Raw genomic sequence first — 57,433 nt, 5'->3', positions numbered from 1 at the left:
GATCGCACCTTGGCAGGGGTCTACATCGATGATGAACTGATCAATGCGGATATCGCCCGAGAAGGACTCGGAGTTGCCGTGCTGTTCGAACCCAACCACCGCTTCCATGCCGCAGTCCTTGCGGCCCAGGAGGAAGCGCTTGAGGGGGAAACCGGACTGTTCAGTGCAGCGGTGGATTGCACCGTCCCCAGCCAGGTTGAATCGGCTATCGAGCAGCTCGGGGCGGTTCCGGCGGCGACTGCCGAAACTGCTGCCGAAGCGGCGGGGCTTCTCACCGGGGCGACGACGGCCCTTGCTGCCGGAACAGCTGCCGATGTGCTGCTGAATCGGGCCGACGACTCTGGTCATGCAGTCCGATCCGTCGTGGGTTCCCTGGTGGCCGGGAAGCTGGCTCCGCGGCTTTCCCAAGCCAAGACGTCCGCTAAGAAACACCAAACTGTCTTGAAGAAGCGCCAAAAGGCTCTAGCCACTCAGGAACACGAAGCGACCGTGCGGGCCCAGGCAAAAGCGCGGAAGAAGGCAGAGGCCAAGGCCGCGGCGGCAGCTGCACAGAAGGCTGCCGCAGCGAGCCAGGCAGCGGTCGCCGAAGCGGCACGCCGGGAGAAGGCCCGGATCGCCGAACAGCAGCGCCTGGCCCGGCAAGCTGCCCAAGTCAAGGCGGCCCAAGAGAAAGCAGACCGGGAGGCGGCGAACCGGCAAACCCGGAGAGCGCCGGCCCCTCGCCCCACAACCAAGACGGTGCCGAAGAAGACCAGCAACCCCTATCCGGGGTATACCGGACCTCGTTGCTATGCCCCCGGTGGCAGGACCTGGAAGCCCTGTCCCTGATTCAGCCGGCACTCCGGCAGCTATTCGTCTGTGATGCTGGCTAAGCTGAACAGACGGATAAACACTTTCATCATGCCTTTCATCTCGACAGTGTTGGGGTACGACGTCTTCAACCCATTGGAGGTCATCCCGGAATTCACCGCCGATGTGGGGATCAAGAAGGGCGAAAAGATTGATTACGCCATTGTCCATGATGGTGAAGTCCAGATCCTTGTTGAATGCAAGCGGTCGTCCGGTGGGCTGACGGCAGAAAACGCGTCGCAGCTGTTCCGGTATTTCGCTGCTACATCAGCACGGATCGCGATCTTGACGAATGGTGAGGTTTACCATTTCTAGACGGATTTGGACGCACCGAACCGCATGGACTCGAAACCCTTCCTCATCCTTGATTTGAATGACATCGACGAAACGCTCGTTCCGGAACTGAGCAAACTGTCCCGAGACGTTTTCGATGTGGACTCGATCATTAGCTCGGCCGAGGAATTGAAGTACATCGGACAGCTTAAACGCGTCATAGCCCGTCAGTTTCAGGAGCCAGATGAAAGTTGGATCAAACTTCTGACCGGGCAGGTTTACGACGGTGCATTCACTGCGAGAGTTCGGGAACAGTTCACCGGGCTCGTGAACAAGGCTTCCCGACAGTTCCTGAGCGACCAAGTCAACGACCGACTCAAGGCGGCGCTCAGAGACACCTCCAATGGCGGTGGCGCTTCGGAACAAGAACTGGCGGCGTCGGTCACCAGCGAAGAAGTTGTTGCAGAGGACCTGGCCCATGACGGCATCGAGACGACCTTTGAAGAACTCGAGGGATTCCAAATCGTCAGGGCCATCGTTTGCAGCAACGTCAAGCCACATCGTGTCGTGTACCGAGACGCGAAATCCTATTTCGCGGTTCTCCTGGATGACAACAACCGCCGGACCATAGCGAGGCTCCACTTCAACAGGTCGCAGAAGTATCTCGGCGTCTTCGACGACAATAAGGTCGAAACGCGCCATCCGATCACGTCGCTGGACGAGATCTACGACTATGCGGACAAGCTGCGCGAAACAGCTGATCGTCACGACACGGCAGCAGCGTGACCCCAACGAAGATGGGCAAACGAGGACGAGTGCCGGGGGCGTTCTCATCGCTCTAGGGCAGTTCCCTAGAGTCAATGGGCCGGTAGTGAGTTGTCATGGCTGGCGTCTCAGCAGACGTGCCAGGAGCTAGGTTCCTCGGGGCACGGCAACCGGGCCGTGACTACTCTGCCGTGAGGGTGAGTACTTGTTCGCCGAGCAGCAGGGCACCTAGACCTAGCATGATCACACCGCTGGCCAGGGTGACGATGCGGGCGGCTGCGGGCCGGCTGGCCAGAAGCCGCCTCGCCCCGAGCGCGACCCCGGTGTAGACGACGGCGGATACCAACACGTGGGAGATCCCCAGGATGCCGGTCTGGACCGGCGCCGGAAGACCGGCATTCAAGTCGATGAACTGGGGGATCAGGGCCAGGTAGAGCAACAGTGCCTTGGGGTTGGTCCCGCTGGTGCCGAGGCCCCGTAGGAAGCTGCTGCCGTTCCCGGGCGGGGACTGGGCGCCCTCAGCAGCGCTGGCGTATCCGGCATCGCGCCATGACCGGGTCGTGGTGAAGCCGAGCCAGATCAAGTAGGCGGCGCCGATGAGAGTCAGCGTGGCCAGGAGCTGGGGCATGGCAATCACCAATGCCGCCAGCCCCGCGACGATGAGCAGGGTGTGGAGCACGAAGCCGCTGAGCAAACCCCCTACGGCGGGAGCGATCCTTCGGCCGCTGAGCCCCGAAGAAATCGCATACGCCCAGTCGGCGCCCGGCGTCAGGGCCAAGGCGACGGATATGGCTGCGAATCCAAGGATCAGCTGGGGGTCCATGACGGGCTCCTCGGTGGTGGTGGCGATCTTGAAGAAAGCTTAGGAAACTCGAACCCAAAAGTGCTTACTGATTTTCAAGGAATATGCGCGTCGTACGATACGGTTCTTGCGTGATTGACGACATTGATAGAAATATTTTGCGTCTGCTCCAAGACGATGGACGCATGACCGTCACAGCACTGGCCGCAGAGGTGGGTCTGACTGTTGCGCCGTGTCATCGACGGCTTCGCGATCTCGAAGCAGCCGGAGCAATTTCCGGCTATCGGGCGATCCTCGACGCACCCCGGATCGGCCTGGGGTTCCAGGCACTGGTGTTCGTGACACTCAAGGATCGGCAGAACATGTATGCCTTCGAGGACGAGGTCGCCTCGATCCCGGAAATCGTCGAGGGCTCTCGACTGTTCGGCGAACCGGACTTCCTGCTCAAGGTCATGGCCACGGACCTCCCCAGCTACCAACAGTTCTACGATGACGTCCTGGTGGGCCTGGCCGGGGTGGAGAAGCTGACGTCGACGATCGTGATGAAAAGCCTCAAGGGGGCCGGGGAGCTTCCGGTCTAGGGACAAGCTGGTATATCCAGCCAGCAGTGAAATAGCTGGAAGTTTGTCGGGGAGGCAGCGTACGGTGGCTCGTTCAAGCACCGTGAGTAGTGGAGGGCAAAATGTCCAAGAATCGTGAAACCTCGCAAACAACATCACCGCTTGCCGTGGCGCGATGGCGCGGACCCCGGCAGCTCGTCGCGGTCTCGGCGGTGACGATGCTCGCGTTGGCTGGTTGTTCAGGTACTGGCTCCGATTCTGAGAGCCCCAATGCCTCAAGCCAAGAAGCCACTTCCTCCAGTCAGCCGGCCATGACTCAATCCTCGGATTCGGGCGCTGGGGCGGAAGCTTCGAGTAGTGGATCCGACAGCCAGAGCGTTTCGCTGGAGGACGCTGGCGATGCCGCACTCAAGGAGGTGCCGGACAGCACAGTGATCTCCCTTGAAACCGAGAACAACGAGACGCAATGGGAAGTGCAGGTCGTGACCTCCGATGGCACCGAGCACGAAGTCAGCATCTCCGCCGAGGACGGCAGTGTGATCGGCTCGCCCACCGAGGAAAGCGATGACGCCCAGGACAAGAAGAAGCACCAGAAACGCGTCGATGCCGCCACGGTGGACTTCAAGGAAGCGGCAGCAAAATTCCGTGATGCCGTTCCCGAGGCCCGCATCGCCGAACTCGGTCTCGATGACGAGCATGGGACGACCGTCTGGGAAGGCGATCTGATCGACGGTGACGGCGCCAAGCATGAGGTACAGATCGATGCCCGCAGCGGAGACGTCATCACGAACTCCAAGGACTCTGATGACTAGCAGTATCTTTGGGGGTGTCATCCGGCCCCTCGCGACGGCAGGCCGTTTCATGGCCTGCCGCCGACGTGCAGGAATGCAGAGCCGCTGAACGAGAATATTCGTTGCTCCTGCGGCCCTACCCTTTAATACTCAGACACGCTCGAAAGTGGCGCGCATCACGTGCGTGCCCTGTCGTGCATTCTCGAACATTGCGTCGATTTGAGGAGTAATAACATGGCGGCACCACAGCCAGCCGGGCAACAACAGCTGGGATCCGGCCTGAAGAAGGTGGTCGTCGCCTCGATGGCAGGCACCGTCGTGGAATGGTACGAATTCTTCCTCTACGCCGCGGCCTCCACCCTGGTGTTCGGCCACCTGATCTTCCCGAACTCGAACTCAGACCTCGACGGCATCATGAAAGCGTTCCTGACGTACGCCGTTGGCTTCGTCGCCCGGCCCATCGGCGGCATCGTCTTCGGCCACTTCGGAGACAAGTTCGGCCGCAAGAAGCTACTGCAGTTCTCGATCATTCTGGTCGGTGTCGCGACCTTCCTCATGGGTTGCCTGCCCGGCTTCGACGTCATCGGCTACGGCGCCCCGATCCTGCTGGTGGTATTGCGTTTCATCCAGGGCTTCGCGGTGGGCGGCGAATGGGGCGGTGCCGTCCTGCTCGTTGCCGAACACAGCCCGGATGACCGACGCGGATTCTGGGCCAGCTGGCCCCAGGCGGCAGTTCCGCTGGGCAACCTGCTGGCCACCGGCGTCCTGCTGTTCCTCTCCTTCGTGTTGAGTGAGGAGGCCTTCCTCGGCTGGGGTTGGCGCGTGGCCTTCTGGCTCTCGGCGGTCATCGTCCTGATCGGGTACTACATCCGGACCAAGATCTCCGATGCGCCGATCTTCCTCGAGGAACAAAAGAAGATCGAACAGAACAAGAACGTCGGCTACGGCGTGCTCGAGGTCTTCAAGCGCTACCCCCGCGGTGTCTTCACCGCCATGGGCCTGCGTTTCGCCGAGAACATCCTCTACTACCTCGTGGTGACGTTCTCCATCACCTACCTGAAGGTCATCGTCGATATTGAGACCTCACATATCCTCTCAATGCTGTTGCTGGCACACGTCGTGCACTTCTTCGTTGTCCCACAGGTAGGGCGGCTCTCCGATGCGATCGGGCGCAAGCCGACCTACCTGCTCGGTGCCATCACCGGCGCCACCTGGGGTTTCTTCGCCTTCCCGATGATGGACACCGGCAACGACTGGATCATCCTGGCCTCGGTGACCATCGGCCTGTGCTTCCATGCGCTGATGTATGCCGGACAGCCGGCGATCATGGCCGAGATGTTCCCGACCCGCATGCGTTACTCAGGGGTTTCTCTGGGCTATCAGGTCACGTCGATCATCGCCGGATCATTGGCCCCGATCATCGCCGTCGCGTTGGTGGAGAAGTATTCCTCCTCCGTGCCGGTGGCGATCTACCTGCTCATCGCCTGTGCCATCACCGCCGTATCGGTGCTGTTGCTGAAGGAAACCCGCGGCGTATCGCTGCAGGATATCGATCAGGCCGATGCCGACGGTACGGCGGCCCTGCAGGCCACCGCCGCCAAAAAGGAGGCTGGCACCCGCTAACCGTCGGTGCAGGAAAGGCATCCGGTGGAATGGCCCCACCCCCGTGAGGGGTGGGGCGATTCCCGTGTCAGGACCAGAGCGCCTCGCGCCGGTCCCGCGCCTCGGCCATGAACGCCCCGACCACAGCCTGCACGCCCGGCGAGCGTAGTGACTCCGAGCGGGCCACCGCCGAGTAGGTGATGCGGCGTTCGAAAGTATCGGCCAGGACCGGAACGAATCCCGGATCCTGATGAACCACATAGGAGGGCACCATGCCGATGCCAGCACCGGCGCGGACGGCCTGCAGCTGAGCGAAGATGCTGGTGGCCTGGAAAGCGGCCGCAGGCACGGGCAGGCCGGAAGAGCGGTAGTCCAGTTCGGCGACCTGCAGTTCCGAGTCAACGTAGGAGACGAAACGGTGGCCGTCCAAGTCCCCCAAGGTCGAAGGTTTTCCGGCTTCCTGCAGGTATCCGGAGCTGGCGAACAGGCGTAGGAAATATTGAGCGAGGACCATGACCTCGGCGCGTGAATCCTCCACCCGTCCGGCGACCACTTCCAAATCGACGCCCGAACGGTTGCGGCTGGCCCGGCGCGTGGCGCTGAGCAGCTCGACCTTCAATCCCGGGTGCTCGTGCTGGAGTCGCACGATCGCCGGTGCGGCGATGTAGGCGCCGAAGGCGTCCGAGACGTGGACGCGGACGACGCCGGATACTGCCTCCCCGCGTCGGCTGACTGCCGATTTGAGTGCCGTCAGGCTCGACTCGATCGCTTCTGCGGCCCGGAGCGCGTGGTGGCCCAGATCGGTCAGTTCCCAGCCCGTGGAGGTTCGATCGAGGGTCCGGCCACCGAGCTGCCGGTCCAATGCGGCGATGCGGCGGGAGACCGTGGTGTGTGTGGTGTCCAGCGCTTCGGCCACCGCGGTGAAGCGACCCAGCCGCGCCACCGTCAGCAGGATGAGCAGATCGTCGGGACTCGGGGACCTGTTCATGGCGCTCATATCCGTTCTTGATGTGCATTCCTGCACAACACTTATGCCTTTTTCGTGCTTGAGTGCACCTTAGCATCATGTGATGCTGGTCATAGACGGTGGGGACCCCCTCTGACTCAGCGGTGAAAGGCAGATTGGCCATGGCGACTATTGGATGGATCGGGCTCGGACATATGGGCGGGCCCATGACGGCCAACCTCATCAAGGCAGGCCATGAGGTGCGCGGCTTCGATCTCGACGAGGGGGCGATGGCTTCTGCCGCGGAAAACGGCGTGGTCACTACGGCCGGCATTACCGAGGCGATCGACGGTGCAGATGTCGTATTCACGATGCTTCCCAAGGGCGATCATGCCCGGGCAGTGTACCTCGGCGAGGGGGGCATCCTGGAAAGCGTCGCCACCGATGTGCTGCTGGTGGACTCCTCCACGATTGACATCGAATCGGCGCAGGCCCTGCACGAAGCGGCAGCAGCCCACGGGAACCGCTTTGTCGATGCCCCCGTTTCCGGTGGCATTTCCGGAGCCGAAGCCGGCACGCTGACCTTCATGGTGGGCGGGAGCAACGATGCCGTACAGGACGCTGGAATCTACCTGGAGCCGATGGCCGGGAACGTGATCCCCACTGGTGGGCCGACCACCGGACAGGCAGCCAAGATTTGCAATAACCTCATGTTGTTCATCAATCTGGCTTCGACCTCGGAGGGAGCCGTGCTGGCCGATCGGCTCGGGCTGGACCGGAAGGTCTTCTGGGATATTGCCAGTGTCTCCTCCGGGGACAGCTGGGCCCTGCGGACCTGGTACCCGCTGCCCGGCGTCGTTCCCACGGCAGCATCCAATAATGATTTCGCCCCCACTTTCACCACCGAACTGGCCCATAAAGACATCAACCTGGCCCTCTCGGCAGCCCGCCAGACCAACACTCCGCTGGTGTTGGCCGAACAAGTCTCGGCAATGTTCGCGACTCTGATGCAGGATGGGAAGCAGGGCTTGGACTGTTCGGCCATCGTCCAGCTCGTCGACGGCACCCATCAGGGCAGTGCCGGCGACAACCGTACATCGACCATCGGAGGCGCAGCATGAGCCAGAACACCAACACGAACACCCCCACCGGCTCCGCCGACGTCGACCGTCAGCTGGCCGCCCGCGCGGCAACGAACGAGGCGGCAGGGACCTCCGTGGCGACCTCCGGTTCCTCGGGCGCAGACATCCTGGACTGGCCGCAGTGGATTGGCGGTGAACGGGTGGATTCGCTCTCGGGAGAGTGGCGTGATGTCACCAACCCGGCACTGCGCGATTCGGTGATCGCCCGGGTCCCCGCCTCCACCGTGGAAGACGTCGAACGGGTGGTCGGCGTCGCGCGCCAGGCCTTCGGGGGATGGGCCGCCCAACACTTCACCCGGCGGGCCCGCCCCTTGGCCCTGATCGCCGACGACATCGAGGCAGAAGCCGAAGAATTCGCCCGGCTCACCGCCCTGGATACCGGCAATGCCATCCGTACTCAGGCCCGTCCCGAGGTTGCCACACTGGTTGCCTTGTTCCGCTATTTCTCCGGTGTCGCCGGCGAATCCAAGGGCACGACCCTGCCGGCCGGGGATGACCAGCTGCAATACACCCGGCGGGAACCGCTGGGCGTCGTGGCAGCGATCCTGCCGTGGAACTCGCCGCTGATGATTGCCGGTTTCAAGATCCCCGCAGCATTGGCGGCAGGGAACACGGTGATCCTCAAGGCAGCCGATGACGCCCCGCTGACCATCCTGAAACTGGCAGAGGTCTGCAACCGGCACCTCCCCGCAGGCGTCCTCAACGCCCTGACCGGCCGCGGGTCGGTCATCGGCGACGCGTTGGCCAAGCACCCGGGGGTGGATAAGGTCTCCTTCACCGGATCGACCGAAGTCGGCCGCGGGGTCGCAGCCCAGGCAGGGGAGCGGTTGGCTCATATGTCCATGGAACTCGGCGGAAAGAACCCCTCCATCGTCTTTCCCGACGCCGTGGACGACCAGCTGATCGACCAGCTGCTGCTCGCTTCGCGCTTCGCCCGCCAGGGCCAGAGCTGTACCGCAGGTTCACGCCTGTTCATCCACCGCGACGTGTACGACGACGTGCTGTCGCAGCTGGTGCCCCGCCTGGGGGCCATGCAGGTCGGTGACCCGCTCGACGAGGCCAGCGACATGGGCGCGGTCATCAACGCCAAGCAGCATGCCGGCATCACCGAGTACCTCGACGAGGGACGCTCGCTCAACGGGCTCCAGACGCTTCTGGGCGGCAGTGCACCCTCTGAGGGGGGACTGACCCGTGGTTTCTACCATGTCCCCACCGTCTTCGGCGGTGGACGCAACGACTTCCGGCTGGCCCGTGAGGAGATTTTTGGGCCAGTACTCATGGCCATCCCCTTCGACACCCGCGAAGAAGTCATCGAGATGGCCAACGACACCCACTTCGGGTTGGCCGCCTACGTCTTCAGCCACGATTTGGATCGCGCCTTGGACACCGCACATTCACTCCAGGCGGGGTGGGTCCAAGTGAACCAAGGTGGAGGCCAGGTGGTCGGACAGACCTATGGCGGCTATAAGCAGTCGGGCATGGGGCGCGAAGTCTCCTTGGAAGGCATGCTCGAGGGCTTCACCCAGACCAAGCAGATCAACGTGAAACTCCGTCCGGCCAGCACCAGGTCATGAACACCCCCGAGGGCAGCTCAACGCCGTCCGGCGCCGGCATCACCGTCAGCATCGACGCCGGGGTCGGCACGATCATGGTGTCCAACCCCGCCAAGCGCAACGCCCTGACCAGAAGCATGTGCCGGGGCATCGCCGCCGCCGCAGCCGACTTGGACGCCCGTACCGACGTGGATGTGGTCGCCGTGCGCGGGGCTGGAGGAACCTTCAGCGCAGGGGTATTCATCGGGGAACTGCGCGACGTCATCCTGGACGACGACGGGAGCACCGACCATCTCACCGCTGCCGACCAGGCCCTGGCCCGGGTCGCGAAGCCGACCATCGCCGTCGTGCAGGGGCACTGCATGGGTGGGGGATGGCAGTTGGCTTCCGCCTGTGACTTCATCCTCGCTTCCACCGATGCCTCCTTCGGGATCACCCCGGCCAAACTGGGCATCATCTACCCGCGGGCCGGCATTGACCGGCTGGTGCGGCTGCTGGGCCCGGCCACGGCGAAATATGTGCTGATGAGCGCGCGCACCTTTGGGGCCCAGCGGGCCCGGGACATGGGGCTCGTCGCCGAAGTCGTGCCTGCGGAGGGATTCGAGGATTCGGTCCGGGAGCTGTTCTCGGAGCTCACGGCACGCTCACGGTATTCGATGCACACCACCAAGGCCCTGATCGACCAGGCTGCGGACCCGGCAACGGATCCCGCGGAATTGGCCGGTGCCTGGGAAGCGGCCTGGACCCAAATGGCTGCGGGACCCGATATCGACGAAGGCGTGGCAGCGTTCCTGGAACGCCGTGATCCCGCTTTCGGTTGGCGCCCCGGCCGCTGAGAGGCCGGCATCCGGCGGCAACGCCGGGCAGATGGACACAGTGCAATAAGCAGGAACCCATGAAAGAAGGGCCGGCGGATCGAAATCCGCCGGCCCTTCTTCGCGAGAGTCGCTACTTCTTGGTGAAGGTCACGACCTGGGCCTTTTTGCCCGTCTTGTTATGCAGGTGCAGGAACAAGCCCTGCTCTTGGTTGTCCTTCTTCTTCGCCATCATCCTCTTCTGGGGGAAGGCGTTGGAGTAGTCCTGGACGTGTGCCGTGAGCTTCTGGCCCGGCAGGTCGGCAAAAGCCGTCCCGGTTCCGGCACCTTCGAACCACAGATCCGGGTCGACAGTGTTGTACGCGATCCAATCGGTGGTATCGACCGGGACCTGGGCCCCGGACTCATCGGCGTTGTACTGGCTCCATGTGCTGACCCGGTACTGGACCTGACCCGAGGAATCCTCGGTCACTCCCAGCGCATCCAGTGAAACCGGCAGGCTCACCGCACTGGTGTCGAACGTGTTGGAGTCCGTCTCACCGGTCAGGCCGTTGGTCGGCCACAGGTCGACCTGCTCACCGGTCTTCAGGTCCTGCGTTGCTGCCAGATCGAGGTCGAGCCCATCGACATTGGTGTTGAACGTGACGAAGTCGGGTTTGCCATCTCCGTCGGTGTCGATTTCCACGTTGATCTCCGTGCCGCCAGCCAGGTGGGCCCAGTTCCCGTAGGTGCTGATACCGAAGTTCAGCAGACCGTCGGAGATGCCGTTGGACGGGGCATCTGAAGCGGCCCCGACGTACTGCAGATCCATGGCGCGAGCCCCCGGAATCTCGTCGGCGGACTTGGGCAGCTTCTTGCTGGTAGCGCCCAGTTCGAACGCCGAGACCAGTGACAGGACACGCTCGTCACCGTTGCCGGTGAGCAGGCCCTGGCCCTTGAGCTTCACCGGTGCGGTGACCTTGCCCTTCTTGGTCTTGATGTTCTTGCCCTTCACCGACATGTTGCTGGCAGCCTTGGGGGCTGCCTGAACGGGTACCCGCAGTGCCGGCTGGCCCTTGGCCGTGAGCTCGATGCGACCGGTGGCGTCGGCGAGGTACTGGCGGTTCAGGCCCAGCTGCTGCTTCTCCATCGTCGGATCCATGGTCTTGGCGAACTTCTGTGGGTTGATGGTCAGGGTGACCTTGACCTTCTTGGACTTGCCCGGCTGGATGCTGACCTTATCGGTGCTCAGTGAGTACGAAGCACCGGGGATCGTGGTCGAGGGCAGGTAGTCCAAGCGGTAATGCTGCGTCCACTTGGAGGTGTTCTGTACGGTGATCGAGCTGGTCTTCTTGATCTTTTTCTTGCCCATCTCCACGACGCCGAATGAGAGCGTCGTCAGGTCCGGTGCATCCGTGGCGAACGCGTAGGCGGGGGTCTTGATGGCCGCATCGGCGATCACGCGGCCGGAGCCGACGCGGTTCGGGCCGAAGGTCTCGCCGTTATCGGCGGTGACATCGGCAGTTGCCGTGTTCATCACCTTCGACTTGACCTGGTAGGCGCTGTAGTTCCCTGAACCGGCCACCAGGGCGGCGATGCCCGCGGTCAGCGGGGTGGACATCGAGGTTCCGGTCATCACGGCCGGACCGTTGCCGGTACCCACGCCTGCCGAGCCGATGAGCGTGCCCGGTGCTGCGACGTCGGGTTTCACGACGCCGTTGGAACCGTGGACGCCGCGTGACGAGCTGGAGTTCAGGGTGTCCAGTGCACCGGATTCGCCGGAGGCGGTCCCGATGAGGTCCTGATCGAGCTCGAGCTTCAGGGTGCCGGCTTCGGCAGCCGGACGAAGCTTCTCGGAGTAGTCCTTATTTAGCTGGATTCCCGGAATCGTGGCATTGCCGGCAATTCCGGCGTCGAACACGCTCCGCGGTGAATCAAGGACGACGCCTGCGCCGCCGGCGGCCTCAACGTTGTTGAAGCGGGCTGCCGAACCACAGGGGAAGTCACCATTTTCCTCCCACTGGATCCACACCCACTTGCCGTCGAAGTCGGTGTCGGCCGGGAAGGCGTCGCAACCGAACTTATTCGAGGAGTCGGCCATGACGACCTCGCCGGTGAGCTGCTCCTTGGAGGCGTCGGTGTAGTCGAAGCTGGCCGAGTACTGTCCGGCAGCGGTGCCGGCCACATCCTCGGGAGCCAGGACCTTGGCACCGTCGAGCGTGATCTTCGAGCCCACGGTGTTGGCCACGGTCAGCGAGGATCGGGCGTTGCCCGGCGAGCCGCCGACGTCGGTCACGTCACCGGCGTTGCCTGAAGCAACGACCGAAAGGATTCCCAATTCGGCCAGCGCATCAACGATGTCGTTCTCCGGATCATCCACGGGGGAATGATCCGAGCCGAGTGACATGTTCACGATCTGCGCGCGGTCGCTGAAATCGCCGTCGCCGTTGGGGTCCAGGACGTAGTCCAAGGCCTGGCCCACCACGGAGGAGGAACCTCCGCAGCCGAAGACGCGGATGCCCACGAGCTGGGCCTCCGGTGCCGAGCCGGGGCCGATCTTCATGGAGGAGACGGACTTGGCGTCGAGCTTGGAATAGTCGCCGTCGAATGTCTTGCCGTCGGCGCCCACACCGTAACCGGCGGCGCTGCCGGAGACGTGGGTGCCATGGCCTGCGGCCTGGCAGTCCAGCGGGTTGGCGTCCGGTTTCGGGACGGGCTGATAGGTCGGGGAGGAAGGATCTGCGTTGTAGTCGTCGCCGACCAGATCCCAACCGCCGATGAACTTATCCGGATCGATCAGGCCCGAGCCGGCGCTGGGCAGGTCATCGGAGGCCTGCGCCTTCTTATACGCCTCCACCGTGCCGGGTCCACCGAAGTCAGCATGCGTGTAGTCGACACCGGTGTCGAGTACGGCAATCGTGACCCCGTCGCCGGTCTGGTCCAGACCGGACCACGCGTTGAGTGCCTTGGTGTCAACGACCGAGCCCTTATTGGTGGGGGACTTCGGGACGACGGCAGTGATCTTGACGACGTCGGAACGTTTGGACAGGGCGCGCAGGGCGTCCGCGTCGCCGCGCAAGGCGACACCGGGAAGGGCGTTCGTCGTGGTGTAGACGACCTTGGATTTGGAGGCCTTCGCCGCAGAAGCACCCTGTGATTCGATGTTCTTGCGGATCTGCTTGACCTTGGTCTTGTTCTTGACCGGGGTCGACTTGCTGCGGGCGACGTTCGAGGGCTGGGTCGCCGCGAAGGCGCCTTCGCCACTGAACTGGACGTAGGCGGTGACCTCGCCCTTCTTGCTCACCATCGGGCCCGAAACCTTCAGGTCCTGCAGTGTCTTGATGTCCTGTTGATCCAATGAAGAACCCCCGAAGGCCTGTGCTTGGCTTCCGGGGGTTGAATTAATGTCTTTCGGTGCGGCGTTGGCCGGAACCGACATGGTGGCAGCCAGGGCTATACCCGAGACCGCAGCCACGACGGAACGGGCCAGCCGTGGCCGATGCGAGTGATTCATGATGCTCCTTGTAACCGATTGGGCGGCTTAGGGGCATCATCGGGGCTATTAACCCCGTGCGCCCCACGCCATAGCCTAAGTGAGTGTCGTCACAAGTCAAGGAGTTGCTTTAGAGTTTTCTCTGCGCCCGAACCGCGCTGTTGACGCGGTTTTCATGTCAAAAACGTGATGAGTGAGAAACGGTTCCGCGGGCTCTCGTCCAGTACCGTCCGGTAGCTGGAGCGGGTCTATGACACGGCTGGCTCCGGTAGGTCGCCGCAGCGTGCTCCGAGGGGGAGTGTTCGCAAACTTTTAACAAGCTCATGTCACGTGAACACAATTGACGTCGACTAGCGCGGAAACTCTTCGATAAATAGGCGGCAGCGACGGTGCGGCGGCCCAAAAAAAGTGGCGACGACTCCTCGATGAGGTGTCGTCGCCACGAGAGATTCCCTGCGACGGTCAGGCGCTGATACCACCTTGCCAGAGAGCATCGAAGGGGGCATGGGAAGCCATCCGGTGCTCAATGCCTGCCGTGACGAAGGCCTTGGCGCTGCGGGCAGCTTCCAGAGGACTGGCCCCCTTGGCCAGCTCGGCGGTGACGGCGGCGGCCAATGAGCATCCGGCCCCGGAAACGGCGACTTCTCCGATCTTGGGGGTGGAGAGGATCTCGGTGGTCGTTCCGTTGTAGAAGACGTCGACGGCATCGGTGCCCGCCAAACGGATGCCGCCCTTGGCCAGGACCGCGGCGCCGCTGGCCTCATGGATCAGGCGCGCTGCACGTTCGAGGTCTTCAACGTTGCTGATGGTGATCCCCGACAGGGATTCGGCCTCGAAGTGGTTCGGTGTGACGAAGGTGGCCACAGGCAACAGCGTGGACTTCAGGGCCTGATCGGTATCCAGGGCATGTCCTGGCTCCTGGCCCTTGCAGATCAGCACGGGATCGAGCAGGACGTTCTTCCACTGCTGCGAGCGCAGGGCCGTAGCCACGGTGTCGATCGTTGCCGGGCTACCCATCATGCCCAGTTTCACCGTGTCGAGTTGACCGGAATAGCAGGTCTGGATGGCCTCGAGCTGGTCGGCGATCACCTGGGGTTCCACGGGAACGAAGCGGTGATCCCATCCTTGCTTCGGGTCGAAGGAGACGATGCAGGTCAACGCGGCGATCCCGAAGGTTCCCAGCTGTTGGAAGGTCTTCAGATCGGCCTGCGCGCCCGCCCCACCGGTGGCTTCGGAGCCGGCGATGGTCAGGGTGATGGCCGGGGCAGAATGCTGTTGCGTGGAAGTCATCTTCCTATTTTAGGTTGTTTCATCGCGTTGTACGTTGCGCACGACCCCGATGACGTCATCGACGATATGCCGAACCACCGGCAGCCGGGACAATACGGCGAGGCGGGCCATCAAGGCCGCCGCGTTTGCTGCCAGCCGACGGCTGCGGGCGGTGTCGGGCGAGGAGTCGTAGGCCCAGAAGATGATGAGGCCGCGTTGGACCAGCCAGAGCAGTTCCGGCAGATCGCCGCGGATCGCCAGGGGCGGTCGGGGCAGCGACGCGGCGACCGCCTGACGCCAGAGGGAGAACTCCTTGGCCCGGGTTACGTCCGCAGTCGCTGCGGTATCGGGGTTCATGGCCGCACGGATCAGCACCGAACCGAAATCGTGGAACGGGGTCACCACATCCACGGCGGCATCCAAGACGATCCGGATGTTGTCTTGCAGGTTATTGCCCGACAGGAGCAGTGGTCGTGCGGCCCGCAGCTGTTCATCGATCAGGCCGCGGGCCAGCTCCTGGACCAGGTCCTCCTTGGAGGCGAAGTGGTAGTAGGCGTTGCCCGGGGAGACCCCGGCTTCCGCAGCGATGGCGCGCATCGTGGTGCGGTGAAACCCCTCTCGGGAGAACAGGGTGAGGGCGGCATCTTGGATCCGTGCGCGGGTGAGGGCCGATTTAGTGGTCTTCGGCTCCATCATTTCCTCGCCATCGCCGGGGTGCAGCCCAGCATAGCAAGTTTTGAACATGTTCAAAATATGCTGTTGCCGGGGAATCCGGCAGAAACACGCCTTTCTGGGCAGACATGGGAGAATGGGAGGCGTCAAGTGCTAATACAGCGGGCGGCGGACCCGGGGAAACCCGGAGCACCCTGCCTGGCGAACCACTTCCAGAATAGGAACCACCTCATGCGCGCCACCTCAGGCGACCCCGTCAACACCCTGCCCACCCAACCGACGCGGGGACGTACCCGCCAGGCCGTTTTCGCCTCCGCCGGGAGCCCGTACTTCTCAGCTGTGCTGGCCCTGATGGCGGTCGTGGTGATCCTGTCCAATATCGGGGCAACCAAGGGGGTGAGCTTCGGGCCGATCATCACCGACGGGGGCTTCTTCCTCTTCCCCCTGGCCTATATCCTCGGCGACGTCGTGAGCGAGGTCTACGGCTTCAAGGCAGCCCGCCGGGCGATCGTCATCACCTTCCTGCTGGCAGCCTTTGCCACGTTCTGCTTCTGGGTGATCATCATGCTTCCCTCCGCGGATTTCTACCCCGGACAAGAGGCGCTGGAACAAACGCTGGGCCCCGTCTGGCGGATCGTCGGGGCCTCGCTGTGCGGGTTCCTGGTCGGCCAGACACTGAACTCCTATGTCCTGGTGAAGATGAAGGACCGTTTCGGGGAGAAGGGGCTGGTCGGACGCCTCATGGGCTCCACCGGGGTGGGGGAGTTCGCCGACACCTTGATCTTCTGCTCGATCGCCGCCTCGGTGATCGGGATCGACGACGCCGGCCAGTTCATCAACTACGTGTTGGTCGGCTTCGTCTACAAGACGGGCGTGGAGTTCCTCTTCGTACCGATCACCACGCTGGTGATCCGCTGGTTCAAACGTCACGAGCCGACCTACGGGCAGATGCTGAGCTGAGCCGACGCCGGTACGCTGGGCGGTATGAATACGCAGGAGGCTCCGTTGCTGACCGCCCGGGAACTGGTCGCCGGCTATGACGAATTCGAGGTCTGCGGACCCCTGGACCTGGTGTTCTGCCGGGGAGATGCCTTGGGCATCGTCGGCCTGAATGCCGCCGGGAAGTCCACCCTGCTGCGGACCCTCATCGGCCGCCAGCCCCCGCTATCCGGCCAGACCTCGGTGCTGGGTGTCTTCACCGACGACACCTCCCATATCCACCGGCGCCTGATTTCCGCAGTTTTCGACGAAGACGCGTTCTTCGATTCGCTTACCGTCGAGGAACATCTGCAGCTCATCGCTTCGGGCCACGATGTCCCGGACGGCCAGGAAGCGGTGGAACGCGAACTGGAGTTCTTCGAACTCAGTGCCGCGAGGAATGCCCTGCCCGGGGCACTGTCCTCGGGCCAACGCCGTCGTCTGCTGCTGGCTGCCGGAATGATCCGCCCCAGCGAACTGCTGGTACTGGACGAGCCCGAACAACGGCTGGACCCGCCGATGCGTGCGAAACTCGCCGTCCGGCTGCGAGCCCGGATCGATGATGGCGGGGCCGTCCTGCTGGTCACCCACGACGCCATCCTGCTCACTACGGTGGTGGATCAGTGTCTGATCGTCGATGGCGGACTGCGTTTCGCCAGCGCAGCCGAAGGCGCCGCGGCCATCGGCGGAGCATGAGCAGCCACCCAGCGGGGCCGGCGCCGTCCCTGCCGACCTGGGTACCTGACGGTCCACCCTCGGGGTTCGACCCGGTCGGGGCGACCCACCGGCTCCGCCGGGAACATCGGTGGGCCGAAAGATATGACCGCTGGGGCGATATCTACATCACCGTCTTCGGGGTGGTCATCCTGCTGGCCTTCGCCCTGGGACTGGTCCAATTCCTGGCCCAAGGTCTGCGGGAGGCGGCAGCCGAATCACTGGTGCGTGAGGGTCTCGCCGTTGTCCCGGGGGCCGACGCCGGATCTGTGTTGCTGTTGCTGGCTCTTGTGGCGGTGGCCTCCATCCTGAGTCGGATGGGGCCGGTGGCCGTGGACCGTGCGCAGGGCCTCTGGTGGTTCTCACTCCCGGTGGACCGGGTTCCACTGTTGGCCCGACAACTGCGGAACCGTTTGGGCTGGATCTTTATCGCCGGCGCCGTTCTGTGGTTGCCGCTGGGCCTCTCCGCAGGAACCGCCTCACGCAACGGATACTCCGGCCCGCCGCTGGACGAACTGGCCGCCGGCAGCCTCACCCTGGGCGCCGAGTTCGTCGTGGTCGGTCTCCTGGTGGCGGCCGGGCAGGTCCTGCATATGCGCCGGGTCATCGGGCGGGGGCTACGGATGCTGGGGGTTCTGATCGTCCTGGCCTACGCCGTGGATGCGATCACCCGGACCGCAGGAACGGCACGGTTCCTGACGCCCGGGGTCTGGGCGGGCCTGCCGTCGGCCTGGCCGTCCACGGGCAGCTGGGCCATCCCCGCGATCCTGTTGCTGGTCGCCATCCTGGGGTGGATGGTGGTGCGCCCGCTGCTGGGCCGGATCCCCACTTCCGAGCTCCTCGAGGCCGGGGGAATCAGCGGCCAGGCCGGGAACTCGCTGGCCCTGCTCGACGCCCGCTCACTGGTGGGTTCCTTCGCCCGCGGGCCCCGCCGGCGGAGCCACGTCCGTGACCTCTGGCCCCGCGTGATGCCCGTGCGCTTCACCGGCTCCCCGGTCCGGGCACTGCTGCGCGCCGAAGCCCTCGTCCTGCTGCGCAGCGGTTCGGTGGCGGGACGACTGCTGATCAGCCTGGCCCTGCTCGCCGGGGCCGTGACCGCCCACGGTGGAGGCACCGCGGTCGTGCTGGGTGTGGCCATCCTGCTGGCGGCAGCCCTGGCCGGCCAGGCCGCAGGAGCCGCGGCCGCCGAAGCGGCCCGGGTGCCCGGCCTGGACTCCCTGCTCCCTCTGGACGCGGCCACCACACGCCGGGCTCACGGACTGCTGCCCGCGATCGTGTCGAGCGTCTGGGGTGCACTGGCCGGGACCATCCTGGGCTGGGCGCTGGCCGGGCCGGGGGCGCCGGGCCAGTGGATCCTGCTGGCCGGCATCGGTGCCCTGGGCGGAATCGGTGTGGCCGGAGGAGCCTTGCGGTTGGCCTACCGGCCCGAACTGGAGTGGGATGCGGTGCTGCAACGCCAAATGTTCGGCCGGGGTGCCGGACCACTGATGGGCCATGCCGTCCACGGGCTGGAACTGATGCTGATCGCCGTCCTCCCGTTGCTGCTGGCAGTGCTGGGTGCCGCGGCACCTGCCGTGCTCCTGGTGCTTGCTACGGGCCTCGGGGTGGGCGGATGGTTCGCCGGAACGTACCGCCGGCGATCCGCCTAGAGCCCCTGCGGGTCGGGGGCGCCAGCGTAGTAGGCGGCCAATGTCGATGCCTTCAGGTCGGCGAACGTGCCGTTTTCGATGGCTTCACGGGCCCGATCCACCAACGAGACCACGAAGTATTCGTTGTGGATGGAGATCAGCGTGTGGCTGACCAGTTCCTTGGCCTTGAACAGGTGGTGGATGTAGGCGCGGGTGTAGTGGGTGCAGGTGTAGCAGCTGCAGCCGTCCTGCAAGGGGGTGAAATCGGCGCGGTACCGCCGTCCCGAGAGGTTGAAGCGGCCGTTGGCCGTGTAGAACGCCGAGTTGCGGGCCACCCGGGTGGGGGAGACACAGTCGAAGGTGTCGGCACCATTCTCGATGGCCGTGAAGATGTCATCGGGTTCCGAAATGCCCAACAGATGCCGGGGCTTGTCTTCGGGAAGTTCCTCGGAGCACCAGCCGACGATGGTCCCCAGGTTCTCTTTCTCCAGGGCGCCGCCGATCCCGAATCCATCGAAGGGCATGTCCCCGAGGTCGCGGCAGGCCTTGCGCCGCAGGTCCTCGTATTGGGCGCCCTGGATGACCCCGAAGAGCGCTTGGTAGGGCTTGGGCTCGCGTTCGTCGGTGAGCCGGAAGTGTTCGATGATGCAGCGTTCGGCCCAGCGTCGGGTCCGTTCCAGGGATTCGACCTGGTAGCCACGCGAATTATGCAAGGTCGTGAGCTCGTCGAAGGCGAACATGATGTCCGCGCCGATCTGGTGCTGCACGCCCATGGAAATCTCGGGGGAGAAGCGGTGTCGGTCGCCATTGAGGTGGGATTTGAACCAGACCCCGTCCTCGTCGACGTTGGCCAGGCGTTCCTTGCCGGGAGCGACCTGATCGTCACCGCCTGCCGCGGTGGAACCCTGCATGTCAATGACCTTTTTGAACCCCGAGCCCAGGCTCATCACCTGGAAGCCCCCCGAGTCGGTGAACGTGGGGCCGGGCCAGTTCATGAACGCCCCCAGACCGCCGGCGGCGTCGAGGATCTCCGCGCCGGGTTGCAGGTACAGGTGGTAGGCGTTGGCCAGCACCGCCTGGGCGCCGAGGTCGGAGACGGCTTCGGGCAGGACGGCCTTCACGGTGGCCTTGGTCCCCACCGCAATGAAGGCCGGGGTGCGGATGTCCCCATGCGGGGTGCGGATGGTGCCGGTACGTCCCAGCGAGGGGGACCCATCGGCGTTCTTCAGCCGGGTGCCGACATCGAAGCCGAACGCGCTTTGGCGTGGATGCGGCTCCGCAACGGTTGAAGGGGCCGACGGCGGCGCCCCGGTGGCGGAGGCGGTGGTCGTCACGTCGAGGGGGGAATCGGTTTCAGGCACCCCACCATTTTGCCTTATGCTCCGAGGCCATTCTGACGGGCAGCTGAACCGCGTTACTCGTGCGCTCCGGCGTCGTCTGCTGCCTGTTCGGCTTCTTGCTGCCCCGGCCCGTCGAGGGAACGCAGCGTCTCCAACTCATGATCGATCATGCGCTGCAATTCGTCACGGGCCAGCACCCGGGAACCTCCGTGTGCCAGCAGATACAGCAGCGCGTCGAGCCGTTCGATCCGCCAGGAACGGATGGCCACGGCGTCACCGGCAGCGGTGGCCCGGTGGATCTCCCGGTCGAAGAGGTTGGGCTCGTCGAGTTGGCGCTGGCGTAGCTCGGCGGTGAGCTTATCCTTCAGCGGGTCCTCTTCGATGTGGTCGGTGACCCGCAGCGACTCCGAATACCGGCGCGAGGCCTCGGCATCGCCGTCGCTGGCCGAGAGGTAGGCGGCAATCGCCAGCGCCGACTGGATGGACTTCCACCGGCCGAAGTTCCCGTCGAAGGGCAGCTCGGTCAGCACGCCCAGGGCCCGCCAGACGTTCGGCTGGTCATCGAGCTCGACGAAGAGCAGATGGGCTAGATCGCGGACGTCTTCCAGCTGGGCGCCGGACTTCGGGTTGAAACCGCGGCTGAGTTTGGCAATGGGTGCCAGCACCCGCTGGTCCCACGGGTATTCGCGGGCAATGGAGATCAGGATGGCCTCGGGCGAGCCGTCCTCCACCGGGATGACCGTCAGCTCATCCAGGGTCGCCTCCCGTGGGGGTTCGACGGTATGGACGCGGATGGTTGACCCGTGGGCGATGGTGACCTTCTGCCCGTTGTCCAGCGTGGCCTCGATATAGGCGGGGGTTCCGAAGCTGTCCGGAACCGTCCTCATCCCGGTCACCGGCCGACTCGGGGCACCGCTGCGGGTGATGAAACGGTTTCCGGTCGTCACTTTCTCTGCGCGGACGGCCCGGATGTAGTCATGCTGCAAGGTCACTACCTACTCGCACCAGCCCGCATGGGCCAGTGCCTGTCGAAGGATATTGGCGCGGCCACCGGCGAACTCGTCACGGATGGACGGGCTCAGGGCCTCGCTGGGGGTCAGCCAGGTCAGTTCGAGGGCGTCCTGGCGAGGGCTGCATTCGCCCCGGACGGGAATGACGTAGGCCAGCGCCACGGCATGCTGGCGTTCATCGGTCAGCCCGGTCTCCGAGGGGGAGGGGAAGTACTCGGCCACGGTGAAGGGCACCGGGCTCAAGGGCAATTGCGGCATCGCCAGCGGGCCCAGATCCTTCTCCATATGCCGGACCAGGGCGGCGCGGACCGTCTCGCGATACATGACGCGTCCCGAAACGAAGGTGCGGCTGAAATGTCCGGCGGCGTCGGCGGTGTAGAGCAGCCCGACTTCGTTGACATAGCCCAACGGGTCCAAACGGACCGGAATCGCTTCGACATAAAGCATGGGGAGTCGTTGCCGGGCCTCATAGAGGTCTTCTTCTGAGAGCCAGCCGGGATTGGGGTCCGGGGTACGAACGTTCATACCCTCATGTTTATCGCATCCGCACCGACACTTCACGCCCCCATTCCGGTGGGGGCCCGGATTGATGCAAAAGAAGCTCCGGCAGTCGCTGTGGGGAATAAGCTGGGGAGTCGGTGGGTTGACCACCGGTTGAGTGCCCCGATCGCCATCGGGGCCCGAAACTCCCGGCACGTCGACGGACCACGGTCACGGCTTGGTCCGCGGTCGATTAACCAGAGGAGCCTTATGCTTTCCGACAACAGCCCGGTGGCGCCCGGACAACCCGCGGCGGCAGCCTCCTCCCTGCCGTCGGACTACCGGTTGGACCCAGCGGCCAAGAAGACCATCGCCGTGTTGCTGGTTTCCACCTTCGTCGTGATCTTGAACGAGACCATCATGAACGTCGCCCTGCCGCGGCTCATGGTGGCCTTCGACGTCAGCGCCGATGCCGTGCAATGGGTGGCGACGGCCTTCTTGCTCACGATGGCCGTCGTGATTCCCATGACCGGTTATCTGCTCCAGCGCTTTTCCATGCGCACCGTGTTCATGCTCTCGATGGGCTTGTTCTCCGCCGGGACGTTGCTGGCAGGTTTCGCCCCCACCTTCTCGGTTCTGCTGGGGGCGCGAGTCATTCAAGCCAGCGGAACGGCGATCATGCTGCCCTTGTTGATGACCACGGTCCTGGACTTGGTACCGGCGGCACGTCGAGGCACCGTGATGGGCAATGTATCGATCGTGATTTCCGTGGCACCGGCCATCGGGCCGACGATCTCCGGGCTGATCCTGCAATTTTTGACGTGGCGTTTCATGTTCCTGCTCGTGCTGCCCATTGCGCTCGTTGCCTTGGTGATCGGCGCCCCACGGCTCTCGTCCGTGGCCCAGGCCGGCAGGAAGCCGCTCTCCGTTGTCTCGCTGCTGTTGGCGATCCCCGGCTTCGGCGGGCTCGTCTACGGGTTGAGCAAAATCGGTGGTGGCAGTGACAGCGCGGGCCAGGGGCCAGACGGTCTGGCCATCGTGGCGTTGGCGGTCGCCTTCGTGGCGTTGGCCGTGTTCACCCTGATGCAGTTGCGCCTGCAACGCACCGATACGGCACTGCTGGACCTGAGGCCCTTCACGTACCGGAATTTCACGTTGGCGCTGGTGTTGATGATGATGGCCATGGTCTCGCTCTTCGGAGTGATCATCCTGCTGCCGATCTACCTGCAGAATGTGCGGGATCTGGACACCTTGGCTACCGGATTGCTGCTGCTGCCCGGTGGGCTGCTCATGGGTCTGTTGGCGCCCCTGGTGGGACGACTTTATGACAAGGTCGGGCCGCGTCCGCTGCTGCTGCCCGGCACCGCTTTGCTCTCGGTCGTGATGTTCGCCTTCTCCCGGCTGGAATCGGAGACCCCGATCTGGTGGCTGCTGGTGCTGTACCTGGGCATGTCGTTGAGTTTCGCCTTCATCTTCACCCCGGCGTTCACCTCCGCGCTGAACCCCTTGCCACATCACCTGCACTCGCATGGTTCAGCGGTACTGAGCACCCTCCAACAGCTGGGGGGCGCCGCGGGAACCGCCCTGCTGGTCGGCATTCTGGCTTCCCGAACGGCGTCCTCGGCCCTGGCCGGAGCCTCCGACCTCGAGGCGCAGGTCATGGGGTTCCGGAGCGGATTCTTCGTTGCCGCCTGCCTGAGTGTTTCCCTGATCGTGATCAGCATCTTCCTCAACGGCCGGGACTCAGAAACGGTCGAGGAGTAGAAGGCATCTACCAGCCGGCACGGAAATACTGTGGGGGCCGCGGAATGGCTTCGCGATCCATGCCCAGGTCCCGGGCCGCGATGGCCGGCCAGTAGGGTTCGACCAGTGCTGCCCGGCCGATGCTGACCCCGTCGGCCTGTCCGGAGACCAGGAGCTGCTCGGCCTGCTGTGCCGTCGTGATCATCCCGACGGCGCTCACGAATGAGTCCGTGCCGGTCAGTGCCTCCTTGACTGCTGTGGCCAGTCCGACCTGGTACCCCGGGCCGCTGGGGCCGTGGAAGGGGCCGATACCACCGCTGGAGAGGTCGAAGGCGCTGACGCCCAGTTCGCGGGCCACGCGGACGAAGCGGACCGTATCGGCAATTCGCCAGCCGCCGGAGACCCAGTCCTCACCGGAGAGCCGGATCCCCAAGACCTTCTCCGCCGGCCAGACGGCACGGACCGCGGCGATGACCTCGCGAGCGTACCGCGTCCGGTTCTCGAAGCTGCCGCCGTATTCGTCGGTGCGTTGATTGGTCAACGGGGAGAGGAACTGGTGGATGAGGTAGCCGTGGGCGCCGTGAAGCTGGATGATGTCGAAGCCTGCTTCGTCCGCCCGTCGGGCGGCTGCTGTCCAGTCCTCCAGCGATGACCGGATCTGCTCGACCGTCATTTTCGTTGGCGCGTCCAGCCCGTGGACGTCGGTGACGGAGGGGGCCACGGTGGTCCAGCCGCCCTCCGCCACCGGGATCGTGCCGCGGCCGGCCGCCGCCGGAAGCGCGGGGTAGGTTGAAGCCTTGGCACCGGCGTGAGCTAGCTGGATCCCCGCTGCGGCACCGTGGGCATGGATGAAATCAACGATCGGGGCCCAGGCGTCGCGCTGGGCGTCGTTCCAGATCCCGGTGTCCTGATCGGAGATGCGTCCTTCGGGGGAAACGGCGGTGGCTTCGGTGAAGACCAGCCCGAATCCGCCGACGGCCCGAGACCCCAGATGCACCTGATGCCAGGCCTGCGCAATACCGTCCTTCGCGGTGACCGAATACTGGCACATGGGTGCGAGGACGGCACGGTTGCGCAGGATCAGGCCCGGGCCGGTCGGGGCGTTCAGGGTCACGGGCTCAAAAAGTCGGATCACATCGGCAAATAACGATGGCCGCCCCGGGGCTATTCCCCGCCTGCCCCGGCGAGCCGGTGGTAACCGTAGAGATCCTGTTGGGCCTCGTTGATCCAGATCGGCTCTCCGCCGTCCGGGTGCTCCACCAACACGGTGCGTCCATAGGACTCGTCGACCAGACTCGCCCCCAGCCCCGCGGTTTGTAGCCGGGTGAGCAGGACCTCGGCATCGTCGTCGTACTCGAAGCTGAGCGTGGCGAAGGCCCGGGTGCCGGAATGCGTGGCGACCAGGCCTCCGTTCTTGGCCCGGAACTGGACCCAGCCTCCGCTATCGCTGGCGATCTGGGGGCGTGCGCCGATATTGCGCAGGGTTTCGGCAGGACCCTGCGGTTCCGGTGTCATCCACAGCACGAGCACCTGCAGCGCCGGGTCGGCCTGTGCGGGCTCGGGGCGGGGCGACTGGGCGGTGACGGGGAAGGAGAGGCCATCGGGGCCGGTGATGGTCGCGGTGCTGCCATGGCCTTCTTCGGTCATCACCACGGCGGTGCCTGCCTCGCGGGTGCGCCGGGTGAATTCGTCCAGGTCACCGACCTCGAAGGACAGCAGTGTGGTGCCTGAGGGATGATCGGCATCGGTGGCGTGGAGTCGGACCCTGCCGGAGGCGGAGTCGAATTCATGCCAGCCGTCCGAGTTCACGGCATGGACGAGGCCGAGGGCCTCGAGCAGGGAGGTCCATGACCCGAGGTGGTCGGTGAAGTGGATGGGGGTCACGCGCAGCATGAGCACTACTCCTTCAGGTGTTCGGCCAGCGCCGCGGCAACATAGGCCGAGAGGGAGGTTTCGGCGTCGATGGCGGCATGTTTGATTTCCCGTACCAGCCCTGCGGGCAGGTAGACGTTGAATTGGATCTTTCGGTCCGGATCCGGGGTTGCTTCAGCAGACATAATTAGGATGCTAGCAAAGTAGATTGCTTGCGTATAGACCTTGGTGTCCGGACCTGCTGAACTGGGCGCATGGCGATCACCCTGCCCGAACTTCTGGTCCCCGATGCCGCCGTGTGGCGCGAATGGCTGGCCGAGCATCACACCGAGGCCGCGGGGGTGCGGCTAGTCCTGCATAAACAGGGCGGGAAGACGACGACGTTGACCCGGGCGGCTGCGCTCGACGAGGCCCTGTGCTTCGGGTGGATCGACGGACAGGCAGGTCGCCGCGATGAAGGCAGCTACCTGCTGCGCTTCACCCCGCGCCGGTCCGGCAGCGCCTGGTCGGCCATCAACGTCGGACTCGTGGATCGGCTGGTGGGAGCAGGACGGATGGCCCCCGCAGGGATGGCCGAAGTCGAAGCGGCACGCGCTGATGGACGCTGGGACAGCGCCTATGTCGGTCAGGCGACAGCCAAGCCCTCCGAGGAGCTATCCGCCGCGTTGGACGCAAATCCCGCGGCTGGCATGGCCTACGCGAGACTGAACAGCACCAACCGCTACGCGCTGTACTACCGGATCCACACACTCAAACGTGAGGAGTCCAAAACCCGCAAGATCGCCGAATTCGTGGCCATGCTCGAACGCGGGCAAGCCCCGTATGCCCAGCCGGGCTTTGCCGAAGCACCCAAACGGAGGAACACCCGAACCTGAGGCCGTGAGCGGGCCCCGGCAGCACGCTTTTTGTTGAGCCGCCCTTCACCCTTGACGGCGACCGGCAAACGCGCAATGGTTCAGCTACGGCGGTTCCACCGCGGTTGATCGAAGTGCCCGCCGCGTCATGAATCGATGGCAAATTGAGGTGGCGTCATGAGTAGGGTTCCCGCGAGTGCACGGGTAGTTGTCATCGGAGCCGGAATCGTGGGAAATTCCATCGTTCACCACCTGGCCCGGCTGGGTTGGCGGGATATCGTCCAACTCGATAAAGGGCCGATGCCGAATCCGGGGGGTTCCACCGGGCACGCCTCAAACTTTCTGTTCCCGGTGGACCACTCACGGGAAATCACCGATCTGACGGCCGACAGTATCCGCCAGTACAAGGACCTCGGCGTCTTCACGCAATCCGGCGGGTTCGAAGTTGCCCGCACCGAGGAGCGGATGCAAGAGCTCTACCGACGCTTGACCTCGGCCCGGGCCTGGGGCCTTGAATCGGAGATGGTCTCACCCGAAGCGGTGGTCGAACGCGTCCCATATCTCGAGCCCTCGGTCATCCGCGGCGCCTTCTGGTCCCCGGGGGTCGGCGTCGTTGATTCCCAAGGGGCCGGCACGTTGATGCGTGAGGCGGCCATGGGGCTTGACGCGCTGCAGGTCTGCGCCACGGTGGAGGTGACGGGCATGGATGTCGAGGCCGGGCGGATTCGCCGCGTGCATACCGACGCCGGAACCATCGAAACCGACACCGTCGTCATTGCCTGCGGAGTCTGGTCACCGAAACTGGCCCGGATGGCCGGGGCCTCCATCCCCTTGAGCCCCACCGTCCACCAGATGATCAGCGTCGGGCCGGTTCCGCAGTTCGCCGGCACCAGCGGAGAAATTTCCTTCCCCATCATCCGTGACATGGACACCGGCTGCTATGAACGCCAGCACGGCGGTGACCTGGAGATCGGCTCCTACGCACACCGGCCCATCCTGCACGACGCCGAAGACATCCCCTCCATCGCCCAGTCCAAACTCTCGCCCACCGAAATGCCCTTCACGGAAGACGATTTCGATCTGCAACTGGAGCAGGCCTTGGAATTGATGCCCGATATTCTGGGCAACCCCGAGGTGGAAATCCGGTACGCGATCAACGGGCTGCTCTCGCTGACCCCCGATGGTGCCCCGTTGTTGGGTGAAACCCCCGAGGTGGCAGGACTGTGGTCCGCAGCCGCCGTCTGGGTCAAGGAGGGCCCCGGTGTTGGACGGATGATCGCCGAGTGGATGACCACCGGCACGCCGGAATACGATACGCACACCTCGGACATCGCCCGGTTCTACCCGAACCAACGCACGCGGACCCACGTGAAGGCCCGGGTCGAGGAAGGCTTCAACAAGACCTACGGCATCGTGCACCCGGGCGAACAATGGCTCAGCAACCGCAATATCCGTCTCGCGCCGATGCACCCCGCCGAAACGGAACTCGGGGCCACCTTCTTCGAGGCCGCCGGCTGGGAGCGACCGCAATGGTACGCCTCCAACGCTCCGTTGCTGGCCGAATACGGCGAGGCGGTCATGGACCGGAGTGCCGAATGGGACTCCCGCTGGTGGTCACCCATCATCAACGCCGAGCATCTGGCGATGCGCGAGCGCGCCGGAATGGTCGACCTCTCAGCCTTCGCCATCTTCGACGTCGTGGGACCCGGGGCCCTGGACACCGTGCAAAAGGTGGCGGTGGCCCAAATGGATGTGGCGGTGGGGCGGGTCATCTACACCCCGGTGTTGGACGCTCGCGGTGGTTTTCGTGCTGACCTGACCATCATGCGCCTGGGCGAGGGCCACTTCAGGGTGGTCACCGGTGGCGGGAGCGGGAACATCGACCGCAAATGGTTCTCCGACCGGCGACCGGATCCGAGGACCACCCACGTTGTCGATCGCACCTCCGAACTGACCACCATCGGCCTCTGGGGTCCGCGGGCCAGAGACATCCTCGGACGGATCACCGACTCGGATATTTCGTCCGAGGGCTTCAAATTCGCCCACTGCCAAAACCTGGAAGCGGGTCCGCTGGTCGTTCACGCCTCACGGATCTCCTACGTCGGTGAACTGGGGTGGGAACTCTATGTGCCGATGGAGCAAGGGGCCCGTCTCTGGTCGCTGTTGGCCGAGGCCGGACGCGAGGATGGTCTGGTGCCGGTGGGCAACGGCGTCTACGGGACCACCGGCCGGATGGAGAAGGGGTACCGGGCGTTCGGTGCGGAACTGGACGCGGAGCGGACCATCGTGGAGACCGGAATGATGCGTCCGCGGGCGAAGACCGAGGAGTTCATCGGCCGCGAGGCATATCTGCGTCAGCGGTCGGAAACGCCGCTGCGGGTCCTGTGCACGCTGCAGGTGGAGGATCACCGGGACGGCGAGGGCATTTCCCGTTACATGCTCGGCGGCGAAGCGGTCACCGGCCCCGAAGGCGAACCACTGCTCGACGGGCACGGGCGTAGCTCCTATGTCACCTCGGCAGGATCGGCGCCATCACTGGGCGTGCACCTGCTGATGTCCTTCCTTCCTCCCGCGCAGGCCCGCATCGGAACCCGACTGGCCGTGAACTACCTGGGCCGCTCCTATCCGGCCACCGTGGCGGCCACCGATGCGACCCCGCTATTCGACCCCGAGAACCTCAGGATCAGGAGCTGAAGATGGTCAATGTATTGGTCTGCATTAAACGGGTCCCGGAAACCTCGGGCGAAATCCTCTTGAGCCAGGACGCTCGCAGCATCGACGCCCGCCATGTCGGCTATACGCTCAGCGAGCATGACGAATGCGCGATCGAACTCGGCGTCGGACTGGCGGCGGACACGGGCGGAGACGTCAGGGTCCTGAGCATCGGCACCGCCGAGGCGGCAGAACAGCTCCGGCACGCGGTGGCGCTGGGGGCAGGTGCGGCCACCCTGATCACCGTGGACCCCGAAACCTACGGCCCAGCGGATGTGGCGGCGACGATCGCTGCTGAAGTCAGGGCTTCGGAGACCACCTACGACCTGATCCTGGTCGGCAACGATGCCGCCGATACCGGCGACTTCCAGGTCGGCGTCCGGCTCGGATACGCCCTCGAGAGGCCGGTCCTGACGGGGATCAATACCGCGGAAATCCACGGCTCCTCGGTCCAGGCCCGAGGGGCAGGACCACAGGGGACCGACGTGTTCGAGGTCCCTTTGCCTGCGGTGATCGCCGTGCAGGAGGGAGGAGTGGAACCGCGATATCCGTCGATCCGGGGACGGATCAAGGCCAAGAGATTGACCATCGACCGCAAGGACTCCCACATTGAACCGGTCGGCTCCGGCCGGATCCGACTCACGTTGCCACCGGCGAAACCCAGCACCGTCCAGATCCTGGGTGAGGGGCCCGATGCCGTCCCGGCACTCGTCGAGGTGCTCGCCGCCAGCGGGGTGTTGAACCGATGATTCTCGTCCTCGTGGAAACCGACAACAGCGGGGCCACCCTCACCTCGCTGGAAACCCTGACCTTCGCACGAGAATTGGCCGGCAGACTCGGCGACGAAACCGTGGAGGCCCTGGTCGTGGGCCCCCTGGGCGCCGGCGAAGCATCGCCCACCGGTGCCCAGACGGCGCAGCGGGTGAAGGAACGGCTGTCGACGCAATTAGCTGAACACTCAGTGCGTTCCATTCACCATGCCACCGGCGAACGGCTGGAACGCTACGGCGCGGCCGCCTGGGCCACCGCACTGGGAGCCCTTCCCGCCGAGTACCTCCTCGCCGCAGGCACCCCGCGCGGCAGCGAGGTGCTGGCCCATATGGCCGCCCGGACGGGGGCCATGATGGCGGCCAACGCCGTGGGCATCGTCGGCACCGAACCCCTGATCGTCTCGCGCCAGGTGATGGGTGGGGCGGTGTTCGAGCACATGCGGCTTGACGGGTCCCCGCAGATGATCACCGTCGCCGGGCATGCTGTGGACCCGGTGGCCGCCGAGGAGCCCAGCGAGCCGCCCTGGCATGAATTCGAGCCTGAGCTCTCCGACGCCGACCTGGTCACCGCCGTCGTACGGGTCGAAACCGGCGCACCGGATGCCACCTCGACGCTGACCGGGGCCCGGGTAGTGGTCGGGGCAGGCCGCGGAGTGGGCAGCGCCGATGGTTTCGATGACCTGCTCGAACTGAAGGAGCAGCTGGGGGCCGCCATGGGGGCATCCCGGGTGGTCACCAGCCTCGGCTGGCGCCCCCACCACGAACAAATCGGCCAGACAGGCAGCAGGATCTCCCCGGATGTCTACCTTGCCTGCGGGATTAGTGGCGCCGTTCAGCATTGGGCCGGCTGCCAGTCGGCCAAGATGATCGTGGCCATCAACACCGATCCCGATGCGCCCATGGTCACCCAGGCCGACTATGCCATCATCGGTGATCTGCACCAGGTGGTGCCGGCTCTCACCGCCGAACTACGGCGGCGGGAGTCCTCGGGTGGATGAGTTTCGGGCCCGGTAGCCTCATGGGGCCGGAGGCTGAGTGTGGCGGACAGGAGAATGATGAGAACCTCGAGCAACCGAACCGTTGCGGGCTTCAGGCAGTCCACATGGTTCAAGATGGTCTGGATATCCCCCCTCGTGATCGTGGTTCTGGCCGCGGCGGTCCTGGGCGCCAGAGGGTATCTGGGAAGCTCTGCGGGACGAGAATTCCTGGCGGACTACCCGGGCCAGCCGCCGGCCACCGCGGACACCCCCAACGGTTTTCCCTGGTGGCTGCAATGGCAGCACTTCTTCAACTTCTTCCTGATTTTCCTGATCATCCGCGCCGGGTGGATGGTGCGGACCCAACGGACCCCTGAAGCCTATTGGACCCGCACGGTAGGCCCCCGCAATCGGCAGAACCCTCCCGCCAAAATGAGCATCTACCTGTGGCTGCACTACAGCCTGGGCTCGCTCTGGATCCTCAACGGGGTGGTCTTCTACATCCTGCTCTTTTCCACCGGGCACTGGAGGCGGATCATTCCGACCGGGTGGGACGTCTTCCCCCAGGCGTTCTCGGCGGGACTGCAATACCTATCGCTGGAGTGGCCGATGGAATCAGCCTGGCAGAACTACAACGGAATCCAGCTGCTGGCCTATTTCGTCACCGTGTTCATTGCCGCCCCGCTGGCGGTGGTGACCGGCCTGCGGATGTCTTCGGTGTGGTCCAACCAATGGAAAATCAATCGCTATTATCCGGTCCTGCTGGCCCGGGCCATTCACCTGCCGGTGATGTTCTACTTCGTGGTGTTCATCTTCGTGCACGTGCTGTTGGTCTTCACCACCGGCATGCGCCGCAACCTCAACTACATGTACAGCAGTCAGGGGCAGGACACGGTCAATTGGGTGGGATTCTGGGTCTTCGTCGTCGCGGCGATCATCGTGGTGGCCGGCTGGATCGCCGCCCGGCCACTGTTCCTGCAGCCGGTCGCCCAGCTCACCGGCAAGGTCACCCGGCGCTAGCCGGGGGAGGGCGCGGGGCATCGGCGGCCGGGCCTCCTAACGCTGGTAGCGCTGGACGAAGTTGCGCAGGATCAGGCCCGGCCAGGTGACATCGGCCGCATAGGCGAGCTCGGTCAGCGGGCCGGCCTCCTCGGGAGGGAAATAGCCGGCGTCACGGTAGATCGCAATGCGCGTGGCCAGCCCGTCGCCGTCGAGCTCCGGATGGAACTGGGTGGCATAGAGGTTCGTGCCGATCCGGAACATCTGCACCGGGCAAGGCCCCGAGGTCGCCAACAGGACGGCGTGCCGGGGCAGTGTCGAAACGGCTTCCTTATGCCCGACGAAGGCCTCGAAGGCGGGAGGCAACCCTGCCGTGAGCGGATCGCGGGCCCCTGCCTCGGTCAGCTCGATATGGGAGAGCCCGACCGGTTCGGAATGGGTCCGATCCACGGTGCCCCCCTGATGGGTCCCCAGGGTCCCGATGCCGTAGCAGGCGCCCAGAAACGGGAAGTCATGCTCGATGAGCTGGTCCAACAGTGCCGAGATCTCGGATTCGACCCGTAGTTGGGACTTGGATTTACGGGCCGGGTCATCCGAAGAGTTGAACGGACCGCCGCCGAGCATGATGCCCGAATAGGCCTCCAGTTCCAGCGGTTCCGGCAGCGGGGAGGCGCCCAGAGCCATCACGGCCAGCATCGAAGCCGGCAGACCCGAGGCGGCCAGGAATCCACGGACCTCGTCCTGGGCAGCCACGGGGTCCTCGCGGGTGGACAGCAGCAGGAAGGGGCGGGCGCCGGAAACGGGACTCATGAGCGAATCCTACGACGTCCCGAGGGGTGGAGTGTCCGCGACGCAGACGCTAGAGTGGCATTTGAGTTAACAACCATTAACCGGGTGGATCATGTCCACCCCTCGGGAGGAAAAATGGAGATCGCCGGGGCCTCGGCCCTCATCACCGGTGGCGCGTCCGGCCTGGGTGCCGCAACCGCCAAAAAACTCTACGACGCAGGAGCCCATGTGGTCCTGCTCGACCTGCCCGGCTCGGCCGGCGAGGATGCCGCCATCGGCCTGGGGGAGCGCGCTCGCTTCGTCGCCGCGGACGTCACCAACGAAGACGAAGTCCGGCGGGCCGTCGAGGTCGCCAGCGATATGGCACCACTGCGCATCCTGGTCAACTGTGCCGGGGTGGCGACACCGGGCAAGGTGTTGTCCCGGGACGGCGTCCTGCCGCTGGCCTCCTTCGAGAAGGTGGTGGCCGTGAATTTGATCGGCACGTTCAACGTCGTTCGGCTCGCCGCCGAAGCCATGGCGGGAACCGAGCCGCTCCTCGATGACGAGACCGGGACCGAGGAGCGCGGTGTCATCGTGAACACCGCTTCGGTCGCGGCTTTCGACGGCCAGATCGGGCAGCCCGCCTATGCGGCCTCCAAGGGCGGCGTCGCGGCCATGACCCTTCCACTGGCCCGCGAGCTCGCCCGGCAGCAGATCCGCGTCATGGCCATCGCACCGGGGATCTTCGAAACCCCGATGCTCGCCGGTCTGCCGCAGGAAGCCCAGGATTCCCTCGGCGCCCAGGTGCCCCACCCCTCACGGCTGGGCAAGCCGGCCGAATACGCTGCGCTGGTCGAACACATCATGTCCAACCAGATGCTCAACGGCGAGACCATTCGGCTCGACGGGGCCATCCGCATGGCCCCGAAATAAGGACTGACATGACCGTGAAGAACGAGGGCGGCAACCCTGCCCGCCGACCCCGCGAACTCCCGGGGGCCGACTTCCTGGACATCGAGTCACAACTCGATGACCGGGAACGAGCCAAGCTGGCCGAGGTGCGTGCCTTCGTCGCCGAACACGTCACCCCCTATGCCGGGCACTGGTGGACGGCGGAGGAATTCCCCTTCGACCTGCTGCCGAAGCTCGGGGCGTTGGGGGTGAGCACGCCGACCCGGCACGGCTATTCGACGCTGTTCCACGGCCTGCTCATCGCCGAACTCGCCCGGGCCGACGCCTCGCTGGCCACGTTCTTCATGATCCACCATGACCTTTTCGTGGAGTCCCTGCACGACTTCGGCACCGCGGGTCAGCGCGAACGCTATTTGGCCGACGCGGCTGCCCTGCGCACCACCGGGGCCTTTGCCCTGACCGAGCCCGATCACGGTTCCGATGTCGCCAAGGGGATGGCCACCCGGGCCAGACGGGAAGGCGATACCTGGGTGATCAACGGAGCCAAACGGTGGATCGGCAACGGCACGTTCTGCGAGCACCTGCTGCTTTGGGCCCTCGACGAGGACACCGGTGAGGTGCGCGGGTTCGTCCTGGACACCTCCCTGCCCGGGGTGAAAACCTCAAAAATTGAGCAGAAGATCTCGCTGCGAACCGTCCAGAACGCCGACATCCTGCTTCAGGGCGTGCGGGTCCCGGAGGAGGACCGTTTCCCCGGGATTGATTCCTTCGCCGATATCAACCAGTTGTTGCGCTCCAGCCGCATCATGGTCGGGTGGCTCGCCGTCGGACAACAACTGGCAGCCTTCGAAGTTTTGCGGGCCTATGTGCTCGAACGTGAACAGTTCGGTCGGCCGTTGGCTTCCTTCCAGCTCATCCAGCAGAAGCTGGCCACCATGTTGGGAAATGCCACGGCGTCGATGGCGTTGATGACCCAGATCGCCCACGCACAATCGCGGGGAACCGAGAAAATGGAGCAAGCGGCCCTGGCCAAGGCGTTCGCCACCGAGAGGATGCGCGAGACCGTGGCCTTGGGCCGGGCCGCGATGGGTGGGAACGGGATCGTCGCCGACCAGCGGATGGCCAAGATCTTCGCCGATGCCGAAGCCATCTACACCTACGAGGGCACCTATGACATCAACCAGCTGATCGTCGGCCGGGCGGCCACCGGAATTTCGGCCATCGCCTGAGGCCCGGTTCGAAGCGGGCACCGTCGAGCATTACGCTGGGGCGGTGCCCTCGTTTCGTGCCCAGTTGAACATCCTGTCCCTGCGTCCCGGGAACCGCCCCGAAGCGGTGATGGACGCGGCCGTCGCTTCCCTGGCCGAGCGCCACCATGTGGAAGCAAACCAACTCGATATCGTCGCCGGCATCCCACGGATCACCCTGCGCTTCACCGTTGAGGAAGAAGAGTACGACGCCGATCTGCGCGCCGCCCGTGCGGCTGCTGCGCTGATGCGTGCCGCCGTTGAAGAGGTGGCTGCCACCCAGCGACTGGTCGTGCTGCGCCGGGTGCGCGGCCGGTGGACGGCGCTCTAGAACTCGGTGCGCTGCCCGCGGGCTGCGCGGCGTTCGGCGTGGCCGATCTGGTACCTGCGGTTCTCCGTGGCCAGGAGCACGATGAACGCGCACAGCCCACAAACGATCGCCACCGGTGCCGAGGACTGCAGGGTGATGAGCCGGTCCAGCATGACCCAGAACAGTCCCCAGGCGAAGCCCAACGCCACCACGATGCGGCCCCGTTCGGACATGGAGAAACTGGCGGCGGCCCACGTGCAGCCGACGATCGCCAGGACGGCCCACAACGAGGCCGGAAGGAGCAGGGTGAACCCGGCGCGGGTCAACGCGATGGATAGCGTCGCCGGCAACAGGACCAGCATCCAGCCCAGGAAGAGAGCCGCCGGACCGTCAACGAAAACCCGCTCCATATTCGAACGGGCGGTGCGCTGGTTCATCCGACGGACCGCATAGACCAGGACGGTGGTCAGCGCCAACGCCACGACCACCGACAGGAACACCAGTGAGGAACGGGCGCAGAGCAGCCATAAGGCCCCCAGGAGCCCGGCGCCGGCGGTGAGATAGCCGATCTCGCGTTGCCGGTAGGAGGAACGTTGGCTCGGATGCCATTGGAAGATCGCATAGAGAGCGATCCAGATGAACAGGATGCCCCAGATCATGAACGAGTTGCTATTGGGCGCCAAGAGGGCATTTTCGGGGCCATAAGCCGAATGGGCCGCCGAATGCGCGGTGCTGCCCCCGAACCAACCCAACCCCATGAAACCCAAGAAGAGGGAAGCCGCGGCCACCACTGAAACGATGATGCGGCGCATCAGGTCCGAACGATGCTCGGGTGGATCGGGGTCGCTGGAAGGCAAGTTATAGGGCGGGACGTAGATCGGGCCCTCGTCGTCCACCCAGAAGGGGCTCGTATTGCGCAGCTGTTCCGCGGTGCGGGGGACTTCCGCGGCGTCGACGATCGCTTCGCGGGCATTTTCCACCAGGGACTCGAGATCGTTGCTGGAGGCGGTGGCCCGGGCGGCAGCTTCCTCGGCGGCCCGTTGGGCTGCTTCGGCCTCGGCGGCCAGGCGGGCCGCTTCATCGGCAGCCCGTTGACGTTCGGCGGAGGCTTCGGCTTCAGCTGCTTCGGCCGCTTCGCGTTCGGCCCGCTGACGGGACTTTTCCTCGCGGGCCTTCGCCCGGGCCTCGGCGCGACGGCGGGAGGCTTCACGCTGGGAAGCGATGGTCCGCGCGGTACCGGTTTTCGTCTTGCGGGCCAGTTCCTGCCAATCGGGGGAGTCGATTCCGTCGAGCCACGTGTTCAACCGGGTCTTGGCGTTCTCGTCGGGTAGCCGCCCGCGGGCCCCGTCGGTGGCCATATGCCGTGAGGGAGCGTCGGCGGCGTCCAAGAAACCTTCTGGGTGGCGTGTGGGCTTCGGCGGCAGCGTGGTGGAGTACACCGTGGAGGAAGCGTCGTCGTGCGCTGCTGACGGGGGGTCCGCCGGTGCGGAGGTCTCCGGGCGAGGGGGCGCGGGGGGCTGATGGGCACGCAGACGCTCCAGCGCCTCGGAGGCAGCCGAAGTCTCCTGGCGTGTTTCTGTCATGACGTGGAATCCCCTTTACCCGCTATTTTCATGGCAATGATTCCTCCCCATACCACCGCTCATAGCCTACCCAATGTGAGGGTGCTGTTTGGGGACGTTAGCGCGGATTCGGCCCCAGCTGTGGCCGGATTGTGACCCCGACCTGCCTCTTTAGCTCCGACGAATGGACGTAACAGCTCCGACATGGTCCAGCAGCTAGTGGACGGGGCCCGGAAATTCGCCCAGATTCCGTTCCGAGGTGAACGTGACCGGGGTGTGGGCCAGCGGGTCGGTGAAGGAGATGGAATGCGCCAACAGCTGCAACGGGCGGGTGAAATCATCCGGCGCCTTCTCCAGCAGGTCGGGATAGAACGCGTCGTTGATGATTCCCAGACCGAGGGCCGCCATATGCACGCGCAGCTGGTGGGTCTTGCCCGAATGCGGGCGCAGCCGGAAGAGCCCGACGGCGGTGCCCGCGTGGACACCGGTGCTCACGCCGGTGCGCAACACATCGACCCGGGTTTCGGCGTTCGGTTCCCCGGGCTGGGTCAAAGCCAGCAGATGGCCCTTTTCCTTGACCATCCGGTTGCGGTACTCGGCCGGGAAATCGGTGGCGGTGGCCCGGTGGCTACCGGTGATCTGCCGGACTGCCTGGCCGTGCCGGCCCGGGGCGGAGTCCAGGAACGGTTCCGTTGCGGCCGCGGCCTCATCCCATGTGGCGGGCAGAGTGGCGACGCAACGGTACTCCTTCTGGATTCTGCGATGTTCGAAGAGGACCTGGTAGGCGCCGCGGGTGGCCGGATTCGTGGAAAAGAGGATGATGCCGGCGGTGGCCCGGTCGAGCCGGTGCATCGGCACCAGGTCAGGGAGGTCCAGCCGATTGCGCAGACGCACCAGCGCCGACTCCTGGATGAACCGGCCGCCGGGGGTGCTGGGCAAAAAATGTGGTTTATCCACGACCAGCAGGTTCTCGTCCTGGAACAGGATCGTTTCGGTCACCGGCAGGATCGGTTCGTCGGGGAGGTTGCGGTAGTACCAGAGGAAATCATGCACGCCCAGCGGCGTTTTCGTGGTCAAGGGTTCGGCGCCCAAGCCCACGACTTCCCCCTCACGGAAACGGCGGACGATCCCTTCGGGGTCGACATGACCGAAGCGTTCGAGCATGTAGTCCATGACCGTCGCCCAGGGTCCCTCCCTCGGGATGCGCAACCGGGTGGCGTTGACGCCGTTGCGGACGGGAAGGGGGGATTGCATGGCCATGGAATAAGTTTCCCACGTCAGCGGGCAGGCCCGATTCAGGCGAAGGGATCCGTCTGGCAGCCGGGGCAGAAGTAGAGGTCACGTTCGTTCAGGTCGATGCCGCGTTCACACCGTTCAGTGCCGGTAGCCTGTTGCTGGGCATCGACCTTGACCTGGCCGGTGCCGCCCTCGGGCAGAGGTCCGCCGGTCTCCGGGATCCGACGTCCCGCAGATATCCGTTCCTCGGTACGGGGCAGCCCGGCTGACGGACGGGGCTGGCCGAGCTTGCGATATTCGATGGTGTCCCCGCAACGTAGGCAGGGCTTCCCAGCTCGCCCGTAGACCCAGTACTGGTCGCGCATCGGAGGGGTCGTGGTGACCCGACGGGAGCGGTCCTTATTGGCATGCAGGAGTTGGTGGGCCAGATCGACCAGATAGGCGGGGTCGGGCACCAGACTGGTGGGGGTGCGGGGGTGCAGGCCCAGCAGGAAGAGCAGTTCCGAGCGGTAGATGTTCCCCAGCCCGGCGATGACCCGCTGGTCCAGCAAGGTCAGGGCGATGGGCCGGTCGGGCATCATGGCCAGGCGGCGATGTACCTCCTCGGCATCCCAGGAAGCGCCCAGCGGGTCGGGTCCCAGATGGCCGACGGCGTCTGGTTCATCGACGGTGCGGATCACCCGCAGGAAACCCAAATCGAAGCCGACCGCCTGGAAGTCGGGGTTGCGCAGCACGCAGCGCGCCTTGAAGGCCGGGGCGCGCCAGCGCTCTCCCGTGGCGTAGACATCCCAATGACCGTCCATCATCAGGTGCGAATGGATGCTCAGGTCGGCGACCCGGATGAGGAGATGCTTGCCCCGGGAGATGACCGAGGAGACCGTCTGGGAGGCCAAGTTCAAGGTGGCATAGGACGGAACCCGGAAATCGCTGGACTGCAGGACCCTGTTGCTCAGTGCCGCATCGAGCCGACGGGCTGCCCGGTAGACGCTGTCACCCTCTGGCACTGCTGGTCACTTCCTTCGTTGCTAGCTTCATCGCTGGCCCACTGTGTGGAGTGGCTCACACTATACCGGTCGTCGTCAAAGGACTCACGGGCGGAAGCGCAGCCCGTTGGGTGAGGAGTGGAATCCCGCAGCCAATAAAGCCCTAGCCAGCGCCGTATCGGGGACGGGGGCGCCATTGACCTTATCCAGCGCGATCCGCTCCACCCGTGCGGTCCGCAGGGCCGCCACGAGCGCCCGAGCCGCGGCGTCGAGCTCGGTCTGGTCGTCGGTGAAGGCCAGGGCCGTTCGGCCGCCACGCTCCAAATACAGGCCCAACCGGCCATCGAGGAGAACGACGACGGCGCCGGCCTTGCGTCCCGGGCGTTGCCCCGTGGGGGAGGGGGCATCGTCGGCGGAGCCCAGGACCGGCCAAGGCAGTGCCGCGCCGTAGGGGTTGGCCGGGTCGGTGGCCGCCAGGGCGATGGCTGCCGGGACCCGCCCGGAGCCCCCGGCGTGGGAGGCTGCAGCATCGAGATCGGTATCCCGGGTGTGTCCGCGCAGCCGGTCCACGGTCGCGGGGACGGAGAACTGGGCCGCCCCGAGGCGTTCGATGAAATACCCCCTGCGGGTCCTGCCCGATTCCTCCAGCCGGGCCAGGACCCGGTAGAGCCTGCCGAAACCACCGGGCACGTTCTCCGCCATCACCGAACCGCGGGTGAGCACCCCGTACCTGTCGAGCAGGAATTCGGCGCCGGCATGAGCCCGGATCGTCGGGTCGGCCTCCGGTGCAGGGAGCAGGGACCAGCGTCCTGCGGCTTGAGGCTGGGCCGGGGCGACGGGCGCTGAGGAGGCGACAGCGCCGGGTCGCAGGCCGGAGGCATGCATTCCCGGACCCCGGGGCGAGCGCATCCGCCCCAGCCGGGGCGACCTGGCCCGGGGGGAGGCCCCGCGGGGTTTATGGGCGGTCCGTCCACCGCCGAGCAGCCCGCGCACCGGGGCGAAGGTGTCGTTGCCGATCCTGCCGGACCACACCAGTTCCCAGAGCGCGGTCAGCACGGATTCGTCCTGACCGGTGACGGCCAGACCCTCGGTGACCTGGCGGAAGAAGAAGCCGCCCCCGCTGCCCAGTACCTCAAGGATCCGCAGCTGCAGCTCGGAGGGCTCGAAATCGGGGTCGGGGTTCAGCGTCAGTGCTGCCTCCGCCGCGGGGTGCAGGCTGATCCAGCCGTCGTTTCCCGCCAGCGTCCCGGCACCGGACCACAGCACCTCCCCAGTGGCCATCAACTCGTCGAGCATTCCCGGCTGGTAGTCCGAAACCCGGGCAGGGAAGACGAAGGCCTCCCAGGCGCTCGCCGGAACCGGTACCCCGGCCAGCTGGTCGATCACCGTGGCCACGCCGTCGATACCGCGCAGGTTCTCGCCCACGAACTGCCAGTCGGGAAGGAACCTGCCGAACGTGGCATCGTCCACGGGTTCGACCTCGGCCCGCAATGCGGCCAGCGAGCGCCTGCGGATCCGGCGCAGCACCTCGGCGTCGCACCATTCGCTGGCCGCCGGCGCCCCGGCTGCCGAATCGCCGGTGGCGGGCCGGAACTCGCCTTCGACCACCCGTGATTCGGTACCCAGACGCTTGAGGACCGACAGGACGACGGCGGTGCCCAACCCCAGTGCGGTGGCTGCCTCGGACACGGTAAAGGGACCGTGGGTGCGCCCGTAGCGTCCGACGAGGTCGCCCAACGGGTCGGCCACCGGTTCGATGAAGGCCAACGGGATGCCCATCGGCAGGGGGATCCCCAACCCGTCGCGTAACCGGGCGGCATCCTCGATCGCCGCCAGCACCGGTTCCCCGGCCAGGTTGATGCGCAGGGCCCGGTTGCTGCGCAGCAGGGCCTCGGCGTAGCCGGCCGCCTCGTCGACGGTGGCTGGCGCAGGCACCGGTTCGACACCGGGAACGTTCTTCTCCGGCTCGACGCTGGGGTCCACCGTCTCGGGCTCCTCCGGTTCGGCGGCAGGCCGCAGCCGGGCGGCCAGCTCCTCGATCCCCAACGGGCCGAGCAGGCGCAACAGATCGGCGGCCCCCTCCAGACCCTTGAGCCGACGGTGGGGGGCCACCCGTTGGAGTTCGGCCTCGGTGCTGGCGATGACGTCGGGGTCCAGCAGATCGCGTAGCTCGGTGCGGCCCAGCAGGTCGCCCAACAGGGACGGGTCGATCGACAGGGCTGCCGCCCGGCGTTCGGCCAGCGGGGAGTCGCCCTCGTAGAGGAATTGGGCGACATAGCCGAAGAGCAGGGTCTGGGCGAAGGGTGAGGGCTGGCGGGTGGTCGTCTCCACGATCCGCAGCCCCCTGCCCTGCAGCTCGGCGGCGATCGAGCGCAGCGAGGGAAGGTCGTAGACGTCTTGCAGGCATTCCCTGACCGTCTCGAGGATGATCGGGAAGGACGGGTATTTGCGCGCCACATCCAGCAGCTGGGCCGAGCGTTGGCGTTGCTGCCACAGCGGGCTGCGTTTGGCGGGGTTCTGCCGAGGCAGCAGCAAGGCCCGGGCCGCACATTCGCGGAAACGCGAAGCGAACAGGGCCGAGCCACCCACCTCGTTCGTCACGATGGCATCCAGCTCCTCGGGATCGAAGAGGAAGAGCTCGGCCCCGGGCGGCTCGTCGTCCATCATCGGCACCCGCAGGACGATCCCGTCGTCGGCGGCCATCGCCGACCCGTCCATCCCGAAGCGTTCGTGCAGCCGGGCCCCCACGGCCAGCGCCCACGGGGCGTGCACCGGCATGCCAAACGGGGAGTGCAGGACCACCCGCCAGTCGCCGAGCTCGTCCTGGAAGCGTTCAACCACCAAGGTGGTGTCGCTGGGGATGATGCTGGTGGCTTCCTGCTGTTCGGCCAGGTAACCGGTGAGGTTGGCCGCGGCCCAGCCGTCCAGGCCGATCGCTGCCAGCCGGGCCCCGGCATCGTCGTCGCTGGCTCCGCCAATTTCGCGGCGGAACCTGCCCAACGCCCGGCCCAGCTCGGCGGGACGACCCAGCGAGTCGCCCTTCCAGAAGGGGAGTTTGCCGGGCTGGCCGAAGGCGGGGGAGACCAGGACCTTATCGTGGGTGATGTCCTCGATCTTCCAGCTCGTCGCCCCCAAGGCAAAGACGTCGCCGACCCGGGATTCGTAGACCATCTCCTCGTCGAGTTCGCCCACCCGGCGCCCGCCGCCACTCTGGTCCTCGGTGCCGATCAAAAAGACCCCGAACATGCCCCGGTCCGGGATGGTGCCCCCGGAGGTCACGGCCAGACGTTGGGCCCCGGGCCGACCGGACAGGGTGCCGGCATCGCGGTCCCAGATGATGCGTGGACGTAGTTCGGCGAACTCATCGGAGGGGTATTTGCCGGCCAAGAGGTCAAGGGTCGCGTCGAAGGCCGAACGGGGCAGTGCGGCAAAGGGCGCCGACCGGCGGACGACGTCGAACCATTCCTCCGCATCGACCTCACCCAACGCTGCGGCGGCGACGGTCTGCTGGGCCAGGATATCCAGCGGGTTCGCCGGAATGGACAGCGCCTCGATGGCCCCGGAGCGCATGCGTTCGACGGTGATGGCCGTGTTGACCAGATCCGAGCGCTGCTTGGGGAAGAAGGCCCCGGTGGACACCTCCCCGACCTGGTGTCCGGCCCGGCCCACGCGTTGCAGCCCGGAGGCCACCGAATGCGGGGATTCGACCTGGATGACCAGATCCACCAGTCCCATGTCGATGCCCAGCTCCAGCGAGGAGGTGGCCACGACGCAGCGCAAGTGCCCGGACTTCAGATCATCCTCGATGCCGGCGCGTTGATCCTTGGAAACCGAACCGTGGTGGGCCCTGGCCAGCACGGCCTCGGCGCCTGAGCTGGCACCTGCCTGCGCCATGACCTGCGCGGGCGGATGCTGCGGTGCGGGGGCGATGGACGGTTCGGTGGCCGGTTCGGCCCACGGATCGGAGCCGGTCAGTTCCTGCCGGGCCGCGTGGATCTCGTTCAGGTTCGCCGTCAGCCGTTCGGCCAGGCGTCGGGAGTTCGCGAAGACGATCGTGGAGCGGTTGGCCTCGATGAGGTCCACGATCTTCTCCTCCACATGCGGCCAGATGCTCGCCTGCGGTTGGAAGCCGGCCAGCTCATCGAGCTCGCTGGTCTCGGCCGCGGCGGGCAGGTTCGTCATGTCTTCCACCGGGACGGTGACCGTCAGGTCCCAGGTCTTCTCCGAGGGCGGAGCCACGATGTCCACCGGCCGGGAACCGCCCAGGAACCGGGCGACCTCGGCCCGGGGTTCCACGGTGGCGGAGAGCCCGATGCGTTGCGCCGGGCTTTTCAGCAGGGCATCGAGCCGTTCGAGCGATACCGCCAGATGGGCACCGCGTTTGGTGCCGGCGACGGCGTGAACCTCGTCGATGATGACCGTGTCGATGCCGGTGAGTGTCTGGCGGGCCTTGGAGGTCAGCATCAGAAACAGTGACTCGGGGGTGGTGATGAGGATATCCGGCGGGGTCGTCAGCAGTTTGCGGCGGTCATTGGCCGGGGTGTCTCCCGAACGCACGCCAACACTGACCTCGGGGGCCGGCAGGCCGAGTCGTTGGGCCATCTGGGTGATCCCGATCAGCGGTGCGCGCAGGTTGCGTTCGACGTCGACGCCGAGCGCCTTCAACGGGGAGATGTACAGGACCCGGGTCTTGCGTTTCGGGGCCTTCGCCTTCTTCCCTGGTGCAGCGACTGCGTCGTGAGCTTCGACTACTGGGAGGGCGGGTTGTTCGGTGCTGCTGCGGATGAACCCGTCCAGGGCCCAGAGGAAGGCGGAGAGGGTTTTGCCCGAACCGGTGGGGGCGACGACCAGGGCGTTGCTGCCGGCGGAGACCGCATCCCAAGCGCCGAGCTGGGCGGCCGTCGGCGCGGCAAAGGCACCCGTGAACCACTCGCGGGTCGCGGGCGTGAACTTCTGGAGCACTGCGGCTGCTGCGGGCTTTTCTGCCATCGCTGAAAGCCTACGCCGAAGCACCGACGAGTTGGCGCGGGGGCGGTCGAGGCACCTCGGCCACCATTATCGGTGGTGGTACGGCCGGCCGCCGACGATTTCCTGGGCACGGTAGAGCTGTTCGGCCACCACGAGCCGGACCAGCTGGTGGGGGAAGACCAGTTTGGACAGGCTCCAGGTGAAATCGGCCCGCTGGTGCACCGAGGTGTCGACGCCGTAGGCCCCGCCGATGACCAGCACCACCGGGCGGGCGGTATCCAACGGCTGTTGCAGGGTACGGGCCAGGGCCGGTGAATCGATGTTCTTCCCGCGTTCATCGAGCAGGACCATATGGTCCCGGGAGTGGACCTTGGCCAGGATGCGGGCGGATTCCTCGGTGCGGGCGGCGTCGCCTTCCCGGGACGAATGCGGCAGCAGGGCCCAGGACACGTCGAAGGGTTTCTTCATCCGCTTCGAATAGCGCTCGATGCCCTCGGCCACCCACGACTCGTGCTTCTTCCCGATGGCCAGTATGCGCAGCGTCATGGCACTAGTCTGTCAGTCATGCCCACCCCCTCTACACCCCGACGCCCTCAACGGGACCACCCGGTCGCCGATGCCGCGGCGCGACGCCTGCCATCGCGGCTCGGAGCCTATGGTGCCTTGTGGATCACGCTGGCCATCGGCGCCGCCTTCGTCACCCTGATGACCGCGGCCGCCGCGGAGATCTACGAATCGCTGGCGGAGAAGGATGATCTGGCGGCAGTGGACCGGCCGTTGCTGGCTCTCGTGATGACCTGGCGCAGCCCGGTGGCCGACACGGCAGTCACCTGGTTCACCAACACCGGCTCCGTCATCGGGATGTCGATCATCGCCTTGGCGGCGATCGCGGTGCTCACCAGGATCCGTCGGTCCTGGCGGCCGCTGCTGCTCATCGGTGCGGCGGGGGCCGGCTCCGTGGCGATGACCATTGCGGGTAAGGACCTCATCGGGAGGGCCCGGCCACCGATGGCCGATGCCGTTCCGCCCTACGAAACCTCGCCGTCGTTCCCCTCGGGCCATACGCTCAACGCCACGGCGATCATCGCGGTCATCGCCTATTTATGGTTCCTGCAGCTGGAGGCCCGGGCGGCCAGGGCATGGATGATCGCCGGCTGCGCGGCCTACGTGTTCCTGATCGGCTGCAGCCGCATCTATCTGGGGCACCACTGGTTCACCGACGTCGCCGTGGCCTGGGCGCTCGGACTGGGGTGGGCGGCACTGGTCGTGCTCTCCCATCACGTCTTCAACACCGTCCGCCGGGTCAGGCGCGAACAGGACCCGAAGCGGTTATAGCCCTTCCCGGGGACAGCTCATTTCCCTGACTGGTGCTTCACCCCGGACAGCACGTCGTGGTTCAGCTGGGAGATCATATCCAGCGGGATCCCCGCCGGGCAGACCGCGGTGCATTCGCCGATCTGGGTGCACCCGCCGAAACCTTCGGCGTCGTGCTGTTCTACCATGGCCAGGGCCCGCTCGTCGCGTTCGGGCTGGCCCTGGGGCAGCGAACCGAGGTGGGTGATCTTCGCCCCGAGGAACAACGAGGCAGACCCGTTGGGGCAGGCGGCCACGCAGGCCCCGCACCCGATGCAGGCCGCCGCGTCGAAAGCCCGGTCGGCGTCCTTCTTCGGCACGGTGACGGCATTGGCGTCGGCTGCGGCCCCGGTAGGGGCGCTGATATAGCCGCCGGCCTCGATGATCCGGTCCAGCGCGCTGCGGTCCACCACCAGATCCCGGATCACCGGGAACGCCGCCGAACGCCAGGGTTCGACGTCGATGACCTGGCCGTCCTCGAAGTGGCGCATGTAGAGCTGGCAGGTGGTGGTCAACGCCTCGGGGCCGTGGGCCAGCCCGTTGATCACCAGCGAGCACATCCCGCAGATGCCCTCACGGCAGTCGTGGTCGAAGGCCACCGGTTCCCCGCCGTTGAGCGTGAGGTCCTCGTTGAGTAGATCGAGCACCTCCAGGAAGGACATGTCGGGGGAGATGTCGGCGACCTCGTAGGCCTCCATGGCACCTGGCTCGTCCTGATGGTGTTGGCGCCAGATCCGCAAGGTGATGTTCATTTGTAGCTCCTTTGCTGGACCTTGATGTTCTCGAATTCCAGGTTTTCGCGGTGCAGCACCGGGGAGGACCCGTCGCCACCGAATTCCCAGGCGGCCACGTAGCTGAAGTCCTCGTCCTGGCGCAGGGCCTCACCGCCTTCGGTTTGGCTTTCGGAACGGAAATGCGCCCCGCAGGACTCTTCGCGGTGCAAGGCGTCGATGCACATCAGCTCCGCGAGTCCGAAGAAGTCGGCGACCCGGCCGGCCCGCTCGAGGGACTGGTTCAGTTCCTCATTGACCCCGGTGACCTTCACCTCTGTCCAGAAGGCTTCGCGCAGCCGGCGGATCTCTTTGATCGCGTGGGTCAGTCCTTCGGCATTGCGTTCCATGCCGCAGTACTCCCAGACGATGGACCCGAGTTCCTTATGGAAGGAATCCACCGAGCGGCTCCCGTCGATGGCCAGCAGTCGGGCCGTGCGCTCCCGGACCCCCTCGGCTGCCTCGACGACGGCGGGGTGGTCGGCATCGACGTCCTCGGGCAACGGGTTGCGGGCCAGATAGTCGTTGATGGTTCCGGGCAACACGAAGTAGCCGTCGGCCAGTCCCTGCATCAGGGCGCTGGCGCCGAGCCGGTTGGCTCCGTGGTCTGAGAAGTTTGCCTCGCCGATGACGAAGAGCCCGGGGATGGAGCTTTGCAGATCGTAATCCACCCACAGCCCACCCATCGTGTAGTGGATGGCCGGATAGATGCGCATCGGCGCCTGGTAGGGGTCCTCATCGGTGATCTTCGCGTACATGTCGAAGAGGTTGCCGTATTTCTCCTCGATGACATGCCGGCCCAGCCGCTTGATGGCATGGGTGAGGTCCAGATATACCCCCAGGCCTCCCGGGCCCACGCCACGGCCTTCGTCGCATTGCTTCTTCGCCGCCCGCGAGGCCACATCCCGGGGCACCAGGTTGCCGAAGGCCGGATAGACCCGCTCCAGATAGTAGTCGCGTTCGTCCTCGGGAATGTCCGCCGGGGCCCGGTCATCCCCGGCCTGGGACGGAACCCAGATCCTTCCGTCATTACGCAGCGACTCGCTCATCAGGGTGAGTTTGGATTGGTGGTCCCCGCTGACGGGGATGCAGGTGGGGTGGATCTGGGTATAGCAGGGGTTCGCGAAATAGGCTCCCTTACGGTGGGCCCGCCACGTGGCGGACACATTGCAGCCCATCGCATTGGTGGAAAGGTAGTAGACGTTGCCGTAGCCGCCGCTGGCCAACACGACGGCGTCGGCCACATGTGTTTCGAATTCGCCGGTGACCATATCCCGGACCACCACGCCGCGCGCCTTGCCGTCGATGACGATGAGGTCGAGCATCTCGTGGCGGGTATTCAACTCCACGGTCCCGGCCCCGACCTGGCGCTCCAGGGCCTGGTAGGCGCCCAACAGCAGCTGCTGGCCGGTCTGCCCGCGGGCGTAGAACGTCCGGGAAACCTGGACGCCGCCGAAGGAGCGGGTGTCCAGCAGGCCGCCGTATTCCCGGGCGAAGGGGACCCCCTGGGCCACCGCCTGGTCGATGATCGCCGCGCTGACCTGGGAGAGGCGGTAGACGTTGGATTCCCGTGAGCGGTAGTCCCCGCCCTTGACGGTGTCGTAGAACAGCCGTTGGATGCTGTCGCCGTCGTTACGGTAGTCCTTCGCCGCGTTGATCCCGCCCTGGGCGGCGATGCTGTGGGCGCGGCGGGCGCTGTCCTGATAGCAGAAGACCTTCACGTTGTAGCCGGCCTCGCCCAGGGTTGCCGCAGCGGAGCCACCAGCCAGCCCCGTGCCGATGACGATGATGGAGACCTTGCGGCGGTTGGCCGGACTGATCAGCTTGGCCTCGAAGCGGCGCCGATCCCACCGGTCCTTCAGCGGTCCGCCGGGGTCCTGGGTGTCCTGCAGCGGATCACCTTCGGCAAAGTATTCGTTCATCATGGTCCTACCCATCCGATCAAGATGCTCAGTGGCGGTACGAGGAAACCGGCGATGATCACGAAGGTGACCACAGAGGCCAAGCCATTGAGCCGGCGTCGTACTGCCACGCTGGTGTTCGCGCCCAGGGAAGCGAAGGCGGCCCAGATGCCGTGGCGCAGGTGGAAGCCCAAGGCGATGAGTGCGACGACATAGGAGAGCACCACCCACCAGATCGAGAAGCCGTTGATCATGCGGTCGTAGGGGCTGTCCGAGGCCCCGCCCGGGTGGATGACGTTCCCGGTCAGATGCAGCAGGTGGTAGACGACGAACAGGGCGATCGTCACCCCGCCCCACCGCATGGTGAAGGAGGCATAACTTCGTTGTACGCCGCGGCGGTTCTGCGTGGTCTGGTACCGCCACCCGCCCCCGCCCGCGGTGGCCGCCCGGGAACGGTGCCAGAGCACGAACGCCGCCCAAATATGTGCGCCCACGCTGATCAGCAGGATCACGCGCAGGATCCACAAGGCGCCGGCATAGGGCAGCAGCGGTTCGAGGATCGTGCGCAGGTACGCCGAATAGCCGTCGAAGGCCTCCTGTCCGGCGAAGACCTTCAGGTTCCCGTACATATGGGCGATCAGGAACCCCACCATGATCAGCCCGCCCACGGCCATGACCGCATGCAGGATGGTGGAGGAGCGCAGCACCGAGCCGCGCCCGCGCTTCACCCCGGTGGTACTCATGTCGTCAACAACTGACGCAGGACGTAGGGCAGGATGCCCCCGTGGACGAAATATCCTTCCTCGGCAGGAGTGTCGATCCTGACCTTCGCGGTGATGTCCCGGGTGCCCTGACCATCATCGACCCGGACGGTGACTTCCTTCGGGAGCGGGGAAGCGCCTTCGATGCCGATGACGGAATACGTTTCCTCCCCGGTCAGTCCATGGGTATCAGCCGTTTCCCCGTCCAGGAACTGCAACGGCAGCACTCCCATGCCGATCAGGTTCGACCGGTGGATCCGCTCATAGGAGACGGCCAACACCGCCTTGACCCCCAAGAGTGTGGTGCCCTTGGCCGCCCAGTCGCGGGAGGACCCCGAACCATAGTCCGAACCCGCCAACACGACGAGCGGGACCTCATCGGCGATGTAGCGGGTGGAGGCGTCGAAGATGCTCATGCGCTCGCCGTCGGGCAGATGCCGGGTGACGCCGCCCTCGACCCCGGGGACGAGGAGGTTGCGCAGCCTGACATTGGCGAAGGTTCCGCGGATCATCACGTGGTGGTTCCCGCGCCGTGAACCGTAGGAGTTGAAGTCCTTCGGTTCGATCCCCAGATCCTGCAGATATTGACCTGCGGGGGAATCGGCCTTGATGGCGCCGGCCGGGGAAATATGGTCGGTGGTCACCGAATCCCCGAGGTAGGCCAGGACGCGGGCTCCCTGAATATCGGATAACGGCGCCGGTTCCACCGGCATGTCATCGAAGTAGGGCGGGCGCTGGATGTAGCTGGAATCGGATTGCCAGGCGAACTGGTCCCCCTCGGGGATGGTCATCCCGCGCCAGTTCTCGTCCCCGTGGTAGACGTCGGCATAGCCTTCGGTGAACATCTTCGCCTCGAGGTTCGCGTCGACCACCTCCTTGATTTCGGCGGTGGTGGGCCAGATATCGCGGAGGTAGACCGGCTGGCCGTCGGTGTCTTGGCCGAGGGGATCCTTGAGCATGTCGGTGCGCATGGTCCCGGCCAGTGCGTAGGCGATGACCAGTGGCGGGGAGGCCAGGAAGTTCATCTGGACCTCCGAGTGGATCCGCCCCTCGAAGTTGCGGTTGCCCGACAGGACCGAGGCGACCGTGAGGTTCTTCTCCGTCGCGGCGGCACTGACTTCGGGGATCAACGGCCCCGAGTTGCCGATGCACGTGGTGCAGCCATAGCCGACCAGGTTGAAACCGAGCTTCTCCAGATACGGTGTCAGCCCCGAACGGTCGTAGTAGTCGGTGACGACCCGTGAACCGGGCGCCAACGTCGTCTTCACCCACGGCTGGCTGGTCAAACCGCGCTCCACTGCCTTCTTGGCCAGCAGCGCCGCCCCGATCATCACCGAGGGGTTGGACGTGTTCGTGCAGGAGGTGATGGCGGCGATGACGACGGCGCCGTTGTCGATGCTGGTCTTCTGCCCGCCGAGTATCAGCTCGGCGGGGTCCGAGGGCCACGCGTCGAGGACATTTCCGTCGTCGTCGTAGGTCCGTGGCGGGTCATCGCGTTGAATGCGGGTGCTGATGGCCACCGGATCGCTGGCCGGGAAGGAATCCTCCCCGGCGGAATCGAGTCCCCCGGCGATGGCATCCGCATGGGTTTGCCCGGCCAGCAGCCGGTGGATGACCCGGGGAGCGAACGCCAGCGGGATGCGGTCTTGGGGGCGTTTCGGGCCGGCAATCGACGGGGAAACCGTGGAGAGGTCCAGTTCCACGATCTGACTGTATTCGGGCACATGGTCGGGATCGTGCCACAGCCCTTGTTCTCGGGCGTAGGCCTCGACCAGTCGGATCTGATGCTCTTCACGTCCGGTCAGGCGCAGATAGTTCAACGTTTCATCATCGATGGGGAAGATGGAAGCCGTCGAACCGTATTCGGGGCTCATATTGCCCAAGGTTGCCCGCGTGGCCAACGGGACGTTGCCGACTCCTGGGCCGAAGAAGTCGACGAATTTGCCCACCACCCTGACCTTGCGCAGCAGTTCGGCGACGGTGAGGACCAGGTCGGTGGCGGTGGTGCCCTCGGGCAGTTCGCCGGACAGTTTGAGCCCGAGGACTTGCGGGATCAACATGCTCATCGGCTGGCCCAGCATGGAAGCTTCGGCTTCGATCCCGCCCACGCCCCATCCCAGTACGCCGAGGCCGTTGACCATGGGGGTATGTGAATCCGTGCCGACCAGGGTGTCCGGATACGCCTGGGGTCCGCGGGGTCCTTCCCGGGTGAAGACGACCCGGGCCAGGTATTCAAGGTTGACCTGGTGGCAGATGCCGGTGTCCGGGGGAACCACCAGGAAGTCGTCGAAGGACTGTTGGCCCCACCGCAGCAGCTGGTAGCGCTCCTGGTTGCGGCCGAATTCCAGTTCGGCGTTGACCCCGAAGGCGTCCGACCGGGCAAAGACATCGGCGATCACGGAGTGGTCGATGACCAGTTCGGCGGGGATCAGCGGGTTGATCTTCTTCGGGTCCCCACCCAGATCGGTCATGGCATCACGCATGGCGACCAGGTCCACGACGCAGGGGACACCGGTGAAGTCCTGCATGAGGACCCGGGCCGGGGTGTATTGGATCTCCGAGTTCGTGGTGGAGTTGGCGTCCCAGTTGGCCATCGCCGTGATCTGTTCGGCCGTGACCAGGTGTCCGTCTTCGTTGCGCAGCAGGTTCTCCAGCAGGACCTTGAGGCTGTAGGGCAGACGATCGGAGCCCTTGATTCGATCCAGCCGGTAGATCTCGTACGACGCATCGTCGACCTGCAGTTCAGAGCGGGTGTCGAAACTGTTCTGCATTTTGGGGGCACCTGGCTTTTCGTATCGAAGTGAACTCCACCAGGCCGGTGGTCCCCAACGTACGCCGAGAAGTCGAAAGAGACCATGACATTAGTCGTCCAACTCGGGGGAGCCCGGCAGGCGAATCCAGCAAAAACGTGATCGAGGCCACATCTTCTGGTTTTGGCCGTAGGATGGGGTGACAGTGCGCCGCAGGTATGAAAGGGCAGCCCGCGGCTTCGAGCCGCAGGATTGCGGCACGCAGTGCCCTGTGGTGTTGCCGGGAGGCTGACGATGAAAAAGTTTTCCCTGACGGCGCTGGGGCGCCGTCACTTGGAAACGGCCAGCAGTGTCGGAAGCGGACGCAGCGCCAGTACTGTCTACGGCGGGCATGAGCACGTCCTGCGCCAAACCGTCATCGCGTTGAAGGCCGGACAGGAACTGAACGAACACGTGAATCCTGGCGAAGCGACCGTCCTCGTGATGAGCGGGCGGGTGTGCCTGTCGACGCGCGGCGAAAGCTGGGAAGGCAGCGGGGTGGACCTGTTGGTCGTCCCCCAGGGCTTCTACGCCGTGAAGGCCCTGGAGGATTCGGTTCTGGTGCTCACGGTGGCGAAAACCGATCGAGGACCCATGGCCACAGAGCATGCCTGGCAGGACCGAGGCCGTGGCGCCGCGGTCAGGGGTCCCGCCGCGCAGCCACGCACCGATCGACATGCCGACCCTGTCGGCGCCGAGGTACTGGCCCACGAGTAGAGCGGGTTCTTCAGTGACCGGCGGCGGCAGCTAGGAGGCCCCGGTCGAGAATGGCCGTCCAACAGCGTCCGGAATCCACGATGTTTTCGGCCCGTAAACGGCTCATGACCCGGCTGGCCGTCTCCGGGGTCACCCCGGTCAACGCCGCGAGATCGGCGCGGGTGAGCGGGATGCTCAAGATGATGCTCCCATCCCGCGGTTCTCCGAAGGTATCGGCAAGTTCGAGGAGCCGGGCGGCGATCCTCACCCCGGCCTCTTCGCTGGAGAGCCGACGGATGCGTTGTTGTGCCCTTTCGTGTCGGCTGACCAGTTCGTCCAGCACCCCGAGCGCCAAATCCGCACGGCTTTCGAGCATGCCACGGAAGGCCGGTGCCGGGATTTCCAGAAGTCGGCTGTGGGTCAGTGCCGTCGCGGTATCGGGGTAACCGGCGTCCGCGGAGCCAGGGAGGGCTCCGAAGACCGCGGGTGGGCCGAGGATATCGAAGACGACCTCCTGACCGCGTCGTGAGGTCCTGCTGATCTTCACGGCGCCGGCGGCCAGGATGAAGAGGTGTTTCGCGTGCTCTCCATGACCGTGGACCAGCTCTCCGGGCCACCGTTCGAGCACTTGAGTAGGGGCTTCAAGAGCCAGCAGGTCGTCGTCGGTGAAGCTGTCCACCAGGGGAGTGCGGCGGAGCGTCCGCAGACTGGCTTGTCGCCGGTGTTCCGTGGCCGCCGCCAGCAGGAACGACGGCGGTGCCTGCTCCCTGAACATAGGGCCCAGCCTAGATCGACTTCAGGAATCGGGCCATGGGGTGGACACGAAAAAGGCGCTTGCCGCGTGGTGTTCAACGAAGCAAGCGCCTTCTCACTGGCGGTGACGGTGGGATTTGAACCCACGTTGGCTCTCACCAAACAACATTTCGAGTGTTGCACCTTCGGCCGCTCGGACACGTCACCAGACTGGACTACTGTACCGGACGACGCCGGGTCGACCCAAAACGGTTGCCGCTCTGCCTGTAGCGGAAAGGGGTGACGGCCCGGGGGAAGGTGGGCCTACGGTGAAGCATGGACCTGCAACGAGACGCAACCTTCGGGCCCGGACGCCCGGCCCACGAGGATCGGCGGGCACCGGAACCACTCTGGCGCGTGGTTCTGGGGCGTCGACTGCGCCTGTTGCGCACCGTCCGCGGCGACCGGCTTTTCGACGTCGCCCGGTTGGCCGGGATCTCCCCGCAATACCTCTCCGAAATCGAACGCGGGATCAAGGAACCGTCCAGCGAGATGATCGCCGCTGTGGCCGGTGCCCTCGGCACGACCCTGCTCGACCTCACCTGGCAGGTGGCCGCCGAACTCCACGATGCGGCACCGGTCCGGATCCGGACCTCCATCGGTCGGCGCGGATACTCCGCCGGGGCGTCCACGATCGGTTCCTCGGCTGGCTCGACGGCGGATCTGGGGTCCCCGCCGATCCTGGCGCTGGCCGCCTGAGCACGCCAGCTCGTCAGCGGTCCGCGGGAAGGGACACTGCCGCCTCCCGGTCCAGCACCTCGTCGATGATCCCGTAGGCCAGCGCATCCCCGGCGGTGAAGACCCGCTCCCGGTCCGTGTCGGCGCGCAGCACCGTGACGTCTTTGCCGGTATGGCGGGAGAGCACCTGCTCGGCGGCACCACGCGTCCGCAACAACTCATCGGCCTGCAGGATCAGATCCGGAATGGTGCCCCGGCCCTGACCGGCGGGCTGGTGCAGCACCACCCGGGAGTGGGGGAGCATCATGCGCCGTCCGGCGGCACCGCCGGTGAGTAGCACCGCGCTGGCACCGATCGCCTGGCCCACGCAGATGGTGGAGACCGGTGACTTCAGGTACTGCATGGTGTCGTAGACGGCCAACATCGAGGGCAGGTCCCCGCCTTCGGAATTGATGTACAGGTCGATCGGGGTACCGGGGGAGTCCGAATCCAGGTGCAACAGCTGGGCGATCAGTGCGTTCGCCACCCCGGGGTCGATCGCGGTGCCCAAGTAGACGATCCGCTCGGAGAGCAGGTGGGAGTACACATCCATGATGCGCTCGCCGTTCGCGTTGCGGGCAATGACGTTGGGGATCGTATAGCCGCTCATCGTTCCAACCCCAGCCCCGCACGGCGGGTCCCGGTCAGGGCGATCGTCGCGTAGTCATCGACGACCTCGTCGATGAAGCCGTAGTCGAGTGCCTCGGCCGCGGTGTACCAGCGGTCGTGGAGCGAGTCCTCGAAGATCCGCTGGACCGGTTGGCCGGTGTCCTGGGCGATCAGGCCCAGGACGGTGTCGCGGGTATGGCGCAAGTCATTGGCCTGGACCTCGACTTCGGCGGAGGAGCCACCGATTCCTGCCGATCCCTGATGCATGAGGATCCGTGCCTGCGGCAGCGCCCGTCGCTTGCCCGGCGTCCCGGCCGAGAGCAGGAACTGGCCGGCGGAGCAGGCCAGCCCCAGGGCCAGCGTGGACACGTCGCAGGGAATGATCCGCATGATGTCCCGTAGGGCGAGCATCGAGGGGACCGAACCGCCCGGGGAATGGATCCACAGGCCGATGTCTGCGGCGTTGTCTTCGGCCAGGGACATGAGTTGGGAGGCGAGCATCATGCCGTTGTCATCGTCGAGCTGGCCGTCCAGGACGAGGATCCGGTGTATCAGCAGGTGTTCTCGCATGTGGCGGTCGAAGAGGCTGCGGGGTTCTGGTTGTTCGCTCATGCCTCCAGCGTGCTCGAGGCATGAGCCCATGTCGTCGTCGTGCTGCCCAGGGCAGCAGGGCGCGGCCGACGGCGGAACGGCTCACGCCGACGTGGTGGATCTAGCGCATGGAGCGGAAGAAGCCGGTCAAGAGCGCGGCGCATTCGTCCTCGCGCACCCCGGGGAAGACCTCGACCCAGTGGTTCAACCGGGGTTCGCGGAGCACCTCGAAGACGGATCCCGAGGCGCCGGCCTTCTCATCCCAGGCGCCGAAGACAACGCGCGGGATCCTGGCGAGCACGATCGCCCCGGCACACATGGCGCAGGGCTCCAGCGTCACCACCAACGTGCACTGCGCCAGCCGCCATCCGTCGTCGTGCCCCGTATCCTTTAGTGCCGCAGCGGCGGCACGGAGGGCCAGAACCTCGGCGTGCGCCGTGGGGTCCCCGGTGGCTTCGCGTTCATTGTGGCCGGTGGCCACGACGGAGCCGTCGGGTCCGATGATGACGGCGCCGATGGGCACGTCTGTGGTGGTTAGCGCCGCCCGAGCCTGCTCCAGCGCCAACTCCATCCACCGTGCGTGGTGCGCATCATCCCGGATCACCCTCCAACCCTAGCGGAGCAGGCGGGTCGTGCTGGTAGTTTTATTGCATGCGCGTACAGGTAGTCGACCACCCGCTGGTGGCCCATAAGGTCTCGGTTCTCCGGGATAAGAACACCCCGTCCCCCGTCTTCCGGCAACTCACCGATGAGCTGGTGACCCTGCTGGCCTATGAGGCGACCCGTGAGGTCAGGACGACGCAGATCGAAGTCCAAACACCGGTCGCCACGACCACTGGGACCGCCTTCGCCAAACCCACCCCCCTGGTGGTGCCGATCCTGCGTGCGGGGTTGGGCATGCTGGAGGGGATGACCCGGCTGGTGCCCACCGCGGAGGTCGGGTTCCTGGGCATGGCCCGCAATGACACGACGCTGGATATCGTCACCTATGCGGAACGCCTGCCCGATGACCTCACGGGCCGGCAGGTCTTCGTGCTGGACCCCATGCTTGCCACCGGTGGGACGCTGGTGGAGTCCATCAAGTTCCTGTTTGAGCGCGGTGCTTCGGACGTCACCTGCATCTGCCTGATTGCCGCACCCGAAGGCCTGGACCGGCTCGAAGAAATTTATGGGGACGATTCACGAGTCCACCTGGTCCTGGGGGCACTGGACGAGAAGTTGGACGAGAACGCCTACATCGTCCCGGGCCTCGGCGACGCCGGGGACCGGCTCTACGGGTTGGCCCACTAACCGACGATCGCCACCGCCCCCGGCCTAGGGCCCGACCGTCGGTGGTTGTTCCGGCCGGGGAGGGACCTCCACGGCCACTGGCAACCGGACCTCGAACACGGTGTGTCCCGGTTCGCTGGACACCTCGATGGCGCCGCCATGGGATTCGACGATGCCGCGCACGATCGATAGGCCCAGACCCACGGTTCCCTCGGCGCCGGATCGGGCGCCATCGCCTCGGGTGAAGCGGGAAAACACGTGGGGGAGGAACTCTTCGTCAATGCCGTGGCCATCATCGGTGACGGTCAGTACCGCAAGGTGTCCATCGGATGAGCGGAAGACCCCTGTCTCGATCGTGGTGCCCTCGACGGTGTGCTTACGGGCGTTGGAGAGCAGGTTGTTCAGCACCCGGGTCAGTTGCCCGGCATCCCCCCGCACGAGCACCGGTGTATCCGGTAGGGATAACCGCCATTGGTGGCTCGGTGCCGCGACCTGGAAGTCCCGGGAGGTCTCTGCCGCCAACCGGGTCAGGTCCACCTCCGCCGCGACGGGCTTCTGTCCTTCGTCGAGCCGGGCCAGGAGGAGCAGATTCTCGACCAGTGAGCCCATCCGGTGGCTTTGCTCGACCACGCGGTTCAGCGAGGTGCGTCCATCGTCGCTGAGGTGTTCGGTGGCTGCCACGAGTTCGGAGTATCCGCGGATGGACGCCAGTGGGGTGCGCAGCTCATGGGAGGCGTCAGCGACGAAGCGTCGCATCCTGGCTTCGGACTGACGGCGGACCTCGAGTGCCGATTCCACATTGTCCAGCAGCGCGTTCAGGGCATGGCCCATGTTCCCCGCTTCGGTGCCGGGGTCGGCATCGGGGGTGGCGACCCGTTGGGCGAGCCGGACTTCTCCGGCGTCCAGGGGCAGCTCGGCGACCGCACCGGCGACTTTCGAGACGCGTTCGAACTGGAGCAACGATCGGCGCACGATGACCGATCCGATCAGTCCGATGGCCACGAGTCCGGAGGAGGCGACCAGCAGGATGGTCATATCCAGGGCGAAGAGCGTGTCGCGGGTGGTCTCCACCGGAAGGCCCGTGATGAGGATGGCGCTGCTGCCAGCGGTGTCGGCTGCGGAAGGGGCGGCGGTGACGGCCATGAGTCGGTACTTGCCCACCGAGAGGTCCTCGGTCACCGGTGCGGCGTCGGGGGTGATGGCTGACAGCTGCTGGGCGTCGTGCTCGTTCAGTTGCTGACGCTGGCCCATTTCGGGGTCGAGGACGCCGCCGATGAGGATCGTGTTTCCGACGATCCGGGCGTTGAGGGTGCCTGAGCCTTGTCCGGGGGTGTTCAGCGGGTCGGGCATCTTCTGGTCCTGGCTGCTCGGGCTGCCATCGAAGCTCGCCGCACGGTTGGAGGCCTGGTGAAGTTGTTCGTCCAATTGGCTGTAGAGGCTGTTGCTCATCACCGTATGGGTGAAGACGCCGATCACGAGGCAGATCAGGGCCAGCAAGCCGATCAGGGATGCGGAAATGCGCGAGCGCAGGGTCCAGCCGCAGTCTCATATACACATCAGACGCTGCCGACGAATAGAGAGGTGTAGATCTCGGTGGTCGCCGTAACA

The 57,433-nt window shown here is 65.5% G+C and carries 49 protein-coding genes, 1 tRNA gene and 1 pseudogene (1 of these 51 cut by a window edge); 24 read left to right on the top strand and 27 right to left on the bottom strand.

Annotated features, from left to right (window positions below):
- Both FM101_RS00480 and FM101_RS00475 read left to right on the top strand, forming a co-directional pair.
- On the top strand, nt 1-828 hold the 3' portion of the coding sequence (locus tag FM101_RS00480) for a thermonuclease family protein (RefSeq protein ID WP_086993864.1). It extends 363 nt beyond the left edge of the window; 828 of the gene's 1,191 nt are visible here — the last part of the coding sequence; the start codon falls outside the window, past its left edge; it ends in the stop codon at nt 826-828.
- Between the two features lie 33 nt (nt 829-861).
- Nucleotides 862-1,908 (top strand): annotated as a pseudogene (locus FM101_RS00475) (type I restriction endonuclease).
- A 160-nt stretch (nt 1,909-2,068) separates the two neighbouring features.
- On the opposite strand, the gene FM101_RS00470 reads toward FM101_RS00475, so the two are convergent.
- Nucleotides 2,069-2,710, bottom strand: a complete 642-nt coding sequence (locus FM101_RS00470) for a LysE family translocator (RefSeq protein WP_086993861.1) — start codon at nt 2,708-2,710, stop codon at nt 2,069-2,071.
- Nucleotides 2,711-2,820: 110 nt separating this feature from the next.
- Here FM101_RS00470 and FM101_RS00465 point away from each other — a divergent pair, with 110 nt between their 5' ends.
- The 3 genes from FM101_RS00465 to FM101_RS00455 all read left to right on the top strand — a co-directional run bounded on the left by FM101_RS00465 (nt 2,821) and on the right by FM101_RS00455 (nt 5,663).
- Entirely contained in the window at nt 2,821-3,270 is a 450-nt protein-coding gene (locus FM101_RS00465) for an Lrp/AsnC family transcriptional regulator (protein WP_198962463.1), read from the top strand.
- Between the two features lie 290 nt (nt 3,271-3,560).
- Entirely contained in the window at nt 3,561-4,061 is a 501-nt protein-coding gene (locus FM101_RS00460) for a PepSY domain-containing protein (RefSeq protein WP_158225982.1), read from the top strand.
- A gap of 213 nt (nt 4,062-4,274) precedes the next feature.
- Complete coding sequence (locus FM101_RS00455) at nt 4,275-5,663, top strand: MFS transporter (RefSeq protein WP_086993853.1); 1,389 nt, start codon at nt 4,275-4,277, stop codon at nt 5,661-5,663.
- A 67-nt stretch (nt 5,664-5,730) separates the two neighbouring features.
- On the opposite strand, the gene FM101_RS00450 is transcribed toward FM101_RS00455, so the two are convergent.
- Nucleotides 5,731-6,639, bottom strand: coding sequence for a LysR family transcriptional regulator (locus FM101_RS00450; RefSeq protein ID WP_342744330.1), 909 nt, complete (start codon nt 6,637-6,639; stop codon nt 5,731-5,733).
- 131 nt (nt 6,640-6,770) lie between these two features.
- Here FM101_RS00450 and mmsB point away from each other — a divergent pair, with 131 nt between their 5' ends.
- From mmsB to FM101_RS00435, 3 genes are read left to right on the top strand one after another with little or no spacing between them, the layout of a single operon-like run.
- Entirely contained in the window at nt 6,771-7,709 is a 939-nt protein-coding gene (gene mmsB / locus FM101_RS00445; RefSeq protein ID WP_086993850.1) for a 3-hydroxyisobutyrate dehydrogenase, read from the top strand.
- Nucleotides 7,706-9,304, top strand: a complete 1,599-nt coding sequence (locus FM101_RS00440; RefSeq protein WP_086993847.1) for an aldehyde dehydrogenase family protein — start codon at nt 7,706-7,708, stop codon at nt 9,302-9,304. Before mmsB ends, FM101_RS00440 begins: the two co-directional genes overlap by 4 nt.
- The gene (locus tag FM101_RS00435; protein WP_086993844.1) at nt 9,301-10,119 is read left to right on the top strand and encodes an enoyl-CoA hydratase/isomerase family protein; all 819 of its coding nucleotides are present in this window, start codon (nt 9,301-9,303) and stop codon (nt 10,117-10,119) included. Before FM101_RS00440 ends, FM101_RS00435 begins: the two co-directional genes overlap by 4 nt.
- 112 nt (nt 10,120-10,231) lie before the next feature.
- Here FM101_RS00435 and FM101_RS00430 read toward each other — a convergent pair whose 3' ends face one another.
- From FM101_RS00430 to FM101_RS00420, 3 genes are all read right to left on the bottom strand, one after another.
- Nucleotides 10,232-13,591, bottom strand: a complete 3,360-nt coding sequence (locus FM101_RS00430) for a S8 family peptidase (protein WP_086993841.1) — start codon at nt 13,589-13,591, stop codon at nt 10,232-10,234.
- Nucleotides 13,592-14,032: 441 nt separating this feature from the next.
- Nucleotides 14,033-14,860 (bottom strand): hydroxymethylpyrimidine/phosphomethylpyrimidine kinase, encoded by an 828-nt coding sequence (locus tag FM101_RS00425; protein ID WP_086993838.1) that lies wholly within the window; start codon nt 14,858-14,860, stop codon nt 14,033-14,035.
- A gap of 9 nt (nt 14,861-14,869) precedes the next feature.
- Nucleotides 14,870-15,583 (bottom strand): TetR/AcrR family transcriptional regulator, encoded by a 714-nt coding sequence (locus FM101_RS00420; protein WP_086993835.1) that lies wholly within the window; start codon nt 15,581-15,583, stop codon nt 14,870-14,872.
- 159 nt (nt 15,584-15,742) lie between these two features.
- Here FM101_RS00420 and FM101_RS00415 point away from each other — a divergent pair, with 159 nt between their 5' ends.
- From FM101_RS00415 to FM101_RS00405, 3 genes are read left to right on the top strand one after another with little or no spacing between them, the layout of a single operon-like run.
- Nucleotides 15,743-16,471 carry a queuosine precursor transporter gene (locus FM101_RS00415; protein ID WP_086993833.1) on the top strand — a complete coding sequence of 243 codons (729 nt, stop codon included), beginning with the start codon at nt 15,743-15,745 and terminating at the stop codon, nt 16,469-16,471.
- Between the two features lie 24 nt (nt 16,472-16,495).
- Nucleotides 16,496-17,185, top strand: a complete 690-nt coding sequence (locus tag FM101_RS00410) for an ABC transporter ATP-binding protein (RefSeq protein WP_086993830.1) — start codon at nt 16,496-16,498, stop codon at nt 17,183-17,185.
- Nucleotides 17,182-18,852, top strand: a complete 1,671-nt coding sequence (locus FM101_RS00405; protein WP_086993827.1) for a DUF6297 family protein — start codon at nt 17,182-17,184, stop codon at nt 18,850-18,852. The genes FM101_RS00410 and FM101_RS00405 overlap by 4 nt, the downstream gene beginning before the upstream one ends.
- On the opposite strand, the gene tgt is transcribed toward FM101_RS00405, so the two are convergent.
- From tgt to FM101_RS00390, 3 genes are all read right to left on the bottom strand, one after another.
- Nucleotides 18,849-20,165, bottom strand: coding sequence for a tRNA guanosine(34) transglycosylase Tgt (gene tgt / locus FM101_RS00400; RefSeq protein ID WP_086993889.1), 1,317 nt, complete (start codon nt 20,163-20,165; stop codon nt 18,849-18,851). The two genes, FM101_RS00405 and tgt, sit on opposite strands and share 4 nt — an antisense overlap.
- 80 nt (nt 20,166-20,245) lie before the next feature.
- On the bottom strand, nt 20,246-21,163 hold the full coding sequence (locus FM101_RS00395; RefSeq protein WP_086993823.1) for a DUF6707 family protein: 918 nt from the start codon (nt 21,161-21,163) through the stop codon (nt 20,246-20,248).
- Nucleotides 21,164-21,166: 3 nt separating this feature from the next.
- Entirely contained in the window at nt 21,167-21,706 is a 540-nt protein-coding gene (locus FM101_RS00390) for an NUDIX hydrolase family protein (RefSeq protein ID WP_086993820.1), read from the bottom strand.
- A gap of 225 nt (nt 21,707-21,931) precedes the next feature.
- Here FM101_RS00390 and FM101_RS00385 point away from each other — a divergent pair, with 225 nt between their 5' ends.
- Nucleotides 21,932-23,425 (top strand): MDR family MFS transporter, encoded by a 1,494-nt coding sequence (locus FM101_RS00385; RefSeq protein ID WP_086993816.1) that lies wholly within the window; start codon nt 21,932-21,934, stop codon nt 23,423-23,425.
- 7 nt (nt 23,426-23,432) lie between these two features.
- On the opposite strand, the gene FM101_RS00380 is transcribed toward FM101_RS00385, so the two are convergent.
- The 3 genes from FM101_RS00380 to FM101_RS00370 are packed head-to-tail and all read right to left on the bottom strand — an operon-like array spanning nt 23,433 to nt 25,461.
- Nucleotides 23,433-24,518, bottom strand: a complete 1,086-nt coding sequence (locus FM101_RS00380) for an NADH:flavin oxidoreductase/NADH oxidase (protein WP_241895504.1) — start codon at nt 24,516-24,518, stop codon at nt 23,433-23,435.
- Between the two features lie 50 nt (nt 24,519-24,568).
- Complete coding sequence (locus FM101_RS00375; protein ID WP_143269138.1) at nt 24,569-25,297, bottom strand: VOC family protein; 729 nt, start codon at nt 25,295-25,297, stop codon at nt 24,569-24,571.
- A 5-nt stretch (nt 25,298-25,302) separates the two neighbouring features.
- Nucleotides 25,303-25,461: a CopG family transcriptional regulator gene (locus FM101_RS00370; protein WP_086993808.1), complete on the bottom strand. Its 159-nt coding sequence runs from the start codon at nt 25,459-25,461 to the stop codon at nt 25,303-25,305.
- Between the two features lie 69 nt (nt 25,462-25,530).
- Between FM101_RS00370 and FM101_RS00365 the strand changes: the two genes are divergently transcribed.
- The 5 genes from FM101_RS00365 (at nt 25,531) to FM101_RS00345 (ending at nt 31,609) form a co-directional block, all read left to right on the top strand.
- Nucleotides 25,531-26,151 (top strand): YdeI/OmpD-associated family protein, encoded by a 621-nt coding sequence (locus FM101_RS00365; RefSeq protein WP_086993805.1) that lies wholly within the window; start codon nt 25,531-25,533, stop codon nt 26,149-26,151.
- Between the two features lie 156 nt (nt 26,152-26,307).
- Nucleotides 26,308-28,824, top strand: a complete 2,517-nt coding sequence (locus FM101_RS00360; RefSeq protein ID WP_086993802.1) for a GcvT family protein — start codon at nt 26,308-26,310, stop codon at nt 28,822-28,824.
- 2 nt (nt 28,825-28,826) lie between these two features.
- Nucleotides 28,827-29,591 (top strand): electron transfer flavoprotein subunit beta/FixA family protein, encoded by a 765-nt coding sequence (locus FM101_RS00355; RefSeq protein ID WP_086993799.1) that lies wholly within the window; start codon nt 28,827-28,829, stop codon nt 29,589-29,591.
- A gap of 11 nt (nt 29,592-29,602) precedes the next feature.
- The gene (locus FM101_RS00350) at nt 29,603-30,610 is read left to right on the top strand and encodes an electron transfer flavoprotein subunit alpha/FixB family protein (protein WP_241895503.1); all 1,008 of its coding nucleotides are present in this window, start codon (nt 29,603-29,605) and stop codon (nt 30,608-30,610) included.
- A 114-nt stretch (nt 30,611-30,724) separates the two neighbouring features.
- Nucleotides 30,725-31,609 carry a cytochrome b/b6 domain-containing protein gene (locus tag FM101_RS00345; protein ID WP_241895502.1) on the top strand — a complete coding sequence of 295 codons (885 nt, stop codon included), beginning with the start codon at nt 30,725-30,727 and terminating at the stop codon, nt 31,607-31,609.
- 36 nt (nt 31,610-31,645) lie between these two features.
- On the opposite strand, the gene FM101_RS00340 is transcribed toward FM101_RS00345, so the two are convergent.
- Complete coding sequence (locus FM101_RS00340) at nt 31,646-32,398, bottom strand: glutamine amidotransferase (RefSeq protein ID WP_086993791.1); 753 nt, start codon at nt 32,396-32,398, stop codon at nt 31,646-31,648.
- Nucleotides 32,399-32,512: 114 nt separating this feature from the next.
- Between FM101_RS00340 and FM101_RS00335 the strand changes: the two genes are divergently transcribed.
- From FM101_RS00335 to FM101_RS00325, 3 genes are read left to right on the top strand one after another with little or no spacing between them, the layout of a single operon-like run.
- Nucleotides 32,513-33,292, top strand: coding sequence for a 3-hydroxyacyl-CoA dehydrogenase (locus FM101_RS00335; protein WP_086993788.1), 780 nt, complete (start codon nt 32,513-32,515; stop codon nt 33,290-33,292).
- 8 nt (nt 33,293-33,300) lie between these two features.
- The gene (locus FM101_RS00330; protein ID WP_086993785.1) at nt 33,301-34,500 is read left to right on the top strand and encodes an acyl-CoA dehydrogenase family protein; all 1,200 of its coding nucleotides are present in this window, start codon (nt 33,301-33,303) and stop codon (nt 34,498-34,500) included.
- A gap of 43 nt (nt 34,501-34,543) precedes the next feature.
- Complete coding sequence (locus FM101_RS00325; RefSeq protein ID WP_086993782.1) at nt 34,544-34,849, top strand: hypothetical protein; 306 nt, start codon at nt 34,544-34,546, stop codon at nt 34,847-34,849.
- Here FM101_RS00325 and FM101_RS00320 read toward each other — a convergent pair.
- From FM101_RS00320 to rlmH, 5 genes are all read right to left on the bottom strand, one after another.
- The gene (locus tag FM101_RS00320; RefSeq protein ID WP_086993779.1) at nt 34,846-36,411 is read right to left on the bottom strand and encodes a hypothetical protein; all 1,566 of its coding nucleotides are present in this window, start codon (nt 36,409-36,411) and stop codon (nt 34,846-34,848) included. The genes FM101_RS00325 and FM101_RS00320 overlap by 4 nt on opposite strands.
- Nucleotides 36,412-36,606: 195 nt before the next feature.
- Complete coding sequence (locus tag FM101_RS00315) at nt 36,607-37,644, bottom strand: pseudouridine synthase (protein ID WP_086993886.1); 1,038 nt, start codon at nt 37,642-37,644, stop codon at nt 36,607-36,609.
- Between the two features lie 41 nt (nt 37,645-37,685).
- Nucleotides 37,686-38,630: a DNA-formamidopyrimidine glycosylase family protein gene (locus tag FM101_RS00310; RefSeq protein WP_086993776.1), complete on the bottom strand. Its 945-nt coding sequence runs from the start codon at nt 38,628-38,630 to the stop codon at nt 37,686-37,688.
- A gap of 84 nt (nt 38,631-38,714) precedes the next feature.
- Entirely contained in the window at nt 38,715-43,598 is a 4,884-nt protein-coding gene (locus tag FM101_RS00305) for an Lhr family ATP-dependent helicase (protein WP_086993773.1), read from the bottom strand.
- A gap of 66 nt (nt 43,599-43,664) precedes the next feature.
- A complete protein-coding gene (gene rlmH, locus FM101_RS00300) occupies nt 43,665-44,123 on the bottom strand; it encodes a 23S rRNA (pseudouridine(1915)-N(3))-methyltransferase RlmH (RefSeq protein WP_179204188.1) in 459 nt (152 codons plus the stop codon).
- Nucleotides 44,124-44,141: 18 nt separating this feature from the next.
- On the opposite strand from rlmH, the gene FM101_RS00295 reads away from it, so the two are divergent.
- Nucleotides 44,142-44,912, top strand: a complete 771-nt coding sequence (locus FM101_RS00295) for a phosphatase PAP2 family protein (protein WP_086993769.1) — start codon at nt 44,142-44,144, stop codon at nt 44,910-44,912.
- Between the two features lie 17 nt (nt 44,913-44,929).
- On the opposite strand, the gene FM101_RS00290 is transcribed toward FM101_RS00295, so the two are convergent.
- From FM101_RS00290 to FM101_RS00275, 4 genes are read right to left on the bottom strand one after another with little or no spacing between them, the layout of a single operon-like run.
- Nucleotides 44,930-45,682: a succinate dehydrogenase/fumarate reductase iron-sulfur subunit gene (locus FM101_RS00290; protein WP_086993766.1), complete on the bottom strand. Its 753-nt coding sequence runs from the start codon at nt 45,680-45,682 to the stop codon at nt 44,930-44,932.
- Nucleotides 45,679-47,625, bottom strand: a complete 1,947-nt coding sequence (locus tag FM101_RS00285) for a fumarate reductase/succinate dehydrogenase flavoprotein subunit (RefSeq protein ID WP_241895501.1) — start codon at nt 47,623-47,625, stop codon at nt 45,679-45,681. Before FM101_RS00285 ends, FM101_RS00290 begins: the two co-directional genes overlap by 4 nt.
- Complete coding sequence (locus FM101_RS00280; RefSeq protein WP_086993760.1) at nt 47,622-48,344, bottom strand: succinate dehydrogenase cytochrome b subunit; 723 nt, start codon at nt 48,342-48,344, stop codon at nt 47,622-47,624. Before FM101_RS00280 ends, FM101_RS00285 begins: the two co-directional genes overlap by 4 nt.
- Nucleotides 48,341-51,133 carry an aconitate hydratase gene (locus tag FM101_RS00275; protein ID WP_086993757.1) on the bottom strand — a complete coding sequence of 931 codons (2,793 nt, stop codon included), beginning with the start codon at nt 51,131-51,133 and terminating at the stop codon, nt 48,341-48,343. Before FM101_RS00275 ends, FM101_RS00280 begins: the two co-directional genes overlap by 4 nt.
- Before the next feature lie 273 nt (nt 51,134-51,406).
- Here FM101_RS00275 and FM101_RS00270 point away from each other — a divergent pair, with 273 nt between their 5' ends.
- Complete coding sequence (locus FM101_RS00270; RefSeq protein ID WP_342744329.1) at nt 51,407-51,868, top strand: LuxR family transcriptional regulator; 462 nt, start codon at nt 51,407-51,409, stop codon at nt 51,866-51,868.
- Nucleotides 51,869-51,878: 10 nt separating this feature from the next.
- Here the strand turns inward: FM101_RS00270 and FM101_RS00265 are convergent, their stop codons facing one another.
- Entirely contained in the window at nt 51,879-52,622 is a 744-nt protein-coding gene (locus FM101_RS00265; RefSeq protein WP_086993754.1) for a Crp/Fnr family transcriptional regulator, read from the bottom strand.
- Nucleotides 52,623-52,719: 97 nt separating this feature from the next.
- Nucleotides 52,720-52,807 (bottom strand) — tRNA-Ser (locus FM101_RS00260).
- 108 nt (nt 52,808-52,915) lie between these two features.
- Between FM101_RS00260 and FM101_RS00255 the strand changes: the two genes are divergently transcribed.
- A complete protein-coding gene (locus FM101_RS00255; RefSeq protein WP_086993751.1) occupies nt 52,916-53,338 on the top strand; it encodes a helix-turn-helix domain-containing protein in 423 nt (140 codons plus the stop codon).
- Nucleotides 53,339-53,351: 13 nt separating this feature from the next.
- Here FM101_RS00255 and FM101_RS00250 read toward each other — a convergent pair whose 3' ends face one another.
- The 3 genes from FM101_RS00250 to tadA form a co-directional block, all read right to left on the bottom strand.
- Nucleotides 53,352-53,966: a ClpP family protease gene (locus FM101_RS00250; protein WP_086993748.1), complete on the bottom strand. Its 615-nt coding sequence runs from the start codon at nt 53,964-53,966 to the stop codon at nt 53,352-53,354.
- The gene (locus FM101_RS00245) at nt 53,963-54,577 is read right to left on the bottom strand and encodes a ClpP family protease (protein ID WP_086993745.1); all 615 of its coding nucleotides are present in this window, start codon (nt 54,575-54,577) and stop codon (nt 53,963-53,965) included. Before FM101_RS00245 ends, FM101_RS00250 begins: the two co-directional genes overlap by 4 nt.
- A gap of 100 nt (nt 54,578-54,677) precedes the next feature.
- Nucleotides 54,678-55,160: a tRNA adenosine(34) deaminase TadA gene (tadA, locus tag FM101_RS00240; RefSeq protein ID WP_256382366.1), complete on the bottom strand. Its 483-nt coding sequence runs from the start codon at nt 55,158-55,160 to the stop codon at nt 54,678-54,680.
- A 47-nt stretch (nt 55,161-55,207) separates the two neighbouring features.
- Here tadA and upp point away from each other — a divergent pair, with 47 nt between their 5' ends.
- Nucleotides 55,208-55,846, top strand: coding sequence for a uracil phosphoribosyltransferase (gene upp / locus FM101_RS00235; RefSeq protein ID WP_086993742.1), 639 nt, complete (start codon nt 55,208-55,210; stop codon nt 55,844-55,846).
- 24 nt (nt 55,847-55,870) lie between these two features.
- Here upp and FM101_RS00230 read toward each other — a convergent pair whose 3' ends face one another.
- Nucleotides 55,871-57,322 (bottom strand): sensor histidine kinase, encoded by a 1,452-nt coding sequence (locus tag FM101_RS00230; RefSeq protein WP_245806592.1) that lies wholly within the window; start codon nt 57,320-57,322, stop codon nt 55,871-55,873.
- Nucleotides 57,323-57,433 lie beyond the last annotated feature (111 nt).

This window comes from Arthrobacter rhombi, from assembly GCF_900163545.1.
Taxonomy (GTDB): Bacteria; Actinomycetota; Actinomycetes; order Actinomycetales; family Micrococcaceae; genus Arthrobacter_H; species Arthrobacter_H rhombi_A.
This window is presented reverse-complemented; position numbering and strand designations above follow the sequence as displayed.

Bases quoted from the DNA above. Each gene is read 5' to 3' on its own strand.
- FM101_RS00470 (WP_086993861.1), bottom strand. From the start codon at position 2,710: ATGGACCCCCAGCTGATCCTTGGATTCGCAGCCATATCCGTCGCCTTG.
- FM101_RS00460 (WP_158225982.1), top strand. From the start codon at position 3,561: ATGACTCAATCCTCGGATTCGGGCGCTGGGGCGGAAGCTTCGAGTAGT.
- FM101_RS00455 (WP_086993853.1), top strand. From the start codon at position 4,275: ATGGCGGCACCACAGCCAGCCGGGCAACAACAGCTGGGATCCGGCCTG.
- FM101_RS00450 (WP_342744330.1), bottom strand. From the start codon at position 6,639: ATGAGCGCCATGAACAGGTCCCCGAGTCCCGACGATCTGCTCATCCTG.
- mmsB (WP_086993850.1), top strand. From the start codon at position 6,771: ATGGCGACTATTGGATGGATCGGGCTCGGACATATGGGCGGGCCCATG.
- FM101_RS00440 (WP_086993847.1), top strand. From the start codon at position 7,706: ATGAGCCAGAACACCAACACGAACACCCCCACCGGCTCCGCCGACGTC.
- FM101_RS00435 (WP_086993844.1), top strand. From the start codon at position 9,301: ATGAACACCCCCGAGGGCAGCTCAACGCCGTCCGGCGCCGGCATCACC.
- FM101_RS00430 (WP_086993841.1), bottom strand. From the start codon at position 13,591: ATGAATCACTCGCATCGGCCACGGCTGGCCCGTTCCGTCGTGGCTGCG.
- FM101_RS00425 (WP_086993838.1), bottom strand. From the start codon at position 14,860: ATGACTTCCACGCAACAGCATTCTGCCCCGGCCATCACCCTGACCATC.
- FM101_RS00420 (WP_086993835.1), bottom strand. From the start codon at position 15,583: ATGTTCAAAACTTGCTATGCTGGGCTGCACCCCGGCGATGGCGAGGAA.
- FM101_RS00415 (WP_086993833.1), top strand. From the start codon at position 15,743: ATGCGCGCCACCTCAGGCGACCCCGTCAACACCCTGCCCACCCAACCG.
- FM101_RS00410 (WP_086993830.1), top strand. From the start codon at position 16,496: ATGAATACGCAGGAGGCTCCGTTGCTGACCGCCCGGGAACTGGTCGCC.
- FM101_RS00405 (WP_086993827.1), top strand. From the start codon at position 17,182: ATGAGCAGCCACCCAGCGGGGCCGGCGCCGTCCCTGCCGACCTGGGTA.
- FM101_RS00390 (WP_086993820.1), bottom strand. From the start codon at position 21,706: ATGAACGTTCGTACCCCGGACCCCAATCCCGGCTGGCTCTCAGAAGAA.
- FM101_RS00385 (WP_086993816.1), top strand. From the start codon at position 21,932: ATGCTTTCCGACAACAGCCCGGTGGCGCCCGGACAACCCGCGGCGGCA.
- FM101_RS00375 (WP_143269138.1), bottom strand. From the start codon at position 25,297: ATGCTGCGCGTGACCCCCATCCACTTCACCGACCACCTCGGGTCATGG.
- FM101_RS00370 (WP_086993808.1), bottom strand. From the start codon at position 25,461: ATGTCTGCTGAAGCAACCCCGGATCCGGACCGAAAGATCCAATTCAAC.
- FM101_RS00365 (WP_086993805.1), top strand. From the start codon at position 25,531: ATGGCGATCACCCTGCCCGAACTTCTGGTCCCCGATGCCGCCGTGTGG.
- FM101_RS00360 (WP_086993802.1), top strand. From the start codon at position 26,308: ATGAGTAGGGTTCCCGCGAGTGCACGGGTAGTTGTCATCGGAGCCGGA.
- FM101_RS00355 (WP_086993799.1), top strand. From the start codon at position 28,827: ATGGTCAATGTATTGGTCTGCATTAAACGGGTCCCGGAAACCTCGGGC.
- FM101_RS00345 (WP_241895502.1), top strand. From the start codon at position 30,725: ATGGTCTGGATATCCCCCCTCGTGATCGTGGTTCTGGCCGCGGCGGTC.
- FM101_RS00340 (WP_086993791.1), bottom strand. From the start codon at position 32,398: ATGAGTCCCGTTTCCGGCGCCCGCCCCTTCCTGCTGCTGTCCACCCGC.
- FM101_RS00335 (WP_086993788.1), top strand. From the start codon at position 32,513: ATGGAGATCGCCGGGGCCTCGGCCCTCATCACCGGTGGCGCGTCCGGC.
- FM101_RS00330 (WP_086993785.1), top strand. From the start codon at position 33,301: ATGACCGTGAAGAACGAGGGCGGCAACCCTGCCCGCCGACCCCGCGAA.
- FM101_RS00320 (WP_086993779.1), bottom strand. From the start codon at position 36,411: ATGACAGAAACACGCCAGGAGACTTCGGCTGCCTCCGAGGCGCTGGAG.
- FM101_RS00315 (WP_086993886.1), bottom strand. From the start codon at position 37,644: ATGCAATCCCCCCTTCCCGTCCGCAACGGCGTCAACGCCACCCGGTTG.
- FM101_RS00305 (WP_086993773.1), bottom strand. From the start codon at position 43,598: ATGGCAGAAAAGCCCGCAGCAGCCGCAGTGCTCCAGAAGTTCACGCCC.
- rlmH (WP_179204188.1), bottom strand. From the start codon at position 44,123: ATGACGCTGCGCATACTGGCCATCGGGAAGAAGCACGAGTCGTGGGTG.
- FM101_RS00295 (WP_086993769.1), top strand. From the start codon at position 44,142: ATGCCCACCCCCTCTACACCCCGACGCCCTCAACGGGACCACCCGGTC.
- FM101_RS00290 (WP_086993766.1), bottom strand. From the start codon at position 45,682: ATGAACATCACCTTGCGGATCTGGCGCCAACACCATCAGGACGAGCCA.
- FM101_RS00285 (WP_241895501.1), bottom strand. From the start codon at position 47,625: ATGATGAACGAATACTTTGCCGAAGGTGATCCGCTGCAGGACACCCAG.
- FM101_RS00280 (WP_086993760.1), bottom strand. From the start codon at position 48,344: ATGAGTACCACCGGGGTGAAGCGCGGGCGCGGCTCGGTGCTGCGCTCC.
- FM101_RS00275 (WP_086993757.1), bottom strand. From the start codon at position 51,133: ATGCAGAACAGTTTCGACACCCGCTCTGAACTGCAGGTCGACGATGCG.
- FM101_RS00270 (WP_342744329.1), top strand. From the start codon at position 51,407: ATGAAAAAGTTTTCCCTGACGGCGCTGGGGCGCCGTCACTTGGAAACG.
- FM101_RS00265 (WP_086993754.1), bottom strand. From the start codon at position 52,622: ATGTTCAGGGAGCAGGCACCGCCGTCGTTCCTGCTGGCGGCGGCCACG.
- FM101_RS00255 (WP_086993751.1), top strand. From the start codon at position 52,916: ATGGACCTGCAACGAGACGCAACCTTCGGGCCCGGACGCCCGGCCCAC.
- FM101_RS00250 (WP_086993748.1), bottom strand. From the start codon at position 53,966: ATGAGCGGCTATACGATCCCCAACGTCATTGCCCGCAACGCGAACGGC.
- FM101_RS00245 (WP_086993745.1), bottom strand. From the start codon at position 54,577: ATGAGCGAACAACCAGAACCCCGCAGCCTCTTCGACCGCCACATGCGA.
- upp (WP_086993742.1), top strand. From the start codon at position 55,208: ATGCGCGTACAGGTAGTCGACCACCCGCTGGTGGCCCATAAGGTCTCG.